The organism is Curtobacterium sp. YR515 (genome assembly GCF_900113095.1).
GTDB lineage: Bacteria > Actinomycetota > Actinomycetes > Actinomycetales > Microbacteriaceae > Curtobacterium.
Genome location: NZ_FOOD01000007.1, coordinates 1,699 through 59,369 on the forward strand (window position 1 = coordinate 1,699; position 57,671 = coordinate 59,369).

Annotated in this window: 54 protein-coding genes and 1 pseudogene (1 of these 55 running past the window's edge); 35 read left to right on the forward strand and 20 right to left on the reverse strand. The window is 69.4% G+C overall.

The window, feature by feature from the left end; all coding sequences use genetic code 11:
- The 10 genes and pseudogenes from BM028_RS17300 to BM028_RS17345 form a co-directional block, all read left to right on the forward strand.
- Window positions 1-1,152 (forward strand): annotated as a pseudogene (locus BM028_RS17300) (hypothetical protein); the annotation flags it as partial.
- A 1-nt stretch (window position 1,153) separates the two neighbouring features.
- Entirely contained in the window at window positions 1,154-2,155 is a 1,002-nt protein-coding gene (locus BM028_RS17305) for an HAD-IIA family hydrolase (protein WP_092388312.1), read from the forward strand.
- 10 nt (window positions 2,156-2,165) lie between these two features.
- Window positions 2,166-2,375, forward strand: coding sequence for a hypothetical protein (locus BM028_RS17310; protein ID WP_139199341.1), 210 nt, complete (start codon window positions 2,166-2,168; stop codon window positions 2,373-2,375).
- Window positions 2,368-3,213, forward strand: coding sequence for a TlyA family RNA methyltransferase (locus tag BM028_RS17315; RefSeq protein ID WP_254803982.1), 846 nt, complete (start codon window positions 2,368-2,370; stop codon window positions 3,211-3,213). The genes BM028_RS17310 and BM028_RS17315 overlap by 8 nt, the downstream gene beginning before the upstream one ends.
- A complete protein-coding gene (locus BM028_RS17320; protein ID WP_070417894.1) occupies window positions 3,210-4,136 on the forward strand; it encodes an NAD kinase in 927 nt (308 codons plus the stop codon). The genes BM028_RS17315 and BM028_RS17320 overlap by 4 nt, the downstream gene beginning before the upstream one ends.
- Window positions 4,133-5,827, forward strand: coding sequence for a DNA repair protein RecN (recN, locus tag BM028_RS17325; RefSeq protein ID WP_092388318.1), 1,695 nt, complete (start codon window positions 4,133-4,135; stop codon window positions 5,825-5,827). Before BM028_RS17320 ends, recN begins: the two co-directional genes overlap by 4 nt.
- A gap of 173 nt (window positions 5,828-6,000) precedes the next feature.
- A complete protein-coding gene (locus BM028_RS17330; RefSeq protein ID WP_175496120.1) occupies window positions 6,001-7,716 on the forward strand; it encodes a CTP synthase in 1,716 nt (571 codons plus the stop codon).
- Window positions 7,717-7,783: 67 nt separating this feature from the next.
- Entirely contained in the window at window positions 7,784-8,359 is a 576-nt protein-coding gene (locus tag BM028_RS17335) for an NUDIX domain-containing protein (RefSeq protein ID WP_175496121.1), read from the forward strand.
- The gene (locus tag BM028_RS17340) at window positions 8,356-8,937 is read left to right on the forward strand and encodes a DUF1349 domain-containing protein (RefSeq protein ID WP_092388324.1); all 582 of its coding nucleotides are present in this window, start codon (window positions 8,356-8,358) and stop codon (window positions 8,935-8,937) included. Before BM028_RS17335 ends, BM028_RS17340 begins: the two co-directional genes overlap by 4 nt.
- Window positions 8,938-8,969: 32 nt before the next feature.
- Entirely contained in the window at window positions 8,970-9,977 is a 1,008-nt protein-coding gene (locus tag BM028_RS17345; protein WP_092388538.1) for a site-specific tyrosine recombinase XerD, read from the forward strand.
- A gap of 28 nt (window positions 9,978-10,005) precedes the next feature.
- On the opposite strand, the gene BM028_RS17350 is transcribed toward BM028_RS17345, so the two are convergent.
- A complete protein-coding gene (locus BM028_RS17350) occupies window positions 10,006-10,485 on the reverse strand; it encodes a DUF2510 domain-containing protein (RefSeq protein ID WP_092388327.1) in 480 nt (159 codons plus the stop codon).
- A gap of 91 nt (window positions 10,486-10,576) precedes the next feature.
- Here BM028_RS17350 and BM028_RS17355 point away from each other — a divergent pair, with 91 nt between their 5' ends.
- The gene (locus BM028_RS17355) at window positions 10,577-11,167 is read left to right on the forward strand and encodes an ASCH domain-containing protein (RefSeq protein ID WP_368073389.1); all 591 of its coding nucleotides are present in this window, start codon (window positions 10,577-10,579) and stop codon (window positions 11,165-11,167) included.
- Between the two features lie 7 nt (window positions 11,168-11,174).
- On the opposite strand, the gene BM028_RS17360 is transcribed toward BM028_RS17355, so the two are convergent.
- On the reverse strand, window positions 11,175-12,206 hold the full coding sequence (locus BM028_RS17360) for an LLM class flavin-dependent oxidoreductase (protein ID WP_267484136.1): 1,032 nt from the start codon (window positions 12,204-12,206) through the stop codon (window positions 11,175-11,177).
- A gap of 56 nt (window positions 12,207-12,262) precedes the next feature.
- Between BM028_RS17360 and BM028_RS17365 the strand changes: the two genes are divergently transcribed.
- Entirely contained in the window at window positions 12,263-12,595 is a 333-nt protein-coding gene (locus BM028_RS17365) for a TraR/DksA family transcriptional regulator (protein ID WP_071295664.1), read from the forward strand.
- A 131-nt stretch (window positions 12,596-12,726) separates the two neighbouring features.
- A complete protein-coding gene (locus BM028_RS17370; RefSeq protein ID WP_092388331.1) occupies window positions 12,727-13,170 on the forward strand; it encodes a TIGR02611 family protein in 444 nt (147 codons plus the stop codon).
- Window positions 13,171-13,188: 18 nt separating this feature from the next.
- On the opposite strand, the gene BM028_RS17375 is transcribed toward BM028_RS17370, so the two are convergent.
- The gene (locus tag BM028_RS17375) at window positions 13,189-14,445 is read right to left on the reverse strand and encodes an MFS transporter (protein WP_092388334.1); all 1,257 of its coding nucleotides are present in this window, start codon (window positions 14,443-14,445) and stop codon (window positions 13,189-13,191) included.
- A 111-nt stretch (window positions 14,446-14,556) separates the two neighbouring features.
- On the opposite strand from BM028_RS17375, the gene BM028_RS17380 reads away from it, so the two are divergent.
- Together BM028_RS17380 and BM028_RS17385 are read left to right on the forward strand one after the other, a co-directional pair.
- Entirely contained in the window at window positions 14,557-14,931 is a 375-nt protein-coding gene (locus BM028_RS17380; RefSeq protein ID WP_071295666.1) for an ArsR/SmtB family transcription factor, read from the forward strand.
- 86 nt (window positions 14,932-15,017) lie between these two features.
- Window positions 15,018-16,625 (forward strand): DUF7059 domain-containing protein, encoded by a 1,608-nt coding sequence (locus BM028_RS17385; protein WP_092388544.1) that lies wholly within the window; start codon window positions 15,018-15,020, stop codon window positions 16,623-16,625.
- Window positions 16,626-16,628: 3 nt separating this feature from the next.
- Here BM028_RS17385 and BM028_RS17390 read toward each other — a convergent pair whose 3' ends face one another.
- A complete protein-coding gene (locus BM028_RS17390) occupies window positions 16,629-17,492 on the reverse strand; it encodes an NAD-dependent epimerase/dehydratase family protein (RefSeq protein WP_070419385.1) in 864 nt (287 codons plus the stop codon).
- A 103-nt stretch (window positions 17,493-17,595) separates the two neighbouring features.
- A complete protein-coding gene (locus tag BM028_RS17395; protein ID WP_083414008.1) occupies window positions 17,596-18,186 on the reverse strand; it encodes a TetR/AcrR family transcriptional regulator in 591 nt (196 codons plus the stop codon).
- A 133-nt stretch (window positions 18,187-18,319) separates the two neighbouring features.
- On the opposite strand from BM028_RS17395, the gene BM028_RS17400 reads away from it, so the two are divergent.
- Complete coding sequence (locus tag BM028_RS17400; protein ID WP_229085513.1) at window positions 18,320-19,588, forward strand: MFS transporter; 1,269 nt, start codon at window positions 18,320-18,322, stop codon at window positions 19,586-19,588.
- Between the two features lie 46 nt (window positions 19,589-19,634).
- Entirely contained in the window at window positions 19,635-22,094 is a 2,460-nt protein-coding gene (locus BM028_RS17405; RefSeq protein WP_254803983.1) for a glycoside hydrolase family 3 protein, read from the forward strand.
- A gap of 420 nt (window positions 22,095-22,514) precedes the next feature.
- Here BM028_RS17405 and BM028_RS17410 read toward each other — a convergent pair whose 3' ends face one another.
- Complete coding sequence (locus BM028_RS17410; RefSeq protein ID WP_092388340.1) at window positions 22,515-23,531, reverse strand: LLM class flavin-dependent oxidoreductase; 1,017 nt, start codon at window positions 23,529-23,531, stop codon at window positions 22,515-22,517.
- 110 nt (window positions 23,532-23,641) lie between these two features.
- On the opposite strand from BM028_RS17410, the gene BM028_RS17415 reads away from it, so the two are divergent.
- A complete protein-coding gene (locus BM028_RS17415; RefSeq protein ID WP_092388343.1) occupies window positions 23,642-26,239 on the forward strand; it encodes a DEAD/DEAH box helicase in 2,598 nt (865 codons plus the stop codon).
- Complete coding sequence (locus BM028_RS17420; protein ID WP_092388346.1) at window positions 26,239-26,796, forward strand: GNAT family N-acetyltransferase; 558 nt, start codon at window positions 26,239-26,241, stop codon at window positions 26,794-26,796. Before BM028_RS17415 ends, BM028_RS17420 begins: the two co-directional genes overlap by 1 nt.
- 19 nt (window positions 26,797-26,815) lie before the next feature.
- On the opposite strand, the gene BM028_RS17425 is transcribed toward BM028_RS17420, so the two are convergent.
- From BM028_RS17425 to BM028_RS17435, 3 genes are all read right to left on the reverse strand, one after another.
- On the reverse strand, window positions 26,816-27,400 hold the full coding sequence (locus tag BM028_RS17425) for a hypothetical protein (RefSeq protein WP_092388349.1): 585 nt from the start codon (window positions 27,398-27,400) through the stop codon (window positions 26,816-26,818).
- 40 nt (window positions 27,401-27,440) lie between these two features.
- Window positions 27,441-27,962 carry a ribonuclease H family protein gene (locus tag BM028_RS17430; protein ID WP_070417909.1) on the reverse strand — a complete coding sequence of 174 codons (522 nt, stop codon included), beginning with the start codon at window positions 27,960-27,962 and terminating at the stop codon, window positions 27,441-27,443.
- Between the two features lie 63 nt (window positions 27,963-28,025).
- A complete protein-coding gene (locus BM028_RS17435; RefSeq protein WP_139219860.1) occupies window positions 28,026-28,853 on the reverse strand; it encodes a hypothetical protein in 828 nt (275 codons plus the stop codon).
- A gap of 203 nt (window positions 28,854-29,056) precedes the next feature.
- Between BM028_RS17435 and BM028_RS17440 the strand changes: the two genes are divergently transcribed.
- Window positions 29,057-29,395, forward strand: coding sequence for a hypothetical protein (locus tag BM028_RS17440; protein ID WP_092388355.1), 339 nt, complete (start codon window positions 29,057-29,059; stop codon window positions 29,393-29,395).
- On the opposite strand, the gene BM028_RS17445 is transcribed toward BM028_RS17440, so the two are convergent.
- Window positions 29,392-29,967 carry a hypothetical protein gene (locus BM028_RS17445; protein WP_092388358.1) on the reverse strand — a complete coding sequence of 192 codons (576 nt, stop codon included), beginning with the start codon at window positions 29,965-29,967 and terminating at the stop codon, window positions 29,392-29,394. The genes BM028_RS17440 and BM028_RS17445 overlap by 4 nt on opposite strands.
- A gap of 19 nt (window positions 29,968-29,986) precedes the next feature.
- The gene (locus BM028_RS17450; protein ID WP_092388361.1) at window positions 29,987-30,805 is read right to left on the reverse strand and encodes an aldo/keto reductase; all 819 of its coding nucleotides are present in this window, start codon (window positions 30,803-30,805) and stop codon (window positions 29,987-29,989) included.
- A 132-nt stretch (window positions 30,806-30,937) separates the two neighbouring features.
- On the opposite strand from BM028_RS17450, the gene BM028_RS17455 reads away from it, so the two are divergent.
- Entirely contained in the window at window positions 30,938-31,255 is a 318-nt protein-coding gene (locus BM028_RS17455; protein ID WP_139219861.1) for an SdpI family protein, read from the forward strand.
- Window positions 31,256-31,379: 124 nt separating this feature from the next.
- On the opposite strand, the gene BM028_RS17460 is transcribed toward BM028_RS17455, so the two are convergent.
- Window positions 31,380-32,585 (reverse strand): MFS transporter, encoded by a 1,206-nt coding sequence (locus BM028_RS17460; RefSeq protein WP_070417915.1) that lies wholly within the window; start codon window positions 32,583-32,585, stop codon window positions 31,380-31,382.
- Between the two features lie 356 nt (window positions 32,586-32,941).
- Between BM028_RS17460 and nrdH the strand changes: the two genes are divergently transcribed.
- From nrdH to BM028_RS18340, 5 genes are all read left to right on the forward strand, one after another.
- Complete coding sequence (gene nrdH, locus BM028_RS17465; protein ID WP_022904483.1) at window positions 32,942-33,175, forward strand: glutaredoxin-like protein NrdH; 234 nt, start codon at window positions 32,942-32,944, stop codon at window positions 33,173-33,175.
- Window positions 33,176-33,283: 108 nt separating this feature from the next.
- Complete coding sequence (gene nrdI / locus BM028_RS17470) at window positions 33,284-33,700, forward strand: class Ib ribonucleoside-diphosphate reductase assembly flavoprotein NrdI (RefSeq protein ID WP_022906556.1); 417 nt, start codon at window positions 33,284-33,286, stop codon at window positions 33,698-33,700.
- Between the two features lie 17 nt (window positions 33,701-33,717).
- Window positions 33,718-35,823 (forward strand): class 1b ribonucleoside-diphosphate reductase subunit alpha, encoded by a 2,106-nt coding sequence (gene nrdE, locus BM028_RS17475; protein ID WP_083295195.1) that lies wholly within the window; start codon window positions 33,718-33,720, stop codon window positions 35,821-35,823.
- Between the two features lie 91 nt (window positions 35,824-35,914).
- On the forward strand, window positions 35,915-36,889 hold the full coding sequence (nrdF, locus tag BM028_RS17480) for a class 1b ribonucleoside-diphosphate reductase subunit beta (RefSeq protein ID WP_071303048.1): 975 nt from the start codon (window positions 35,915-35,917) through the stop codon (window positions 36,887-36,889).
- A 212-nt stretch (window positions 36,890-37,101) separates the two neighbouring features.
- The gene (locus tag BM028_RS18340) at window positions 37,102-37,620 is read left to right on the forward strand and encodes a hypothetical protein (protein ID WP_139219862.1); all 519 of its coding nucleotides are present in this window, start codon (window positions 37,102-37,104) and stop codon (window positions 37,618-37,620) included.
- A gap of 109 nt (window positions 37,621-37,729) precedes the next feature.
- Here the strand turns inward: BM028_RS18340 and BM028_RS18345 are convergent, their stop codons facing one another.
- From BM028_RS18345 to BM028_RS17505, 6 genes are all read right to left on the reverse strand, one after another.
- Window positions 37,730-38,875: a DNA adenine methylase gene (locus tag BM028_RS18345; RefSeq protein ID WP_254803989.1), complete on the reverse strand. Its 1,146-nt coding sequence runs from the start codon at window positions 38,873-38,875 to the stop codon at window positions 37,730-37,732.
- A 26-nt stretch (window positions 38,876-38,901) separates the two neighbouring features.
- On the reverse strand, window positions 38,902-40,497 hold the full coding sequence (locus BM028_RS18650; RefSeq protein WP_175496122.1) for a hypothetical protein: 1,596 nt from the start codon (window positions 40,495-40,497) through the stop codon (window positions 38,902-38,904).
- Window positions 40,490-42,031, reverse strand: coding sequence for a DGQHR domain-containing protein (locus BM028_RS17490; protein ID WP_092388370.1), 1,542 nt, complete (start codon window positions 42,029-42,031; stop codon window positions 40,490-40,492). The genes BM028_RS18650 and BM028_RS17490 overlap by 8 nt, the downstream gene beginning before the upstream one ends.
- A gap of 517 nt (window positions 42,032-42,548) precedes the next feature.
- Window positions 42,549-42,974 carry a hypothetical protein gene (locus tag BM028_RS17495; protein WP_139219865.1) on the reverse strand — a complete coding sequence of 142 codons (426 nt, stop codon included), beginning with the start codon at window positions 42,972-42,974 and terminating at the stop codon, window positions 42,549-42,551.
- 263 nt (window positions 42,975-43,237) lie between these two features.
- Window positions 43,238-44,287, reverse strand: a complete 1,050-nt coding sequence (locus BM028_RS17500) for a methionine synthase (protein WP_092388376.1) — start codon at window positions 44,285-44,287, stop codon at window positions 43,238-43,240.
- 20 nt (window positions 44,288-44,307) lie between these two features.
- Window positions 44,308-45,267, reverse strand: a complete 960-nt coding sequence (locus BM028_RS17505; protein WP_092388379.1) for a putative oxygenase MesX — start codon at window positions 45,265-45,267, stop codon at window positions 44,308-44,310.
- A 75-nt stretch (window positions 45,268-45,342) separates the two neighbouring features.
- On the opposite strand from BM028_RS17505, the gene BM028_RS17510 reads away from it, so the two are divergent.
- The 5 genes from BM028_RS17510 to BM028_RS17530 all read left to right on the forward strand — a co-directional run bounded on the left by BM028_RS17510 (window position 45,343) and on the right by BM028_RS17530 (window position 50,719).
- Window positions 45,343-46,287, forward strand: a complete 945-nt coding sequence (locus BM028_RS17510; protein ID WP_070417972.1) for a LysR family transcriptional regulator — start codon at window positions 45,343-45,345, stop codon at window positions 46,285-46,287.
- A 133-nt stretch (window positions 46,288-46,420) separates the two neighbouring features.
- Window positions 46,421-48,322, forward strand: a complete 1,902-nt coding sequence (locus BM028_RS17515) for an ABC transporter ATP-binding protein (protein ID WP_092388382.1) — start codon at window positions 46,421-46,423, stop codon at window positions 48,320-48,322.
- Between the two features lie 75 nt (window positions 48,323-48,397).
- Window positions 48,398-48,970 carry a DUF2510 domain-containing protein gene (locus tag BM028_RS17520; RefSeq protein ID WP_254803984.1) on the forward strand — a complete coding sequence of 191 codons (573 nt, stop codon included), beginning with the start codon at window positions 48,398-48,400 and terminating at the stop codon, window positions 48,968-48,970.
- Between the two features lie 23 nt (window positions 48,971-48,993).
- Window positions 48,994-49,485: a GNAT family N-acetyltransferase gene (locus BM028_RS17525; protein ID WP_092388385.1), complete on the forward strand. Its 492-nt coding sequence runs from the start codon at window positions 48,994-48,996 to the stop codon at window positions 49,483-49,485.
- A gap of 121 nt (window positions 49,486-49,606) precedes the next feature.
- Window positions 49,607-50,719 carry an SGNH/GDSL hydrolase family protein gene (locus tag BM028_RS17530; protein WP_175496123.1) on the forward strand — a complete coding sequence of 371 codons (1,113 nt, stop codon included), beginning with the start codon at window positions 49,607-49,609 and terminating at the stop codon, window positions 50,717-50,719.
- Between the two features lie 59 nt (window positions 50,720-50,778).
- Here the strand turns inward: BM028_RS17530 and BM028_RS17535 are convergent, their stop codons facing one another.
- Window positions 50,779-52,251, reverse strand: a complete 1,473-nt coding sequence (locus BM028_RS17535) for a glycoside hydrolase family 32 protein (RefSeq protein ID WP_092388391.1) — start codon at window positions 52,249-52,251, stop codon at window positions 50,779-50,781.
- Entirely contained in the window at window positions 52,248-53,330 is a 1,083-nt protein-coding gene (locus tag BM028_RS17540) for a LacI family DNA-binding transcriptional regulator (RefSeq protein WP_092388394.1), read from the reverse strand. Before BM028_RS17540 ends, BM028_RS17535 begins: the two co-directional genes overlap by 4 nt.
- Window positions 53,331-53,467: 137 nt before the next feature.
- On the opposite strand from BM028_RS17540, the gene BM028_RS17545 reads away from it, so the two are divergent.
- The 4 genes in view from BM028_RS17545 to BM028_RS17560 are tightly spaced (each overlapping or abutting the next) and all read left to right on the forward strand, a layout consistent with a single transcriptional unit that may run on beyond the window.
- Window positions 53,468-54,874 (forward strand): ABC transporter substrate-binding protein, encoded by a 1,407-nt coding sequence (locus BM028_RS17545; protein WP_070417978.1) that lies wholly within the window; start codon window positions 53,468-53,470, stop codon window positions 54,872-54,874.
- Window positions 54,874-55,821, forward strand: coding sequence for a carbohydrate ABC transporter permease (locus BM028_RS17550; protein ID WP_071303032.1), 948 nt, complete (start codon window positions 54,874-54,876; stop codon window positions 55,819-55,821). The genes BM028_RS17545 and BM028_RS17550 overlap by 1 nt, the downstream gene beginning before the upstream one ends.
- Entirely contained in the window at window positions 55,818-56,726 is a 909-nt protein-coding gene (locus BM028_RS17555; protein WP_092388397.1) for a carbohydrate ABC transporter permease, read from the forward strand. Before BM028_RS17550 ends, BM028_RS17555 begins: the two co-directional genes overlap by 4 nt.
- On the forward strand, window positions 56,723-57,671 hold the 5' portion of the coding sequence (locus BM028_RS17560; protein WP_092388400.1) for a glycoside hydrolase family 32 protein. 527 nt of this gene lie beyond the right edge of the window; the window shows 949 of its 1,476 coding nt (coding positions 1-949); it begins with the start codon at window positions 56,723-56,725; its stop codon lies off the right edge, out of view. The genes BM028_RS17555 and BM028_RS17560 overlap by 4 nt, the downstream gene beginning before the upstream one ends.

Here is a 57,671-nt window from a genome sequence, read left to right on the forward strand (position 1 = left end):
CCGTTCCGGTCGGACCGTCCGGCTCGTGATGGCGACCGACCCCGTCGTGACGGGGATCGTCCGTTCCGCTCGGACCGTCCCGCCCGCGACGGCGACCGACCCCGTCGTGACGGGGACCGTCCGTTCCGCGGCGGCCAGGACCGTGACCGCGGCGGCCAGGACCGTGACCGCGGCGGTCGCGACAATCGTCAGCGCTTCGGCGACGGCAGCCGTCACGCCGGTGCGCGGTTCGGCGAGGCCTCGCGGGACGACTGGGAGGACCGCGACCCCTACGGCACCAAGTCGATCCGCCCCCGCCACGAGGACCCGGAGATCCCCGAGGACATCCAGGCACGCGATCTCGACAAGGTCGCCCGGGCGGAGCTCAAGACGCTCAGCAAGGACAACGCCGACTGGGTCGCCCGTCACCTCGTGGCCGCGGCACTCCTGGTCGACGAGGACCCCGAGACCGCGAACCAGCACGCACTGAGCGCGGCTCGTCGAGCCGGCCGGGTCGGCGTCGTCCGTGAGACGGCGGCCATCACGGCGTACCGCCTCGGTGACTTCGCGACGGCGCTGCGAGAGCTCCGGACCTACCGACGCATCTCCGGCCGGAACGACCAGCTGCCCATGATGGTCGACTGCGAGCGTGGTCTCGGCCGTCCCGAGCGGGCGCTCGAGCTCGGCCGGTCGGTCGACCGCGCGGCGCTGGACACGGCCGTGCAGGTCGAGCTCGCCATCGCCATGTCCGGTGCGCGCCTCGACCTCGGGAACCCCACAGCCGCACTCGGCGAGCTGGAGATTCCACAGCTCGACCCGTCCACTGCCTACAGCTGGTCCCCGGCGCTCTACAGTGCTTACGCGGCCACGCTCGAGGAGCTCGGCCGTCAGGACGAGGCCGACGAGTGGTGGGCCCGTGTCGATCGTGCGGCAGCGGCCCTGGCCGAGGTCGCCGACGAGAACGCTTGGGAGACAGTTGATGTGGTCGAGGAAACGCTCGAAGTCGAAGGACCCGCAGACGAGCTCGCCGGAGCCGTCGACGACGAGTCCGACGCCGAGCTCGCCGACGAGCCCCTCGGTGACGAGCCCGACGACGACGAACCGGCCGGAGACGAGCCCGGCGAGATCGACGACGACAACCCCTCCGACGTCGACGGGTCCGCAGCCGACTGACGTGCCGAAGCCGCCGACGGACGGTGTGGACGTCGTCCTCACCGACCTCGACGGGGTCGTGTACCGCGGCCGCAACGCGATTCCGCACGCGGTCGAGGCGCTGACCCGTGCCTCCCTGACCGCCCGCGTCGGCTACATCACGAACAACGCATCGCGCCGACCGGTCGACGTCGCGGAGCACCTCGAGCGGTACGGGCTCGAGGTGTCCGAGGACGACGTGGTGACCTCGTCGCAGGCGGGCGTCCGGCTGCTCGAGACGCTCGTCCCGGCGGGCGCGACGGTGCTCGTCACGGGTGGTCTTGGGCTGACGAGCATCGTCGAGGCAGCGGGCTTCACCGTGACGTCCAGCGCCGAGGACTCGCCGGCCGCGGTCATCCAGGGGTTCTCCCCGGACCTCGGGTGGACCCACCTCGCCGAGGCGTCCTTCGCCCTGGCCGACCCGGACGTGCCGTGGGTCGCGACGAACATGGACTGGTCGATCCCGGTCGAGCGCGGCATCGCGCCCGGCAACGGCACGCTCGTGTCCGCCGTGCACCAGGCCGTCGGTCGGATGCCCGTGGTCGCCGGCAAGCCCGAGCGGCCGATCTTCGACGCAGCCCTCGCGCGCTTCGGTGGTGAGCACCCGTTGTTCATCGGCGACCGCCTCGACACGGACATCAAGGGCGCGAACGACGCCGGGATCCCCAGCGTCCTCGTCCTCACCGGGATCGACAAGGCCAAGCAGGTGCTCGCGGCCGACCAGCGGTCGCGTCCCACGTACATCCTCGGCGACCTCCGTGGCCTGTCCGAGCCCTACCCGGTGACCATCCGACGGGAAGACCCGGACGGTACCCGCTACGCCACGGTCGGTGCCGTCACGGTGGCGATGCGCGGCCACGTCGTGCGGGTGCTCGACGACGGCGACGCGATCGACCTGCTCCGCGCCGGGACCGCCCTCATCTGGGAGTCCGGGCTCGCGATCTACGGGCTCGACGTCGACCCGAAGCTGTACGGCGGCGAGTAGCGTGACCGAGGTGTCGAACGACGAGCGGGACCCCGAGCGTGACGCCCGCCCGGGCGATCCGGACCAGGTGCGGACGGACGACCATGCCGTGACGGACGACTTCGGGCAGCGCACCGCCGCGGCCGAATCGCTGCCGCTGGCCGAGCGCGCCGATGCGTTCTCCGCGCTGCACGACGAACTGCGGACCCGTCTCGAGAGCGGCGGCAGCACGAGTGCCTGACGAGCACGGCAACGGCGACGAGACACTGCAGGACGAACGGCCCGTCCGGCTCGATGCGCTCCTCGCTTCCCGCGGGCTCGCGAAGTCCCGCACGGCAGCGTCGAAACTGATCCAGGACGGCCGCGTGACCGTCGCCGGCACCGCGATCGTCAAGCCGTCGGCGCCGGTGCGGCCATCGGCCCCGATCCACGTCGCCGGTGCGGACGAATGGGTCTCGCGCGCTGCGCTGAAGCTCCTCGGCGCGCTCGACACGTTCGGCGTCGATCCGTCGGACCGTGTCGCGCTCGACGTCGGTGCGAGCACCGGAGGGTTCACCCAGGTGCTCCTGAGCCGCGGCGCACGACGCGTGGTGGCGCTCGACGTCGGGCACGGGCAGCTCGACCCCCTGGTGGCGCTCGACTCCCGTGTCGCCGTCGTCGAGGGCACGAACGCGCGCAACCTCACGGCCGAGGCCTACCTCGCGCTCGACCCCGCCGCGGCTGAGACGAGCCTCGTGGTGGGGGACCTGTCGTTCATCTCGCTCCGGCTCGTCCTGCCGGCGCTGGTCGAGTCCGTCCCCGCCGACGACTTCGTCCTGCTCGTGAAGCCGCAGTTCGAGGTCGGCCGCGGTGGTGTCCGTGAGGGCATCGTCCGTGACCCGGCGCTCCGGAACGACGCGCTCATGAACGTCCTCTGGGCAGCGTGGGACCTCGGTCTGGGCACCTCGGGGCTCGCGGGGTCGCCGATCGTCGGCACGCACGGCAACCACGAGTACCTGGCGCGTTTCCAGCGGGATGTCGGTACCAATCCGACAGAATGGATCGTCCGGGCGACCGAACTGACGGAAGGGACGGCATGAGCGACGACCGGCACATCCTCCTGGTGTCCCACACGGGCCGCCGCGACTCGATCGACGCTGCGGTCGAGGTCTGCGACCTCCTGCACGCCGCCGGTCTCGTCCCGGTCATGCCGTTCGACGAGTACGCCGACATCCGCCGCGCCGAAGCCTCGGTCGGGCAGGTCGACATCCTCGGCGTCGACGTCCAGGCCGACCAGCTCGAGATCGTCATCGTGCTCGGTGGCGACGGCACGATCCTCCGCGCGGCCGAGCTCGTGCGCGGGACGGGCGCCCCGATCGTCGGCGTCAACCTCGGACACGTCGGGTTCCTCGCCGAGAGCGAGCGGGACGGGCTCCGGGCGACCGTCGAACGAGCCCTGTCCGGCGAGTACCACGTCGAGGAACGCGTCACCCTGCAGGTGGACGTCGTCGTCGGCAACGAGGTCGTCTACTCGTCCTGGGCGCTGAACGAGGCGACCATCGAGAAGGCCTCCCGGGAACGCATGCTCGAGGTCGTGACCGAGGTCGACGGCCGCCCGCTGTCCTCGTTCGGCTGCGACGGTGTGGTCGTGTCGACCCCGACCGGTTCCACGGCCTACTCGTTCTCCGGGGGCGGGCCGATCGTCTGGCCCGACGTCGACGCGCTCCTCATGGTGCCGCTGAGCGCCCACGCCCTCTTCGCGCGGCCGATCGTGGTCGGCCCGGACTGCACCCTCGCGATCGAGGTGCTGCGTCGCACGAGCGGTGTCGGCGTCCTGTGGTGCGACGGTCGACGCACGCACGACCTCCCTCCGGGTGCCCGCGTCGAGGTCCGGCGATCGCCGGACCCGGTGCGTGTCGCCCGCCTCAAGGACGCCCCGTTCACCGATCGGCTCGTGGCGAAGTTCCAGCTCCCCGTCGCCGGGTGGCGCGGCCCGCAGCAGGACGACGAGGACACCCTGTGATCGAGGAGATCTCCATCTCCGACCTCGGGGTCATCGGCGAGACCACCCTCGAGCTCGGCCCCGGCTTCACCGTGGTGACCGGTGAGACCGGTGCGGGCAAGACGATGATCGTGACCGCGCTCGGGCTGCTCCTCGGCGCCCGTGCCGACGCGGGGTCCGTCCGCCGCGGCGCGTCGAGCGCCGTGGTCGAGGGGCGCTGGCACGTGCCCGAGCACGACGCCGTCGCCGAACGTGTCGAGGACGCCGGTGGCACCGTCGAGGACGGCGAGCTCATCCTGACGCGCACGGTCTCCGCCGAAGGTCGCAGCCGCGCGACCGTCGGCGGCCGCAGTGCTCCCGTCGCGGTGCTCGGCGAGCTCGCGGACCAGCTGGTCACCGTGCACGGACAGTCGGACCAGATCCGGCTGACCTCGGCGACCGCGCAGCGTGCCGCACTCGACGGCTTCGGCGGTCCGGCGCTCGAGAAGGTCCTCGCGGCGTACGTGCGGGCCTACGACACCTGGCAGCAGCACACCGGCGAGCTCGAGACCCTCACCCGTGACCGTGACGACCGGGTGGCCGAGGCCGAACGCATCCGCGCGGCGTCCGACGAGATCGAAGCGGCGGATCCGCAGCCCGGCGAAGACGTCGAGCTGGCCGACCGTGCCGAGCGCTTGGGGAACCTCGAAGAACTCCGGCTGTCCGCGGGCCTCGCGCACGAAGCCCTCTCGAGCGAGTCGCTCGACGGCGTGCAGGACGTCGTGGGCCTCGTCGAGTCCGCTCGCCGGGCGATCGAGCGGGTTGCGGCGTCCGACGCCGAACTGCAGCCCGTGCTCGAACAGCTCACGGAGCTCGGCATCCAGGCGTCCGAGGCCTCCGCGAGCCTGTCGAGCTACCTCGGCTCGCTCGAGCCCGACGCCGGCCACGACCTCGAACTCATCAACGAGCGGCGGGCCCTGCTCGCCGGCCTCACGCGCAAGTACGGCGAGACCGTCGACGACGTGATCGCCTACGGGCAGCACGCGAGTGATCGGCTGCTCGAACTGGACGGCGACGACGACCGCATCGTGGCACTGCAGCAGGCGGTCGAGCAGGACGAGCAGACGCTCGCCGGCGCCGCCGCGGCCCTGACGACGGCACGGACCAAGGCGGCGAAGGACCTCGCCAAGCGTGTCACCGCCGAGCTGAAGTCCCTCGCCATGGCCGGGGCGACCCTCGTGGTCGAGGTCTCGGACGCCGGCGACTACCGGCGCCACGGCCGTGACCAGGTGTCGATCCTGCTGCAGCCGCACTCCGGTACCGATCCCCGGCCGATCGGCAAGGGTGCGTCGGGTGGCGAGCTCTCCCGCGTCATGCTGGCGATCGAGGTGGTCATGGCGGGCAGCACGACGGTGCCGACGTTCGTCTTCGACGAGGTCGACGCCGGCGTCGGCGGTGCGGCCGCCATCGAGATCGGTCGTCGTCTGGCGAAGCTCGCGGAACGCACGCAGGTCATCGTCGTGACGCACCTGGCGCAGGTGGCGGCGTTCGCGAACAACCACCTCAACGTCGTGAAGGACGCCAGCGGGGCGGTCACCTCGTCGAGCGTCCGTCGCCTCGAGGGCGAGGACCGTCTGCAGGAGATGGCACGGCTCCTCTCCGGGCTCGGGGACAGCGCCAGCGGCATGGAGCACGCGCGCGAGCTGCTCGACGTCGCCGGCCAGAAGGCCTGATCGCGTCGCCGCACGCCGATCCAGGAGGCGCGGTTCGCGCCCGCCTCGCACCGTGCGGCAGACCTCGCCGCACGGCGCTACCACGGCCCGGAGACCCGGCCACACGCCCGACGCAACGCCCACGGCGAACCGAGGTCGCGCCTCCTGGCAGTTCTGACGTACGATGGAATCCCGTGGCGGACACTCTCAGCGGCGGAACCAATTCTTCGAACGCGACCCCGAAGGTGACGAAGCAGATCTTCGTGACCGGCGGGGTCGTCTCGTCCCTCGGCAAGGGCCTGACGGCGGCCAGCCTCGGCAACCTCCTCACGGCTCGCGGCCTCAAGGTCGTCATGCAGAAGCTCGACCCGTACCTCAACGTGGACCCGGGCACCATGAACCCGTTCCAGCACGGCGAGGTCTTCGTGACCGACGACGGCGCGGAGACGGACCTCGACATCGGGCACTACGAGCGCTTCCTCGACATCAACCTGTCGCAGTCCGCGAACGTCACGACCGGCCAGGTCTACTCGACGGTGATCGCGAAGGAACGTCGGGGCGAGTACCTCGGCGACACCGTGCAGGTCATCCCGCACATCACCGACGAGATCAAGCGCCGGATGCGCGAGCAGGCGCAGAACGACCCGCAGCCCGACGTCATCATCACCGAGGTCGGCGGCACGGTCGGCGACATCGAGTCCCAGCCCTTCATCGAGTCGGCGCGGCAGGTCCGCCACGAGCTCGGCCGCAACAACGTGTTCTTCGTGCACGTGTCACTCGTCCCGTTCATGAACGCCTCGGGTGAGCAGAAGACGAAGCCGACGCAGCACTCGGTGGCCGCACTCCGCTCGATCGGCATCCAGCCGGACGCGCTGGTCCTGCGGAGCGACCGTCCGGTGTCGGATTCGAACAAGAAGAAGATCGCGCTCATGTGCGACGTCGACGAGGACGCCGTGGTGAACGCGGTGGACGTCCCGTCGATCTACGACCTCCCGACGCTGCTGAACAACCAGGGCCTCGACCAGGTCATCGTCGACGCGCTCGGGCTCGCGGCGGGGCCGGTCGACTGGACCTCGTGGACCCCGGTCCTGCGTGCCGTGCACGAGCCGAAGAAGGACGTCACGATCGCCCTGGTCGGCAAGTACATCGACCTGCCGGACGCGTACCTGTCGGTCACCGAGGCGCTCCGTGCGGGTGGCTTCGCGCACGACGCGAAGGTCACGCTGAAGTGGGTCGTGTCCGACGACTGCACCACGCCCGAGGGTGCGGCGAAGCAGCTCGGCGACGTCGACGGCATCTGCATCCCCGGTGGGTTCGGCGTGCGCGGCATCGAGGGCAAGCTCGGCGCACTGCGGTTCGCGCGTGAGCAGGGCATCCCGACGCTCGGCCTGTGCCTCGGCCTGCAGTGCATGGTCATCGAGTACGCCCGCCACGAGGTCGGTCTGACCGACGCGTCGAGCACCGAGTTCGACCCGGAGACCTCGACGCCGGTCATCGCGACCATGGCGGAGCAGGTGGACATCATCGCGGGCGGTGACCTCGGCGGGACCATGCGCCTCGGCCTCTACCCGGCGACGTTCACCGAGGGGTCGCTCGCGGCATCGCTGTACGGGGCCCCCGAGGCGTCCGAGCGGCACCGTCACCGCTACGAGGTGAACAACAAGTACCGCGAGCAGATCGCGGACGCCGGCCTGGTGTTCTCGGGCACGTCGCCCGACGGCACGCTGGTGGAGTACGTCGAGCTGCCGCGCGACGTGCACCCGTTCTACATCGCGACGCAGGCGCACCCCGAGCTGCGCTCGCGTCCGACGGACGCGCACCCGCTGTTCGCGGGGCTCGTCGGTGCCGCGATCGAGCGGCACGAGGCGTCGAGCCTCTTCGACCCGCAGGAAGAGGAGCAGGTCGCGTAACGCGAGTGGTCTCTGACTGGAGGCGCGGTGCCAGCTGGCACCGCGCCTCCAGTGCCAGGATGGTCGCGTGACTGACGCATCCATCGCTGACGAACCCGCCTCGTTCGAGGTCACCGAGTCCACCGTCGTGTACGAGGGCGCCGTCTGGGACGTGCGTCGCGACAGCATCGCGTACCACGATGAGACGATGGTCCGGGAGTACATCGACCACACCGGTGCCGTCGCGGTCTACGCCGAGGACGACGAGGGCCGCGTGCTCGTCATCCAGCAGTACCGGCACCCGGTGCGGATGCGCGACTGGGAGCTGCCGGCGGGGCTGCTCGACATGGCGGGCGAGGACCACCTGACCGCGGCGCAGCGCGAGCTGGCGGAGGAGGCCGACCTCGAGGCCGACGACTGGGAGCCCCTCGTCACCTACAACACCTCGTCCGGCGGCAGCGACGAGTTCCTGCAGATCTACCGCGCCCGTGGGGTGCGCGCGACCGCGACGGCGTTCGACCGCGAAGCGGAAGAGGCCGACATCGTGAAGCGGTGGGTGCCCCGGGCCGAGCTGGTGGAGGCGATCCTCGACGGTCGGCTGCACAACTCCGGGCTCGTCGTGGCCGTGCTCGCGGTGGACGCGCTCGAGCGGGGTGCCGCATGAGCCTCGCGGCGCTGCTCGACCAGGGGCGGTGGACGCACGAGCCCGCTGCGGCGACGCTCGACGGCGACGTCCTGCGGGTGACGGCCGTCGAGGGCAGTGACGCCTGGCGCACCACCTCGTACGGCTTCGTGCACGACTCCGAGCACGCGCTGCTCCGCCCGGTCGGCGGGGCGTTCTCGGTCGAGGTGTCGTTCGTGCTCGACTACACGGAGCAGTTCGACCAGGCGGGGGTGTTCCTGCGGGTCGACGAGCGGAACTGGATCAAGGCCGGCGTCGAGTTCGCCGACGGGACGCCCCAGGTCGGGGCGGTCGTCACGCGCGATGCGTCGGACTGGTCGGTGGCCCCCGTGCCGGAGTGGACCGGTCGGGTCGTCACGGTCCGGGCCAGCCGCGACGGCGATGCCGTGACGATCCGGGCGTGGGCGGACGACGAGCCGCCGCGGCTCGTGCGGGTGGCGTACCTCGACCCCGACGCCCACGTGTCGGCGGGGCTGCTCTGTGCGGCACCGTCCCGCGCGGGACTGACCGTCGCCTTCACCGGGTTCCGCGTGGGGGAGCCGGACGGGTCGCTGCACTGACGCTCCCCGAGCGGCGCTAGCCTCGTGGGGTGATCCCGTTCGAGCGTGCCACGGAGACGTACCTGCGGCACATCGCGATCGAGCGGGGCCTCTCGCAGCACACGCTGTCCGCGTACCGGCGGGACCTGCTGACGTTTGCGTCGTGGCTCGCGACGGCTCCGGTCGTGGAGTCGGACGGCGCCGACCGTGCCGGCGGGCCGGCCGTGCTCGACGACGTCGGGAGGATCGCGCGCGCGGACCTCGCGGGGTTCGTGGAGCACCTCGCGACCCGACCGTCCGGGCCGCTCGCGCCGAGGTCGGTGGCACGCATGCTCAGCTCGGTGCGGTCGTTCACCGCGTTCGCCGCCGGCGAGGGGTGGCTCCAGCTCGACCCCGGCGCATCCGTGCGGCCGCCGAAGGCCCCGATGCGGCTGCCGAAGGCGATCTCCGTGCACGACATGGAGCGGTTGCTCGGGGCCGCGGCCGCCGGATCGCCCGACGGTGCCGCCGACGACCTCGTGGGGCTGCGGGACCGGGCGTTGCTCGAACTCCTCTACGCCACGGGAGCGCGCATCTCGGAGGCCGTCGGGCTCTCGGTCGACGACGTGACGACGCTGTCGGACGGCTCCGGTGACCTCGACGACGGGCTGTCCGTCGTCAAGGTCACCGGCAAGGGCAACAAGCAGCGGGTGGTGCCGCTCGGCAGTTTCGCGCGGGCGGCGATCGACGCGTACCTCGTGCGGGCGCGGCCGGTGTTCGCGGCACGGGGAGCGTCGACGCCGGCGCTGTTCCTCGGTGCCCGGGGCGCACGGCTGTCACGGCAGAGTGCGTGGCTCGTGATCCAGGCGGCAGCGGAGCGTGCGGAGCTCTCCGAGCACGTGTCGCCGCACACGTTCCGGCACTCGTTCGCGACGCACCTGCTCGAGGGGGGAGCGGACGTGCGGGTCGTGCAGGAGCTGCTCGGGCACGCGAGCGTGGCGACGACGCAGATCTACACGATGGTGACGGCGGACATGCTGCGGGACGTGTACCAGACGGCGCACCCGCGGGCGCGGCGGTAGGGTCCGCACGCCAGCCGGGCGGAACCAGTCAGAACACGTGGAACTGCGCGGACGCCGCCACGGCAGCCGTCGCCACTGCGAGGACCAGGGCGCTCGCCGAAGCACTCCGCGCCAGCACCCGCCAGCCCCCGGTCGCCCCGGGCCACACGACGCCGAGCAGCCCCGCCACGATCGCCGCCGCACTGCTCGCTCCCCAGGGGTTCATCACCACGGAGACCGCCGCGAGCAGCACCGCCAGGGTCGAGAACGCACTGAACCGGTGGACGCCGGAGCCCCCGGACGCCCAGGAACGCGTCCGGATCGCCGCCGGCTGCACCGAGAACGACGGTCCGACGGGTGCGACGACCACCGGGACGATCGGCTCGGTCCGGCTCGGCAGCACCCGTGTCGCCGCTCCCCAGGCACGCCCGTCCCACCAGCGCAGGCGGCTCGCGTCCTGCGGATCGGGGAACCAGCCGGCGGCCGGCAGCGTCACGGGGTGCTCCTCGGGGTGCGTGGGAACGTGCACGTCGACGCTACGGGAGTGCGGGAAGCGGCCACAGTCCCAGCCCGGGTGTCGGCAGGAAGGGGGACCACCCGCGTGCAGTAGCGTCGAGCGGGTGACCTCGACGCTCGACGACTTCTGGCGTGACCGGCGCGACGAGCGACCGGAGTTGCCGACGGCCCTGCCGGAGGCGTGGTCGTTCGGCGCGACGCCGGCGCAGGCGGACGATCTGCTCGACCTCGTGCTGCGCGGGGTGAAGGACGGGACGGCGTCGTCGTTCTGGGGCTACGAGGCGTCCGGGGACCGCGTGCCGGAGGTCGGGGACATCGGCATCGTCACGGACTCCACCGGGGCACCGCGGGCCGTCGTCGAGACGACGAGCGTCCGGATCGTCCCCTTCGACGAGGTCGATGCGGACCACGCCCGGGCCGAGGGGGAGGGCGACCGGACGCTCGCGCACTGGCGCCGGGTGCACGAGGCGTACTGGCGCGCGCACTCGGAGGACCCGCGCGGGTTCGATCCGCGGATGCCGGTCGTGTGCGAACGCTTCCGGCTCGTCTGGCCCGCACCGGCGACGACCCCGCCCGCACCGGCGACGACCCCGCCCGCACCGGCGACGACCGCGCCCGCACCGGCGACGACCGCGCCCGCACCGGCGACGACCCCGCCGGCCCCGCCGACCCCGGACCCGACCGCCGTCGCCTGACCGCCCGTCAGGCCGGGACGGGCGCCGCGTCCACCTCGCGCATGACGTCCTTCACCGAGGCGAGCAGCCGGGCGTTGAACTCGACGCCGAGCTGGTTCGGCACCGTGACGAGCACGGTGTCGGCAGCCCGCACGGCCTGGTCCGCCGCGAGCTCGGCCACCAGGTCCTCCGGCGACCCGATGTACGACCGGCCGAACCGTGCGAGCCCGCCGTCGAGGTGCCCGACCTGGTCCTGGCCCTCGACCTGTGCCCGGACACCGAAGTAGTGCCGCGACTCGTCGTCGATGATCGGGATGATGCTGCGGGACACCGAGACCCGAGGGGTCCGCTCCCAGCCGGACTCGGCCCAGACCCGACGGAAGCGTTCGATCTGCTCGGCCTGGAGCTCGTCGAACGGCACACCGGTGTCCTCGGTCAGCAGGGTCGACGACATGAGGTTCATGCCCTGCTCGGCCGTCCACTCCGCGGTGGCCCGGGTGCCGGCGCCCCACCAGATACGGTCGCCGAGCGAGTCGGAGAGCGGCGAGATCGGCAGGGACCCGACCGAGCCGGTCATCTGCGGGTTCGCGTTCGCCATCGGTTCTCCGGCGATCGCCCGCCGGAACACCGACGTGTGCGCACGGGCCATGTCCCCGCCGTTCTCGTCGGAGGCATCCGGCACGTAGCCGAACTGCTGGTAACCGGCGAGGGCGGTCTCGGGTGAGCCCCGGGAGACGCCGAGCTGCAGCCGACCGCCGGAGATGAGGTCGGTCGCAGCCGCCTCCTCCGCCATGTACAGCGGGTTCTCGTAGCGCATGTCGATGACGCCGGTGCCGATCTCGATGCGGCTGGTCTTCGCTGCGATCGCGGAGAGCAACGGGAAGGGCGCCGCCTGCTGGGGTGCGAAGTGGTGGACGCGGAAGTACGCGCCGTCGACGCCCGCCTCCTCGGCGGCGACCGCGAGGTCGATCGCCTGGACCAGGGCCTCACGACCGCTGCGCACCTTCGACCCCGGCACGTCGCGCCAGTGTCCGAACGACAGGAACCCGATCTTCGTCATGTCGATACGAACGCATCCGACAGCACGGCCATTCCGGGCCGACTACGGTGTCCGGCATGGACGACCCTCGCCAGGCACTGGTCGCGGAGCGGGCACGCAACGAGCGCCTCCTCGCGGACGTCGAGCGGAGCATGCGGGACGTCAGCGATGCCCGGCAGGACGCCAACTCCGACGACGAGCACGACCCCGAGGGCGCGACCCTCGCCTGGGAGCGCGGCTCGCTCGGCGCCGTGCGGGACGACGCCCGCGAGCGCATCCGGTTGGTGGACGCCGCGCTCGCGCGGCTCGACGCCGGGACCTACGGCCGCTGTGCGGTCGGTGGGGAACCGATCCCGGAGGCGCGCCTCGCCGCCGTCCCGTGGGCCGCGACGTGCGTGGCGCACGCGTGACGCGCCTCCTGGCCCCGCACCGTCTGACGGGAGGCGCGGGTCGGCCCCGCCACGCGCCTCCCGTCACGGACGCACCGCACGTCCACCGCGCGCGCCGCGGTTTCCCAGCCGCGCGCCCTACATTGCGGCACATGGAAGGCGACCCGAACGACCGGACCGACGCGGTCGAACGTGCCGAGACGCCGCACCGGCGGTTCCAGTGGTTCCACGACGTCCGCGCCTGGATCCACGCGCGTCCCCACCTGCACCTCTTCTACAAGGTGCTCGTCGGGATCGTCGGCGGGCTCGTCGTCGTGATCGGGTTGATCCTCGTGCCGCTGCCCGGGCCGGGGTGGCTGGTGGTCTTCATCGGGCTGACGGTCCTCGCGAGCGAGTTCCACTTCTTCCACCGGATCATCACGTGGCTCCGTGCCCAGCTGCACCGCTTCTGGGACTGGGCGAAGGCGCACGGCCCGCAGTGGCTCCGGAACGCCGCCGACCGCGGCAAGGCGGACGTCGACGCGGCGCACACCGGTGCTGCCCGGACGGTCGGGGTGCGCGGGCGCGGCGCGAAGCGGGCGCGGCCCGGGCACTGAGCCGCGCGCCCGTCGCGCCTACTCGGCGGGGGACACCCGGACCGAGCCGGTGCAGGTGTGCTCGAGCACCTCGGCGGCCTGCTCCTCGACGGCGGCGGCGTCCCGCGACACGAGCTGCAGCACGAGGGCGACGACCGCGGCGAGGACGATGAACGCCCCGTACCCGGCGATGACCGGCACGAGCCCCACGGTCGGCTCGAGCAGCCCTCCGACGACGGCCGGCACGCCGAACGCCAGGTAGCTCACGACGTAGATCGTGGAGAGCAGCCCCGCACGGTGCGTCGGTGCCGCGGTGGCGAGCAGCATCCGCAGCGGTGCCTGGAACCCGGCGCCGAAGCCCACGCCCGCGATCGCACTGCCCACGACGAGGCCGGGCAGGGAGTGCGCCATCACGAACGCCACCGTGACGATCGGTCCGAGCACGAGGGCGACCAGGCCGATCAGGACCGCGCGACGGGCGTCCATCCGCTGCGTCGCGAGGCCGGTCAGCGCGCCGACCCCGGTGACGACGGCGATCAGGGCACCGGCGGCGAAGTGGTTCGTGATGCCGAATACCGCGCCGAGCGCCGAGGGGACGAGCGACAGGAACATCCCGCCGAGGGCCCAGCTCGCGATGAGTGATCCGGCGACGCTGCGGAACAGCCGCCGCGAGGACCGGGGCACGCTGATCCGGGGGACGAGGGAGCGGAGGGCGCCCGGTCGCGGGGTGACCCGCTCGGGGACGACGACGAGTGCGATCACCATGAGGACGAGCAGCGCGCCGAAGAGCAGGTACACGAGCTGCTCGGGCGCGGGACCCCACTGCACGAGGGCGCCGCTCGACATGGCACCGGTCGCGAGGGCGATCGGCGGGATGACGCCGTTCAGCACCCCGGCGAGGGTGGGGAAGCGCTCGAGCGAGTTGTCGATGAGCGCCGCTCCGAGGGCGCCGATGAGCAGCCCGACGGAGACGCCCTGCACGATGCGGTCCACGATCAGTGCGCCGACACCGTCCGCGACCGCGAAGAGCCCGAGGGACAGCGCGACGCCGAGGCCGCCGACGACGAGCACGGGCTTGCGGCCGACGTGGTCGGACAGGCGCCCGGCGACGAGCAGGCTGGCCAGCAGCCCCGCGACGTAGATGGCGAACACGCCGGTGAGCATGAGCGGGGTGAGGTGCCACTCGGCGGCGTACACGGGGTAGATCGGCGAGGGGACCGCCGACGAGGCGACGGACACGAGGAGCATCGCCGCGAGGATCCAGAACCCGGCGACCGAGCGAGCTGACTGCGCCATGTGCGCCACCTTCCGTTGCGAGCGGGACAGTACGAAGAGAGTCGTACAGTATCGAGTCGTGCTGTACGACGCAAGTCGTACTACGAGCGGAACGGTGGTAGCGTCCCGTCCATGCCCGCGACCGTGGATGCTCCCGAACACCTGCCGCAGCCGACCGTGGCCGAGATGGACCTGCCGGTCGTGATGGACGCCCTGAGCGACCCGATCCGGCTCGCGATCCTGCACCGGTACCTCGTCGACGCCGCCGGTGGCATCCGCAGCTGCGGCTGGGTCGGCATCGACCGGCCGAAGTCCACGCTGACCCACCACTTCCGCGTCCTGCGCGAGGCCGGGCTCCTCGAGCAGCACCAGGAGGGGCTCACCCGGTCGAGCCGCGTCCGCATCGAGGACGTCGAGCAGCGGTTCCCCGGGCTCCTCGACCTCGTGTTCGCGTGGGAGGTCCCCGCTGCGCTCATGCGCACGGACCTCGTCGAGGGCGCCGCGTGAACGCCGCCGCCGCCGCTGCCTCCGCCGACTCCGCCGCGTCCGCCGCGTCCGCCGCGTCCACCGGGACCCCGCACACGCTCCCGACGATCGGTGCCGACGCCGCCGTCACCGACGCGCTGCGCCAGGACCTGACCGACGCGGGGTTCACGGTCGAGCGGGTCGACGCCCTGTGGGGCGCCGAGGCCGCCGCGTCGCTCCACCGCGGTTCCCGCGTCGCAGCGCTCCGGGCGCTCGCCGCCCGCGACACGACGCCGCTCGGCACCCTCGCGACGCTCTTCGTGCTCGGGCTCCCGGTCCGCCGCGTCGACGCGGACGCCGCGTTCGCGTCCGCCGGCGTGCAGTCCGCCGAAGCGAGCGGTCTGGTCCGCGTCGACGCCGACTCCGTCGTTCCCACCGTGGACCTCCGCCCCTACGCCTTCGTCGACGACCTCGGCGCCGGCAGCTGGTGGATCGTCTCCGACCTCGGCGAACTCGCACTCGGAACGGCCCTCGGCGAGGAGCACGTCCTCGGCATCGGCGGTGCCACCACGACGCTCTCCGGCCTGCAGGTCCCCGTACCCGTCCGCCGCGTGCTCGACCTCGGCACCGGCTGCGGCATCCAGGCGATGCACGCCCGACGCTTCGCCGACGAGGTCGTCGCCACCGACATCTCGCGCCGGGCCCTCGACATCGCCCGGTTCAACGCGCAGCTCAACGGCATCGACGGCATCGAGTTCCGCTTCGGCTCCCTGTTCGAGCCGGTCGCGGGAGAGCGCTTCGACCGCATCGTCTCGAACCCGCCGTTCGTCATCACACCACGCAGCGAGGGCGTTCCTGCCTACGAGTACCGCGACGGCGGCATGGTCGGCGACGCCCTCGTCGAGACCGTCCTGACCGGGCTCGGCGAGCACCTCGAACCCGGCGGGACCGCCCAGCTGCTCGGCAACTGGGAGTACCACTGGGGCACGGACGGCCTCGACCGCGTGCGGTCCTGGTTCGAGCGCGCAGACACCGACGGAATCGGGCTCGACGCCTGGGTCATCGAGCGGGAACGGCAGGACCCCACCGCCTACGCCGAGACGTGGATCCGGGACGGCGGGACGAAGCCCGGGACGCCCGAGTTCGACCGGCTGGTCGGCGCGTGGCTCGACGACTTCGCGGACCGTCGGGTGACCGGCGTCGGCTTCGGGTACGTCGTGGTCCGGAAGCCCCGGCCGGGGCCCACGCGGGCCGGTTCCGACGCGTCGCGGAGCCTGCGGAGCGACGTGGCGGCCGAGCCCGTGGGGAGAGGCGCGGCCCACCTCCGCCGCTTCGAGCGCGTCCCCGAGACGCTCGGCTCCAACCCCGCGGGTCTCGGCGCGACGGTGGCGCGGGTCCTCGACGCGGCCGCGTGGCTCGCCGCGCACGACGACGTCGCGCTCGCCGCCGCCCACCTCGCGGTCGCCGGCGACGTCACCGAGGAGCGCTTCTACTGGCCGGGCAACGACGACCCGACCGTGATGACGCTCGTGCAGGGTGGCGGACTCGGACGCCGCGTGGACGCCGACACCGCGCTCGCCGCGTTCGTCGGGGCCTGCGACGGGGAGCTGTCGGTGGCGGCGATCGTCGGCGCCCTCGCGCAGATCACCGGGGTGGACGAGCAGGTGCTCGCCGCCGACCTGCTGCCGGCGGCGCGCGACCTGGTGCTCGACGGCCTGCTCGTCCCGGCCGCCTGACGATCAGGCGCGGTGGTCCCGCCAGCTGTGCTCGGGGGCGTAGCCGAGCAGCTCGCGGGCCTTCTCGGACGAGAGCAGCGAGCTGACGCCGTCGATGTCCGCGCGGCGCTCGATGTCCGGCACGTAGCGCTCGACGAGCTCGATCGTCGGGGTGTCCATGACGGTGTCCGGGCTCGCGATCACGAACGCCTCGAACCCGGTGAGCTCGGCCTCGAGGGCCTTGCGCACGGCCTGGGCGCCGTCGCGGGAGTCGATGTACGACCAGAGGTTGAACGTCTTCGCCTCGGGGGTGGCGTCCCAGGGGAACGCGGGGTAGTCGGTCTCGTCCATCACGTTCGAGAACCGCAGACCGATCATCTTCAGCTCCGGGTCCCAGCGGGTGAAGTGGCGGGCCATCTCCTCTTCCACGGCCTTGCCGAGCGAGTACGACGACTGCGGGCGCACCGCGAACTCCTCGTCGACGGGCAGGTACGGCGGGTGGTGCTCGCCCATCGGGATGCCGAGCAGGGTCTCGCTCGACGCCCACACCAGGTTCTTGATCTTCGCGGCACGAGCGGCGTGGAAGACGTTGATCGACGACGTCACGTTGTTCGTGATGAGCGCGACGTCCGGCACCTGCCCGGGGGCGGGGACCGCAGCGAGGTGCACCACGGCGTCGACGTGGTCGTACCGGTCGTCGACGCCGAGCAGGACGTTCAGCACCTGGCCGTGGTCGGTGAGGTCGGTGCGGACGAACTGCACCCGTTCGGGCTTGTCGGGGAAGGGCACACGGTCGACCAGGACCACGTCGTACCCGTGCGCATCGAGGTCGCGGACCACCGCTCGCCCGAGCTTCCCACTGCCGCCGGTCACCACTACACGCGTCATCGCGTCACTCCACATCGTCGTCGGGTCGCCCTCGCGGGCTGGCTCCATCCTGCCCGGCGCGACCTGACCCGACCAGGCCCTGTCCGTACCCCGTTGCCCGGGGTCAGGCGGTGGGGGCGACCTGGGCGATCGCGAGCCGTGCGACGAGCTCGACGTGCTGCGCCATGTCCCGCGTCGGGTCGAACAGCCACTGGATCTGCATGCCGTCCGAGACCGCGAGCAGCACGCTCGTCAGTTCCTCGACGTCGACGTCGACGCGGAGCCGTCCGTCCTCCTGCATGGCGCGGAAGTCGGAGGACAGGTCGCGGCGGCTGCGCTCGTAGCGCTCGCGGAAGTACTCGTGCGCCGGGTGCTCCGGGTCGGTCGCGGCTGCGGCGGAGAGGTTGACGAACATCTGCACGAGGCCGGGGACCTCGGCGTTGTGCCGCACGATCGCGGCGAGCAGCGCTGCCGGGTCCGGGGCGTGCCAGTCGTGCTGCAGGTCGATCTCGTCGCGGCGCCGCAGGATCTCGACCCAGAGCTCGTCCTTCGAGTCGAAGTAGTGCAGCAACCCGGCCTGCGTCAGCCCGACGGCATCGGCGATGTCCTTGATGCTCGTGCGACGGAAGCCCTGCGACGCGACGAGGTCGAGCGCCGTCGTGAGGATCTCCTCGCGCTTCGCGATGCCCTTCGCGTACGAACCCCGTCGTGCCATGGCAGGACTGTACCGCTCTCGGCGACCGCCCAGAAAACCTAGCCCTGGTTGGTTTTGGTGTTACGGTGGCACGAGCCGCCGACGAAGGCGTGCGAGTCGCCGACGCAGGCGGCGTCCCCGAGAAGAGGTTGCAGTGGCCAACGATGCCCTGACCGTCAACGACACCCCGACCGCCGTCGCCCCCACGCGCGGCCGGGGGAATCCGCTCATGTACACGCTCGGCATGCCGATCGCGATGCTCGGCCTGTACATCGCGCTGCTGCCGCCGGTGCTCGTCGCCATGGCGCTGAAGGTCGCCGAGATCGCGCCGGACAACCAGGCGGGCGTGCTCGGCCTGGCACTCGGTGTGGGCGCGTTCGCCGCGATGGTCGCCAACCCCCTTGCCGGTCGCTTCAGCGATCGGACTGCCGGGAGGCTCGGCATGCGTCGTCCGTGGATCATCGGTGGCACCGTGGTCGGCTTCGCGGGCCTCGTGGTCGTCGCGACGACCACCTCGACCGTCGTGCTGGTCCTCGCGTGGGGCGTCACGCAGATCGCCTACAACGCCACGATCGCGGCGCTGACCGCCGTCATGCCGGACCACGTCACGCGGTCCCAGCGCGGCCGGGTCGCGGCGCTGCTCGGGCTCTCCCAGAACCTCGCGCTCGTCGGCGGCACGTTCCTCGTGCAGCTCTTCTCGACCTCGGCGACGCAGATGATCATCCCCGGCGCGATCGGGTCGATCGTCGTCGTGCTCTACGCGCTCGTGTTCCGCGACCGCGTGCTCACCAACCGGCCGACGTCGAAGCTCAGCGTCGGGCAGGTCTTCGGGTCGTTCGTGTTCAACCCGGTCAAGCACCCCGACCTCGGCTGGGCCTGGCTGACCCGCTTCCTCATGGTCGCCGCGCAGTACACCGCGGTGAGCTACCTGACCTACTTCCTGCGCGACGACATCGGCGTCGAGTCCGAGCACGTCGCGAACGCGGTGTTCCAGGGCACGCTGTGGAACGTCGTGGGGATCGTCCTCACGTCCCTCGTCGCCGGGTGGCTGTCCGACAGGCTCGGCCGCCGCAAGCTCTTCGTCGCCGTGGCCGGTGTCGTCGGCGTGGTGGGCCTCGTGCTCATCGCGCTCGCGCCGTCGCTCGGCATGGTGCTCGTCGGGGAGTTCGTGATGGGCGCCGGCATGGGTGTCTTCTACGCCGTCGACCTCGCCCTCATCACCGACGTGCTCCCCTCCGACGAGGACAACGCGAAGGACCTCGGCGTGGTGAACATCGCGCAGGCCCTGCCGCAGTCGATCGTCCCCGCCTCCGCCCCCGGCGTGATCGCCCTCACCGGCGGGTACAGCGGCTTCTTCATCACCGGCGCCGTCGTCGGACTGCTCGGCATCGCCTCGGTGTCCCGCATCCGCGGCGTGCGCTGACCACCTGTTCTGGCTCTGAACGAAAGGACCGACCACCGTGACTACCGTGGACGACGTGACCACTGCCTCCAGTACGGCCGAGCGCATCGAGGCGCTCGTCGGCCAGCTGACCACCGACGAGAAGGTGCAGCTCCTGACGGGGCGCGACTTCTGGACCACCTGGCCGATCGAGAAGATCGGGCTGCGCCGCATCCTCATGTCGGACGGCCCGTCGGGCGTCCGCGGTGAGGTCTGGGACGAGCGCGACCCGTCGCTGAACCTGCCGTCCGCGACGGCGCTGAGCGCGTCGTGGGACCGCGCGATCGCGAAGCGCTACGGCGCCGCAGCGGCCGTCGAGGCCCGCCGCAAGGGCGTCGACGTCGTCCTCGGCCCGACCATCAACCTGCACCGCTCGCCCCTCGGCGGCCGGCACTTCGAGGCGTTCAGCGAGGACCCGGTGCTCACCGGCGACCTGGCGGCGTCGTACGTCGAGGGCGTGCAGGAGAACGGCGTCGCCGCGACCCCGAAGCACTACATCGCGAACGACTACGAGACCGACCGCTTCACCGCGTCCACCGAGGTCTCCGACCGTGCCTTGCGGGAGCTCTACCTGCTCGCGTTCGAGAAGGCCGTGACCGAGGCGCACGCCTGGGCGATCATGTCGTCGTACAACTCCATCAACGGCGTCACCGCGTCCGAGAACGAGCTGCTCGAGACGCCGCTGAACTCCGAGTGGGGCTTCGACGGCATCGTCGTCTCCGACTGGACCGGTGTCCGCTCGGTCGACTCGGCGAAGGCGTCCCAGGACGTCGCGATGCCCGGGCCGAACCAGTGGTGGAGCGAGGGGCCGCTGCTCGCCGCCGTGCAGTCCGGCGACGTGCCGATCGAGGCGATCGACCGCAAGGTCCGCCGCATCCTCACCCTCGCCGCCCGCGTCGGCGCACTCGAGGGCTTCGAGCCCGTGGCCGCGCAGCCCGTGCACGTCGAGGACGGCGTCGCATTCGTCCGCGAGGCCGAGGCCGAGGGCACCGTCCTCGTCCGCAACACCGGCGTGCTGCCGCTCGACGCGCCCGCCGTCTCCCGCATCGCCGTGATCGGCCACAACGCCGACCAGGCCCGCACGCAGGGCGGTGGCTCGGCCACGGTCGTGCCGTCGCAGGTCGTCTCGCCGCTCGACGGGATCCGTTCGGCGTTCCCGGGTGCCACGGTGGACTACGCGATCGGTGCCGTCGTGCAGGAGGGCATCGCGGAGTTCCCGCTGTCCACCATCACCAACCCCGGCACCGGCGAGCCCGGCGCCCGCGTCGCGTTCGTGCGCGACGGGACCGAGCTGTACGTCGAGGACCGCCGTGCCACCGCGCTGTTCTGGTTCGGCGGCGACGCCCCCACGCGCGAGGCCGACCGGCTCGACATCACCACGACCTACACCGCGCCGTCCACCGGCACGGTCCGGATCGGCATCGGTGCAGCGGGCCGCTCGCGCATGTGGATCGACGGCGAGCTCGTGCTCGACGAGGACGTCCCCTTCGAGGGCGACCAGCTCGGCGCCGCGTTCCTCAACCCGCCGGCACGCTCGGTGCCCGTGTCGGTGACGGCCGGCCAGGACGTCGCGATCCGCATCGAGTACGACGTCATCCAGGACGAGACCCTCGGCGGCGTGCTCGCGTACCAGTTCGGCACCGAGCCGAGCGACGAGGACCCGTCGGTGTTGATCGATGCGGCGGTGGCTGCCGCGACCGGGGCGGACATCGCCGTCGTCGTGGTCGGGACCAACTCGAAGGTCGAGTCCGAGGGATACGACCGCTCCTCGCTCGCGCTCCCCGGTCACCAGGACGACCTGGTCCGCGCGGTCGCCGCGGCGAACCCGAACACCGTGGTCGTCGTGAACGCCGGCTCGCCGGTCGAGATGCCGTGGCGGAACGACGTCGCCGCGGTCCTGCTCACGTGGTTCGGCGGACAGGAGTACGGCAACGCGCTCGCCGACGTCCTCACCGGTGCTCGCGAGCCGGGCGGCCGTCTGCCCACCACCTGGCCGGTCGCGATGGCGGACGTGCCCGTGCTGGACGTCACCCCGGTCGACGGCAAGGTGTCCTACGACGAGGGCGTGCACATCGGCTACCGGGCCTGGCTCCGCGCGGGCACCGAGCCGGCCTACCCGTTCGGTCACGGACTCGGCTACACGACCTGGACGATCGACGGCGTCACCGCGACGCCGACCGTCCGCGAGGGCGACGCGGTCATCGTCACCGCGACCGTGGCGAACACGGGCGACCGGGCCGGCAAGCACGTCGTGCAGGTCTACGCCTCGCGGGAGTCCTCGGCGGTCGACCGTCCGGTCCGCTGGCTCGTCGGCTTCGCGCCCGTGCGGCTCGACGCGGGGGAGTCCACCGAGGTCTCGATCGAGGTCCCGGCCCGGGCGTTCGCGCACTGGGACGGTGCATGGGCCCACGAGTCCGGCACCTTCACGCTGCACGTCGGCGCATCGGTGTCGGACGAATCCGGCACCGTGACGGTCCAATCCGCGTGAAGTCGTCCGGTTTCCGCGCTGACGCCGTGATCATTCAGTAACATCGATCTGCGCCAGGCGGCTGGTTACCGTCGGCGCGCGCACCGAGAACTGGGTCGCCATGCGTGCGACACGGTCTCCTGATCCGGCCGATGGAGCCCTGGTGGCCCTGGTGCGTCCAGAATGCGTCCCCGCGTCCGCGCGGGGGCGCATTCGCTTGTCCGGGGCAGGTGCCAACCGGTTGACTTCCGTCAGTCTGGGAGAAACCAGTGAACGAACGTCACTTTTTCGGTCCACGAACCGCAATCCGGTGTGACAAACCACTCGGTAGGTGGAACGATGGGTGCACCATCCCGTGCGGATCAGGGACGAGATGGTCATCCGGCCGGGCTCCCGGGGAGCCTCACCACCACCTGGTGCGGGCCCGCCGGATGCCCTGCATCAGCGGGCTCGGACGGCCGGTGCGACGTCCTCGGCGACGATGCGCAGGATCCGCTCGTGCGACGCGGCGTCACCGTTCGCGGGCAGGGTGATCACGAGTTCGTCGGTCGACCGCACGGCCGGGTCGGCGAGCAGCGCGTCGACGATGGCCGACGGCTCGCCGGAGACGACCTTGCTGAAGCGGAACGGCGGGTTCCCCGAGAGCGGGCGCCCCTCGTCGTCCATGCCGCTCGCGTACCCGGTGAGGAACTCCTCGTGCACGGCACGGTCGTGGTCGTCGAGCAGCGGGACCACGATCCGGCCGACGGCGACCTTCGGGGTGCGGTCGGGGTGCAGCTGGGCGAAGCGCTCGCGGTACGCGGCGATCTGGTCCGCCTGCGCCTCGGCGAACGGCGCACCGGTGTCCTCGGTGTTCAGGGTCGAGCAGTGCAGCAGCAGGCCCTTCTCGGCCGTCCGCACCGCGGTGCCCATGCTGCCGCCGCCCCACCACACGCGGTCGCGGAGTCCGGGGCTGAGGGGCTGCAGCGTCAGGTCGGCGTCGGCCGGGATGCTCTCGTAGCCCGTGCCGGCGGTGCCGAGCGGCTCGCCCTGCAGCACCTCGAGCAGGCGGGACGCGCGCGCCTCGGCCTCGTCGCGGAAGCTGCGGTCGGACGCGCCGAACACCGGGTCGAGGATCGGGCCGTAGCCCGCGATACCGGTCGAGATGCCGAGCTGCACGCGGCCGTCGCTGAGGAGGTCGACCGTGCTGGCGTCCTCGGCGAGGCGGATCGGGTCCTCGTAGCGCATGCCGAGGACCGCGGTGCCGAAGCCTATCGTGCTGGTGCGCTGGGCGGCGGCCGCGAAGAAGGTCATCGGGCTGGTCAGGAACGGCTCGAAGTGGCGGCCCCGGACCCAGCCGGTGCCGTACCCGAGCGACTCGGCGGTCTCGAAGAGGCGCAGGCCGTCCTCGAGGGCAGCGGCGGCGCCGGCCGTGCCGCCGTGGTTCGGGACGAAGGAGAGGAAGCCGAGTTCGCGCACGACGTGAGTCTATGCGGACGCATCCATGCGTGGTCCAGGAGGCGCGGTGCCGGCCCGCACCGCGCCTCCAGTCCGTCTCGTCGTCACCACCCACCTGGGAGGATGGTCCCATGACCGACGTCACCACCCAGCCCCCGCTCGTCGCCGCCCTGCCGGCGGCGGTCGACGGTGTCGTCGACCCGGACGCCGTGTACGAGGCGTTCGCGGCCTGGGCGGCCGAGGGTGGTCGCCCGCTCTACCCCGCGCAGGACGAAGCCGTGATCGAGCTCGTCTCCGGCGCCAACGTCGTGCTCTCGACGCCCACCGGCACCGGCAAGTCACTCGTGGCCGCGGGTGCGCACTTCGCCGCGCTCGCCGAGGGCAAGCGGAGCTACTACACGGCGCCGATCAAGGCACTCGTCTCCGAGAAGTTCTTCCAGCTCGTCGAGCTGTTCGGCGCCCAGAACGTCGGCATGGTCACGGGCGACTCGAGCGTCAACGCCGATGCCCCGATCGTGTGCTGCACGGCGGAGATCCTCGCGAACCTCGCGCTCCGGCAGGGACCGGACGCCGACGTCGACGTCGTCGTGATGGACGAGTTCCACTACTACGGCGACCCCGACCGCGGATGGGCGTGGCAGGTGCCGCTGCTCGTCCTCGAGCGGGCGCAGTTCCTGCTCATGTCCGCGACGCTCGGCGACGTGACGACCATCGCGGACGATCTGTCGCGCCGGACCGGACGGCCGACCGCGCGGGTCACCGGGGTCTCGCGTCCGGTGCCGCTCGAGTACGAGTACGTGATGACGCCCGTGCAGGAGACGGTCGAACGGCTGCTCGAGGAGGGCAAGGCGCCGATCTACATCGTCCACTTCGCCCAGGCCGCCGCACTCGAACGGGCGCAGGCGCTCATGTCGGCGCGCGTCGCGTCACGCGAACGCCGCGACCAGATCGCCGAGGCCATCGCCGGGTTCCGCTTCAGCGCCGGGTTCGGGCAGACCCTGTCCCGACTCATCCGGGCGGGCATCGGCGTCCACCACGCCGGCATGCTGCCGAAGTACCGACGGCTCGTCGAGCAGCTCGCCCAGCGCGGGCTGTTGCCGGTGATCTGCGGCACCGACACGCTCGGCGTCGGCATCAACGTGCCGATCCGCTCGGTGCTGCTCACCGGGCTGACGAAGTTCGACGGCACGAAGATGCGGCAGCTGTCCGCTCGTGAGTTCCACCAGATCGCCGGTCGTGCCGGTCGTGCCGGGTACGACACCGAGGGCGACGTCGTGGCCGAGGCGCCGGAGCACGACATCGAGAACGCACGCGCGGTCGCCAAGGCCGGTGACGACCCGAAGAAGAAGAACAAGATCAAGCGGAAGAAGGCGCCGGACGGCTTCGTGTCGTGGGGCCAGGCGTCGTTCGAGCGGCTCATCGCGGCCGAGCCCGAGCCGATGGTCTCGCGGATGCGGATCACGCACGCGATGGTGCTCTCCGTCGTCGCGCGCGGCGGTTCGGCGTTCGAGTCCGTCCGGTCGCTGGTCTTCGACAACCACGAACCCCGGTCGCGGCAGCTCGCGATGGCCCGGCGGGCACTGACCATCGCGCGGACGCTCATCAACGCGCGGGTGATCGAGAAGGTCGACGGGGAGTACCGGCTGACCGTCGACATCGCGCCGAACTTCGCGCTCAACCAGCCGCTCTCGCCGTTCGCGCTCGCGGCGTTCGAGCTGCTCGATCCTTCGTCTCCCAGCTACGCGCTCGACATGGTCTCGATCGTCGAGGCCACCCTCGACGACCCGCGGGCGATCCTCTCGCAGCAGCAGTTCAAGGAGCGCGGCGAGGCCGTCGCCCGGATGAAGCAGGAGGGCATCGAGTACGACGAGCGGATGGAGCTGCTCGAGGAGGTCACGTGGCCCAAGCCGCTGGACGAGCTGCTGACGGCGGCCTACGAGGCCTACGCCGCCGAACAGCCGTGGGTGCTCGACTTCGCGCTCTCGCCCAAGGCCGTCGTGCGCGACATGTACGAGCGGGCGATGACCTTCGGCGACTTCGTGCGGTTCTACCAGCTCACCCGCTCCGAGGGGCTCGTGCTCCGGTACCTCTCCGACGCGTACCGGACGATGCGGCAGACGATCGCCGACGAGCAGCGCACCCCGGAGCTCGACGATCTGATCGAGTGGCTCGGCGAAGTCGTCAAGCAGACCGACTCCTCGCTCGTCGACGAGTGGGAGGCCCTGCTGAACGGTGACGTCCTGCTGGCGTCGGAGGAACACGAGGAGATCGCGCCGCCGCAGCCCTCGCGGCTCACCGGGAACCCGCGGGCGTTCCGGGTGCTCGTCCGCAACGCCCTGTTCCAGCGGGTGCTGCTCGCCGCCGCCGACGACGTCGCCGGACTCGCGGCGCTCGACGGTGCGGCGGGCTTCGGCGAGGACGCGTGGGACGCCGTGCTCGAGGAGTACTACGAGGCGCACGACGAGATCGGGACGGATGCCGACGCCCGCTCCATGCAGTACCTGGTGCTCGACGAGGCCGGGGCCACCGGGGTGTCCGGGGCGGCGGGCGCGTCGGGCTCGGCACGCGTCTGGCGTGCGCGGCAGATCTTCGCCGACCCCGCCGGCGACAAGGACTTCGGGTTCTCCGCCACGATCGACCTCGACGCGTCGGACGAAGCGGGCGAGGCCGTGGTGCGGGTCACCGAGATCGGGCGCTTCGACGGCTGGTCGGACGTGGACGTCGACTGATGTCGGTGGTGCGCGAGCTCGGCGGCTCCTCGGCCGACGGTGACGTCGCCGCGCTGCAGGACCTGCTCGAGTCGGTGCCGGACTACGCGTTGCGGATCACCGGGTACCCGCCGGGGCCGTCCGACGGGCTGAGCGCGCTGCTGTCGGTGCCGGACGGGTTCGATCCGGCGGGGAAGGTCGGGCTCGGGCTGTGGGAGGGGGAGCGGCTCGTGGCGTTCGCGGACGTGCTGCTCGGGTACCCGTCGCCCGCCGTCGCGTACATCGGGCTGCTGGTCGTCCGAGGGGGCGAGCAGGGTCGGGGGCTCGGGCGGGCGATGCACGACGCGGTCGTCGAGCGGGTCCGGGCGGCGTCCGGGCGCTCGGGCGTGGGGCGCTCGGGCGTGGAGCGCTCGCGCCGTCTGCGCCTCGGGATCGTCGCGTCGAACGCGTCGGTGGCGGAGCCGTTCTGGCGGGCGCTCGGGTACGAGCCGACGGGGGAGGAGAAGCCGTACCGGTACGACCACCTCGTCAGCACGGTCGCGCTCTGGGAGCGGCCGCTCTCGGAGCGGCCGCTCTGACACCTTCGGCGGTCCGCCGTCAGCGCCCGGACGCCCGTCGCAGCGCCGCGAGCAGAGCGTCGCCGTCCGCGACGTCGTACAACGCGAAGTTGCCTCGTGGCGCGGGGAAGCCGTCGAGGCCGGTGTTGGCGTACTGCCGGACGGACTCGCTGCCGGCGACGAACAGCGTGTCGAGATGGCGGGTGTCGTCCCACTCGACGCTGACGTGCCCTGCAGTGCGATCGACGTACCAGTCGGTCCGTCGCGCGTCTGTCTCACGGGTCCGCCGTCCGTTCGTCACGAAGACACGGCGATCGGTGACCGCGTAGACCTCCGTCCGCTTGCGGTGCCGCTTCACGAGGAAGCGTCCGCCGAGCAGGTGGAGGCCCGCCAGGACGAAGAGGAGCAGGATCGCGACGACGGCCCCGTTCGCGCCTCCGCGGATCGTCGCCACGAGGGCCCACCCGACGAACGCGAGGAAGAATGCGCTGAACGGGATGAGGTACCGATCGGCGTCGACGAGCATGCGCGACGGGTCGCTCCGTCCGACCCACAGGAGTTCCTCGCCGTCGTGGAGACACCGCTCGACCAGGCGTCGGGCGGTCAGACGGCTTGCGTCGTCCACGGAGCGGTCGTTCGTGTCCGAGCGGCGGGTGTTCGCCGCATCAGAACAGGGTCGCGGGCGGGGTCGCCTCGGGCAGCGCGGCCGGCTCGGTGACCTCGACCCCGGGCCACCCCGGGCCGTGCGGCACCTCGGTGCCCTGCTGGTAGGCGGTCGCGGCACCACGGGCGCGGACGTCCGCCGCCTCGTTCATCTCGTGCCCGACGTGGCCACGGACCCACTCGAAGGTGACCTTTCGCCCCTGCAGCTCGGCGTCGAGCTCCTTGATGATCTCGACGTTCAGCACGGGCTTGCCGTCGGCCTTCCGCCAGCCCTTCCGCTTCCAGCCCGCGAGCCACTCGGTGCACGCCTTGATCGCGTACTGGCTGTCGCAGAGGATGTGCAGCGGCTCGCCGGTGTCCTTCGTGGCGCGGAGCAGCTGGAGGACGGCCGTCAGCTCGCCCTGGTTGTTGGTAGCGTTCGGCCATCCACCGGCGGCCCAGCGGTCGTCATCGACGTACCAGGCCCAGCCGGCCGGGCCGGGGTTGCCGAGTGCTGAGCCGTCTGCTGCGGCGACGATCGTCACGGTGGGACCTCCTGCGTGTGGCGAGTGCTGGTCAACCGTAACGGACCGGACCGGCCCCCGGCGTCAGCGGTTCGCGGGGGAGATGTTGAGGGTGGCGTCCTCGTTGAGCCACTTGTCGCCGCGGAGCTCGAGGTAGGGGTTCATCCACTCGAACTGCGCCGGGGTGACGCCGAAGCGCTTCGACACCGTGGTGAGGTCGTCGCCGTGCGACACCATGTACCAGGTGGGCGTGCCGTCGACGTCCTTCACGTACCCGTACGCACCCGGGCGGGCCTTCCCCACGGTCACGCGCAGGTCCGGGTAGGGGTTCGGGATCTTCCACGTCAGCGTGCCGACCGCGAGCACGGAGCCGACCCATGGGCGGTCTGCGTCGCTGCTGCCGTCGCCGGACGACATCGGCACCAGGACGGCGCTCGCGAGGTAGTCGGGCCGTGCACCGGCGTCGAGCGTGTACGAGTCGGGCGGTCCGGACGCGCGGTCCCACTGCACGAACCCACGGGCGACCGCGTCGTAGCCGTCCTGGAACCCGGCGACGCGGTGGCGGAACTGGATCGACATCGGCTGCGGGTTCGTCGTCCGGTAGTCCGAGAGGTGCACCCTGAACACACCGTCGGCATCAGCGGTGACCCGCACGTGGATCGACGTGTCCCCGGTCTTCGACACGACGTCGGTCTCGGCGGCGACGGTCCCGGCGGGGAGGACCTGCTCGGGGGTGGGGGAGGCGGAGGGCGTCGGTCGCTCGGTGGCGTCCGGTCCCTGCACGGCCAGTCGGGTCGGGGTCGGCACCGGATCGGGTCCGCTGAACACCGAGCAGCCGGTCAGTCCGATGGCTGCGACCGCCGACAGCAGCACCACCGCAGTCGTCCGTCCCCTCGTCACCGCTCGTCGCATGATCCCCCTCGTCCCCGGCCGGCGTCGGATCTCGCCTGGCCCGCGGCGATCGTAGCGTGGGGTCGAGGCGCGTTCCGGGCTCGTGACCGGATCGGTACCGATGCTGCGGGATCGAGCGGTCGCCCTCGGGCGGACCACCGGTCGGGTGCGTCGATCGGACTGCCGGGGACGTCGCTCGGGCAGCGAGGCCTACGGTCGGCGCCATGAGCGACAGCACCCCCGACGTCCCGGGCCCCGAGGACTCCGACGACCGCGCACGCACCGACGCCCTGCGCGAGGCCGCACACCACGAGGGCGCGGACGGCGTCGGGGAGCGCGAGCAGCGCGCTGCCGACACCTCGTACAGCCCGTCGAGCGAGCGGGAGACCGAGGCCTCGCAGACGTCGCAGCGTGATCGCGCCGACCTCGAGGCGGACGGCATCGACCCCTCGCGGATCGTCGCCGCGCCGGGCACGGGTGGTGCCGACGACGCGGGCGACGTCGAGCCGGAGCCCGGCGACCTGCACCTGCCGTGGCAGTCCGAGGAGGACCGCCGGGGCTAGCTCGCCACCCGGTCGAGTTCGCGGACGAGCTCCTCACCGTCGCGGACGTCCCAGAACGCGAACGGCTGCGGGCCGAAGGCGAACGCGTCCAGACCCGTGTTCGCGTAGAGGCGTGCCGCTCCGGAACCGCTGACGAACGCCTGGACCCCGGACGGCTGGCCCGTGTTCCACTCCACCGAGCAGTGCCGACGGTCCTTGCTCCACGTGATGGTCCGGTCGGTGCGGCCCACCGAGACCTCTCGCGAGCCGCGGGGCGTGATGACGAGGGCTCGGCGAGACGTCACCGCGTACACCGTCGTGCGCTTCCGGTGACCCTTCAGCAGGAAACGGCCGAAGACGAAGAACAGGCCGAGCAGGATGAAGACGCCCCCGAAGACGAGGAAGAACGTCGGTGCGCCGGACGTCGCGGCGGTGACCTCCCAGTACACGGCGAACCCGCACCAGAGCACCGAGAAGGGCACCAGGAACACGTCCTGTCCAGCGAACAGCTTCGCCGGATCGCTCGTCCCCGCCCAGTACAGGTGCTCGTCCGGCCGGAGGTGTTCACGCGCGGTCTGTTGAGGATCGTTCACCCCGAAGAACCTACGCGCGTCAGGACACCGAGTCCGGGTGGGACCCCGTGCGCTGCCCCGACTCGAGCGACGCGATCGCCGCCAGGTCGTCGTCGCTCAGCACGAACCCGTCGACGTCGAGGTTCGACCGGATCCGCGACGGCGTCACTGACTTCGGCAGCACCACCACCCCCTGCTGCACGTTCCACCGCACGAGCACCTGCGCCACGCTCACCCCGTGGGCGTCCGCGATGCCGGTGAGCACCGGCTCGTCGATGAGCCGCCCGCGTCCGAGCGGCGACCAGGCCTCGGTCACGATCCCGTGCTGCGCGTGGAATGCCGTGAGCTCACGCTGCGGCAGCCACGGGTGCCGCTCGACCTGGTTCACCGCCGGGACCTCGCCCGTCTCGTCGATGAGTCGTTCGAGGTGCGGCACCTGGAAGTTCGAGACCCCGACGCTGCGCGCGCGCCCCGACTCGCGCAGCTCGACGAGGGCGCGCCAGGTGTCGACGTAGCGGTCGTTCGCCGCGGCCGGCCAGTGGATCAGGTAGAGGTCGACGGTGTCGAGCCCGAGTCGCTCGAGGCTCGCGTCGAACGCCCGCAGGGTCGCGTCGCGCCCCTGATGGTCGTTCCACACCTTGGTCGTCACGAAGACGTCGTCACGGTCGAGCCCGGAGGCGCGGATCGCCTTCCCGACGCCGGTCTCGTTGCCGTACATCTCGGCGGTGTCGACGTGCCGGTAGCCGGCGTCGAGCGCGAGACCGACCGCCGTCCCGGCCTCGGTGTCGTCGACCTTGTAGACGCCGAAGCCGATGGCGGGGATCGATGCGCCGTCGCGGAGGGGGACTGAGGTGACCACGCACCCATCCTGCCGGTCCTGAGCACACCCCGCGGAGATATGCACTATCTGATACTTGACGATCAGGAGATGGTCCGATTCACTCGTCCCATGCTGCTTTCTGGACTCGCCCTGACGTGTAGCGGTGTCGTCGTGGCCCTCGTCGCCGAACTCACGGCTCGGGGAGTGCTGCGGCGGAACGGCGGTGCAGGCGTCCGCATCGCCTCGGTGATGAAGACCGACGCCACCTGGAAGGCCGGACACCGTGCGGCGCGCCCGTGGCTCCACGGCACCGCCCTGTCGTTCGGCGGCTCGGGGATCTTGAGCATCGTTGCGCAACCGAGCATCGCCGATCCGGGTTTTCTCGTCGGGATGGCGAGCGGTCTCCTGCTCCTTTGTGGCGGGGCCGCCGTTGCACACCAGGCTGCACGTCGGACGGAAGACGCCACCGGAGGGCCTGCCGAGCAGTAGGACCCGCGGGCCGATCGGCCCACTCCTCACCGCGCACAAGGAGGAAGCCGGGCGTCGCACCACGTCCTCGACGTGACACGCGTCGATCGACGCGTGGGACGTCGGAACACGCGTGTTCCGCGACCTAGGTCGGGATGTTCACCGGCTCGGTGTCGGGGATGGGGCTCGCGTCGCGACCACGCAGGTCGGGCAGCCAGCGCCTCGTGACGAGCGGCAGGACGACGCCCACCGCGGCCATCACGGCGCCGACCATCATCCCGCCGGTCGCCCCTTGGCTGTCGATGAGGAAGCCGGCGACCGCGGAACCGCCCGCTGCACCGATGAGCTGGCCGGTGCCCATCCACCCGTACGCCTCGGCCGTGTCGGAGAACTTCACCGTCGCCGAGACCGAGCCGAACATGACCGCGAGGGCCGGGGCGATGCCCGCGCCGGCGATGACCAGGGCGAGGCAGAGCCACCAGAAGTTCGTGCCGCCCACGGCCAGGGCGAGTCCGACGAACACGATCGACATGCGCGTCCACAGGGTGTTGCGCGAGATCGGCAGGTGGCCCAGCGTGAGGCCGCCGATGAGCGACCCGACCGCGAACACGGCCAGGACGATGCCGGCGTTCGGGCTGCCCTCGCCGAAGACGCTGGTGACGCTCGCCTCGACCGCGGCGCAGGCCCCGATGAGGAGGAGGCCGGTGAGGGTGGCGACGACGACCGACGGCCGCTTCAGGACGACGCCGAACGCGCGCTTCGACCGCGGGATGCGGACCCGGCCGAGCTCCGGTGACGCGATGAACCACGTGCCGCCGACGACCAGGAACACCATCGCGACGACGATCGCCTGGACCGTGCCGATCTGCGTCGCGACGAACGTCGTGATGACCGGGCCGGCGACCCAGATGAGCTCCTGCGCGCTCGCGTCGAGGGAGAAGAGGGGCGTGAGCTGCGACGAGGTCACCATCTTGGGGTAGATGGTGCGCACCGCCGGCTGCACGGGCGGTACGGCGAGGCCGCCCAGGAACCCGACGACCACGTAGGCCCACAGCGGCATGACGAAGAACGCGATGACGGCCATGCTCACGAGCGCGACGAGGCTCGTCAGGATGAGCACCGGCCGCATGCCCCAGCTGCCCATCCAGCGGCTGGTGAGCGGACCCGCGATCGCCTGCCCGATGCTCGTCGTCGCGAGCACGAGACCGGCGGCGCCGTACGAGTCGAAGACGTGCTCGACGTGCAGCAGGTAGGCCAGCGACAGCATGCCGAAGGGGAACCGTGCGGTGAGCTGCGCGGCGATGACGCGACCCACGCCGGGAGTCTTGAGGAGGGGGCCGTACGTGCTCACGAGACGAGTGTACGGACCGGACGGACGGCCCTGTCACCCGTCCGGGGGAGGTGTGGACGGCGAGCTGCCCGCGACACGCCGACACGCTGATTCCACACATGTGGATCGACGCTGTCCACGGGTGTGGGGAAGTGTCAGTGGTCCGCTGGAGAATGGCGGAATCACGGGCCTCTCCGAGCTGTTCACACTGTGGAGGAGCTTGTGGAGAACTACACGGCTGTAACACTTCCTCTTGTGGTCGGTGACTCCGCCAGCCACTAGATGTAGTGTGGAGGCATCGCAGCGGCCCCTCCCGGAACCTGCTGCACACAGGCATCAAGACAACCACCACAGCAACAGCAGAACCAGGGGAGATCATGGCCGTCACCGTCTACACCAAGCCGTCCTGCGTCCAGTGCACCGCGACGTACCGGGCGCTCGACAACAAGGGCATCCAGTACGAAGTGCACGACGTTTCCACCGACGAAGCCGCGCTCGAGCACGTCAAGAGCCTCGGCTACCTGCAGGCGCCCGTCGTCGTCACGGACGATGACCACTGGTCGGGCTTCCGTCCCGACAAGATCGCGACGCTCAGCGCCGAACTCGCGTAGTTCGACCCACGTCCGCGGGTGGTGACCCGAGCTCGTTCAGGAGGCTCGGATCACCACCGCAGGACACCCACGGTCCGTCTGTCCGCACCTTCTCATCGGAGGGGCACCATGAGCCGACTGGTCTACTTCTCGAGCGTGTCCGGGTACACCGCACGCTTCGTCGAGAAGCTCGGCCGTGACGCGGACCGGATCCCGCTCTACCCGAACGACCCGTTCCTCCACGTGGACGAGCCGTACGTGTTGGTGCTGCCCACCTACGGTGGCGGCAACGGGCAGGGAGCGGTCCCCAAGCAGGTCATCAAGTTCCTCAACGACGAACGCAACCGCTCGCTCATCCGCGGTGTGATCGTCGGGGGCAACACGAACTTCGGCGAGGCCTACGGTCTCGCGGGGGACGTCATCGCACGCAAGTGCAACGTCCCCGTCCTCTACAGATTCGAACTCTTCGGGACTCCTGACGACGTGTCAGCGGTCAACACAGGATTGGATGCATTTTGGACGCAGCAGTTGCAGACGTCGATCTGACGTCGCCGCAGACGGGGATGGACTACCACTCCCTCAACGCGATGCTCAACCTCTACGACGCGGACGGGAACATCCAGTTCGACAAGGACCGTGAAGCCGCGAAGCAGTTCTTCCTGCAGCACGTCAACCAGAACACCGTCTTCTTCCACAACCTGAAGGAGCGGCTCGACTACCTGGTCGAGAACGAGTACTACGAGCGCGAGACGATCGACATGTACTCGCTGGACTTCATCCAGAAGCTCAACGACCTGGCGTACTCGAAGAAGTTCCGGTTCCAGACGTTCCTCGGTGCGTTCAAGTACTACACGAGCTACACGCTCAAGACGTTCGACGGCAAGCGCTACCTCGAGCGCTTCGAGGACCGCGTCGTGATGACCGCCCTCGGCCTCGCACAGGGCAACGAGCAGCTCGCGATCGACCTCGTGGAAGAGATCATCGCCGGCCGCTTCCAGCCCGCGACCCCGACGTTCCTCAACACCGCGAAGGCCCAGCGCGGCGAGCTCGTCTCCTGCTTCCTCCTCCGCATCGAGGACAACATGGAGTCGATCTCGCGCGGCATCAACTCCTCGCTGCAGCTCTCGAAGCGCGGCGGCGGCGTAGCCCTGCTCCTCTCCAACATCCGCGAGGCCGGAGCCCCGATCAAGCAGATCGAGAACCAGTCCTCGGGCATCATCCCCGTGATGAAGCTGCTGGAAGACTCCTTCTCCTACGCGAACCAGCTCGGTGCGCGTCAGGGTGCCGGCGCGGTCTACCTCAGCGCCCACCACCCGGACATCATGCGGTTCCTCGACACCAAGCGTGAGAACGCCGACGAGAAGATCCGCATCAAGACGCTGTCCCTCGGTGTCGTCGTGCCGGACATCACGTTCGAGCTCGCGAAGAACAACGAGGACATGTACCTCTTCTCGCCGTACGACGTCGAGAAGGTCTACGGCATCCCGTTCGGCGACGTCCCGATCTCCGAGAAGTACCGCGAGATGGTCGACGACTCGCGCATCAAGAAGACGAAGATCAAGGCGCGCGACTTCTTCACCACCATCGCCGAGATCCAGTTCGAGTCGGGCTACCCGTACATCGTGTTCGAGGACACGGTGAACAAGGCCAACCCGATCAAGGGTCGGATCAACATGTCCAACCTGTGCTCGGAAATCCTGCAGGTCAACACCCCGACGACGTTCAACGAGGACCTCTCGTACAACGAGATCGGCAAGGACATCTCCTGCAACCTCGGCTCGCTGAACATTGCGCTGACGATGGACTCGCCGGACTTCGGTCGCACCATCGAGACCGCCATCCGCGGCCTCACCTCGGTGTCGCAGATGTCGCACATCACGTCGGTCCGCTCCGTCGAGGACGGCAACGACAAGTCGCACGCCATCGGCCTCGGCCAGATGAACCTGCACGGCTACCTCGCTCGTGAGCGCGTGTACTACGGCTCCGAAGAGGGCATCGACTTCACGAACATCTACTTCTACACGGTGCTGTTCCACGCCCTTCGTGCGTCGAACAAGATCGCGATCGAGACCGGTGAGACCTTCGACGGGTTCCGCGACTCGAAGTACGCGTCGGGCGAGTTCTTCGACAAGTACACCGACCAGGCGTGGACCCCCGCGACCGCTCGCGTTGCCTCGCTCTTCGACAACGCGAACATTACGATCCCGACGCAGGACGACTGGAAGGCGCTGAAGGCGTCCATCCAGGAGCACGGCATCTACAACCAGAACCTGCAGGCCGTCCCGCCGACCGGTTCGATCTCGTACATCAACCACTCGACGTCGTCGATCCACCCGATCGCGTCGAAGATCGAGATCCGCAAGGAAGGCAAGCTCGGTCGCGTCTACTACCCGGCGCCGTTCATGACGAACGACAACCTGGACTACTACCAGGACGCGTACGAGATCGGTGCCGAGAAGATCATCGACACGTACGCCGCGGCGACGCAGCACGTGGACCAGGGCCTGTCCCTGACGCTGTTCTTCAAGGACACCGCCACCACGCGTGACATCAACAAGGCGCAGATCTACGCGTGGCGCAAGGGCATCAAGACGATCTACTACATCCGTCTCCGCCAGCTCGCGCTCGAGGGCACCGAGGTCGAGGGCTGCGTCAGCTGCATGCTGTAGAGCCTGCCGCTCTGCATTCTGGAGGCGCGGTGCCAGCCCGCACCGCGCCTCCAGTCCCGTAATCATCACCATCTCTTGAAGGAAACGTGCGTTGGTCGAGAAGCTGAAGCTCATTGATCGGGTCCAGGCCATCAACTGGAACCGCATCCAGGACGACAAGGATGTCGAGGTCTGGAACCGCCTCGTCAACAACTTCTGGCTGCCCGAGAAGGTGCCGCTGTCGAACGACGTGCAGTCGTGGAACACGCTGACGCCGGCCGAGCAGAAGCTGACCATGCGCGTCTTCACCGGCCTGACGCTCCTGGACACCATCCAGGGCACCGTCGGCGCCGTGTCGCTCATCCCCGACGCGATCACCCCGCACGAAGAAGCCGTCTACACGAACATCGCGTTCATGGAGTCGGTGCACGCCAAGAGCTACTCGTCGATCTTCTCGACCCTCGCGTCGACGCCCGAGATCGACGAAGCCTTCCGCTGGTCCGAGGAGAACCCGAACCTGCAGAAGAAGGCCCAGATCGTCATGGACTACTACCAGGGCGACCAGCCGCTGAAGCGCAAGGTCGCTTCGACGTTGCTCGAGTCGTTCCTGTTCTACTCCGGGTTCTACCTGCCGATGCACTGGTCGTCGCGGGCGAAACTGACGAACACCGCCGACCTCATCCGCCTGATCATCCGTGACGAGGCCGTCCACGGGTACTACATCGGGTACAAGTACCAGAAGGGGCTCGAGCAGCTCACGCAGGCCGAGCGTGACGAGCTGAAGGACTACACGTTCTCGCTCCTGTTCGAGCTGTACGAGAACGAGGTGCAGTACACGCAGGACCTCTACGACGAGGTCGGTCTGACCGAGGACGTCAAGAAGTTCCTGCACTACAACGCCAACAAGGCGCTGATGAACCTGGGCTACGAGCCGATGTTCCCGAAGAACATCACGGATGTGAACCCGGCCATCCTCTCGGCCCTGTCGCCGAACGCCGACGAGAACCACGACTTCTTCTCGGGGTCGGGGTCGTCGTACGTGATCGGCAAGGCTGTGAACACTGAGGACGAGGACTGGGACTTCTAATCCCTGTCTGATTCGTGGAGGCGCCCCGCTGGCTTCGGCCGGCGGGGCGTTTCTGTGCTCATGCGGTGTCTAGATGTCACCTTCGCACCGGGACCGCACCCGGGCGACTTCAACCACACCGGGCGTCAAGGTCAGGCGCCGATCAGGCGCTTGTTCGCCGCAAAGCTGGCTACTGAGATACGAACTCACTACCCAGACCGTAGGCTCGTCGCATGCCTGATCGATGGCAGGAACATCCACCTGCGCACAAGGGAAGCTTGCAACACACCGCTTTCGAACCGAACCTGCCAATGTTCGAGGTCGTCGCGAAGTTTTGGGTTGAGGTCAGGAAGATCCTGCCAGCGGAGCATGTTCATGTGATCGACCCCTACATGCTTGATGCTGGGGGCGAGAAGCCTGCAACCTATGCCGCGAATGTCGCAGCTCTCTTGAAACCGGCAATCACAAACACGCGGCGTCTAACGTTTGTCTATCAGCGAACTCGTGGGGACGTTGGTCGCCTACTGAAGGCTGATATAGATTTGCTCAATGCGTCAACCGCTGTCACCTTCCATCAAGGAAGCGGAATGCACGCACGCTACATCGTCGCCGATCGCTCACGCGTTCTTAGGATGGAGTTCTCGTTCAACCGGATCGGGAAGTCATTCGGCACTGTTTCCCAGGTGCTTGACGAGGAGGATCGATCGGCAATTGTCGCCGAGCTTGATAGACTGCATCCCTCGGAAACCTGACTCCCGCGGGCCTTTGCTGCGTGCTCCCGTGTCATGGGGCCACCCACTGTTGCGTAAAACAGATGTCCTTCGTGCTGCTCAACTCGGCACACAGTGCACGCTTAGCACGCTACGAGGTCGTCGCCTTGCTCTCGAAGCGGAACAGGACCTCGTGGAGCTCCTTGCGGCCCAAGCGTTGCGCGCCGTTCTCTTTTGATCCGCCTAAGGTGGAGTGACGCATGGGGATCCGTGTTTCCTTAATTGTGAAAAACTCGCTAGCCGCACGCCGGATGTCTTCAACGGTTAGCCCATTGCTCCGTTCGCCTTCAGGGTAAGTCCACAGTACAGTTGTACGGCGTTTCGCTAACGCGGTCAGCAGATTTTCAGTTGCAGCAATCGCTCGAGTGCGTCGGCTAAAATCCGACGAAGGACGGTCCGCCCCCGACGGAGCGCGACCGGCTCCCGATACGGATATCCAGCCCCCACGAGCGATTCCCTCGAGTACGTGGTAGAAGCGGCTATATTGCGCTTCCGAATAGGGCGGGTCGCAAAATACAAGATCGCCGTCTCGAACATGACGCTGTGCATATGCCACGCTGTCGCCGGTGATCACCTGACCTTGCACCTTGGCCGGGAAGGGGGCCAATCCCTCTAGCTGCCGCCGTACCTCTCGGCGGACGTCGATACTCCATGCCGAACGTAGATGTGGCAGTAGGCGTTCCGTAGGTCGGAAGGGCTGAGCTGTGTGGCCAGGGGACGCGGAAGCCCGTGACGCGGTCCGCAATAACGCCGCGAGTGCGACGGTTCGCGAAGGCGCCCTAACCGGCAGTGTCGAGTGCAGAGCGGATAAATGCAGCGCCTGCAGAGGCGAATAGTAGTACCCGCCGTAGTCGGACCAGATAAAGGCCCCCTCGATGTGCGCCCGGCAGAGGGCCCGCGCTCCCGAGACGTCGTTCTCGGACTGGGGAGACGACGCAGCCGCGGCTGCCTTTAGAAGATTGGCGTTCTCGCGTAGCCAGCGATCCGCCCGAGCTTCCCAAGCTTGGAACAGCCGTGCCGCGTCGACTTTGCCAGTCCGCGTCACGGTCCCTGCCGTGATAGCACTGCTGTAGGCCATGAGGTCTAAGGCCACAACGGGCGTCGTCGTCGTCGTCGCGACGTAACGCGAGACAGCGCCAGAGCCTGCGAACAGATCGACGAAGCGTTCCGCATCAGGAGCTAGTGCCGTCAGCTGGTCGCCGAGAGTCCCGGCGAGCATGCTGACCTTCGAGCCCATGTACTTCACGCGTTCACCACAAGGTTCTACGCTACCCGCTCCTCGTCGTCGTCAGCGACCGGCGCGGCGGCCCAAGCAGGAACCCGTTCAAATCCGGCGAGAATCTGCACCTGCTTAGCACGCTCGTCGATTAGCACGGAGAGGTTAGCATCGTCCGCATCGGACTCAGAGCGCATATCCTCCAAGTCAGCGACGGCATCTTCGATATCAAACCAGAGGTCCCGGTAATCCTGCGAGTCGGGAATTCGGATTCCGTGCAGCTGCAGCATGTCCCGTATCCAGAAGTCAACGTCGGACGTTGAGTACCCAGCGGCTGCGATTAGATCCCGAGTGGCACCGGTCGCGAATCGCAGCAGGATCAATGCCCGACCGACCATTCCGTTGAAGATGCGACCTGCGGAGGTGCCAGCGAGGTTCAAGGAGGCATCCTCTATCACCGTCGGGGTCGGATGTGCAGTCTGATCGTCAATGAACTCCGTTACGAATTGCCCGGGGCTCCGCCCGAGCACACGCTCCACCCAGAATTCGGTGGGAGTTTGATCGCTTGGCACATATGAGCCCGTGATCCGCGTTTCATCGCCATCGCCATCGCCATCGCCATCGCCATCGCCATCGCCATCGCCATCGCCGTCGGCCTCGGATTGTTCTGCCGGGAGGGTTGCGCTTGGATCGCTCACTGCGGCCGCATCCTCCGCTGCTGCAGCATCGTCATGCTCAGCCTGAGTGAAGGAGTCGAAAGCAATTCGAGCGATGAATGGGTCCAGTTGCTGGAACGCGACCCCATCGGTTGGCGCCACCAGTCGCCAGACCTGATCAAGCAGATCCGAGACATACGCCGGCGACACCGTGGTCGGCGACGGACGCAATCGGGTGGGGGTGTAACTGCTGTTGTTGCGAACCGCGCGGTCGGAAGAGAATCGCTGAATATCCACGCCCCATTCCTTCAGCAAGGCGCCCATGGCACCGGTAAGCTCGACCGGTTTGGGCCGTTCCGTCGCCCACGTCCCCAACGTCTGACCGGCGAAATTAACGACGTCACCGCAAAACCCTGCGCCCCTTGGGGAGCTGGCCCATTCAGTGAAGAGCACCCAAATGCCCTGGTGTGAGTTGCGCTCGATCCGGCCGGCACCCTTCGGGAACGGGATCTTCTCGACACCAGAAGAGGTGAGGACAAAGTTGCGCTCGCCCATCAAGAGCACACCGTGACGAAACAGCAGAGCGTTCATCGCGCGCAACTCAGAGTAGTAGAGAAGGTGCTGCGCGACGTCAACTGCGCCGGAAGCGACCGCATGCATGGCCTGCCCAAAATAGGTCCAGGCATCCGCGAGATGCACCGGTACAGACGCGGCAACGTAGTCAGCGACATCTTCGTCTAGCGGCGGATCAAACGGCAGCGAGGCACGAGCCGTATTCCACGGATCGTCGGCGACTCCATGCACGTCCGGCAGCCAAGATGCGGCTGGGAAATTCGCCGCAATCCGACGAAAAGCTGTCTCGACGACTTCCGGGTCGGCACGGCTTAAAGAAGCCCCGACCTGCGCTCGATCGGAAGTTGTCCAGTTCGACCACTCATTTTTGTCTGGAGCGCTATCCTTCGGCTGCCCCCCGCCGCCGCTAGGCACGGTTTTCCAACGCCGTCCGGGCCCATCCAGCGATGTCCTCCCTAGCCGCGGCCACGAGATGCTCCAGCAGTCGATCTCGCAGGATCGGATAGGCGCCAGACCCACGAAGCGCGCGCCGCCACTCCGTGGTCTCCGGCGGGATTCCCGGCGCCTTAAACGTCCGCCAGTCGAACTTGGCAAGCGCATAAGTTAAGTGTCGAAGGAAATCTCCGACTTGATTTTGATCGAGCGCTGTCCAAGCTTCTTCGAACTGCTTCTCAACGCTCGTTGTGACCGTTCGATCCACTTGCCACCCATGCAGGCTCAGCTGATCCTTCGCAAGAAAGAAGAGGTCGTTGAGAACCATGTGATAGCCCCGGACTCCAACCTCAGATGCCAGGAGGCTTAGCTGACCCGAGAAGGCGGGGTCTTGCATCGGGGACGCGGGTGCATCCACCTCGAACAGCGGCTCTTCGTTGGGGTCGCCGACGGCACGGAGCGATTCGACCCATTCTTCGTCGCTTCTCAAGATCGCATCGCCAAGTTCGCCCCAAGCGCGAACTAGAAAGGCGCTCTGTTGCCCACGAGGCCATTCAAGACCTGGCGAATTGGTTGCGGAGCCAAACAGTCCCCCGAAGCCTTGATACCCGCTGAAAGTTCGCACGAAGGTGCTAGTCAGGGAGCGAATGAACGCTGCCTGAGTCACTGGTCGCTTGGAGCGCATGCCTGACTGGCCCAGCATGTTTATCCGGTCGCGCCATACGCTGCGCGGGTCACCCCATAGTACCTCGACAAGTTCTTGAGCTCGAGTTTCGCGATAGACGTTGATCGTCTCACCACTCTCGAGCCAGTCCTGGTGTCTCAGGAGTGGATATAGGTCGTAGGCGAGAGACCCGTTGATACGTTTGGGTTTGATATTGACGGTCCAGAAAAGGTACGCCTGCCAGGATAGGTCGAGCCCGGTAAAAATGACCACTGGCAGGTCATAGTCTCCATCTGTCACGTCAAAGGCGGAAAGGCGGTGCTGACCGTCGATGATCTCGATCGGGAGTGCACCGCCGGGCCGCCAAGTCGCGGCGTCTCCGGTCCAGGAGGCTGGCAGTTCGATACTTACAAATGCATCGCTACTCTCAGCCGCAACGACGCGCATCTCGTCCTGAACTTGCACCACTTGCTCACCGCGCTTCTGGCCGGCAGGTACGATATTCGCGATGATAGCCGTCGGCAACCAGCCTGGCTTTCGCAGAGACCGTTCCTGATCGGTATCAAGCTCGCGGGTTCGAATGCTTGAAAGAGGGTAGCCGTCCTGAATGTATCGACTGATTTCCAGAGAACGGTCTGGCTGCAGTTGACGTTGGATCGCGGTGTCTGTGTCTCGCGCCTGCATGCTGGAAGCATCTCGCTGGTGCGCCGTCCCCAAAGCCCGCAGCGTCGAAGCCGGAATTGACGACAGATAGAACTCGTGGGGGGGCTCGGATTGAAACTTGGCCCGGTCAAACTCGGCATCATTCCAACGCTCGAGCCACTGCTTGACCCTGATTCCCGGTATACCCACCTGGCGACCCTACCTTCCTTGGCTAATCCCGCAACCTTATCGTCGAGCAGCTGTCATCTTATCGCCCCCGAAGTAGGGGTCCGCGACTTGCGGCGGAGGCGCCCGGCGCTTGCGGCAGTGCGGCCCCCGTGCCGAAGTTGCTCTGCTCGCCGCCCCGCACGGTGAGCTGTCAGCGGTAATGGGCATCGACCTGGATCAATGGAGAGGTGCGCGCGGCAGGAGCGGTCATCGCCAACGCGGCAGGATTGATAGCAGGGGTGCGCGCTTGCGACTGTCGAACTCTCGCTTCGCAAGACCCTCAGCCGGTATGTCTACCGGCGGCGGGCGCAGATTGGCGTGCGGCGGCTAGTGAGAACCGAGCGGTGGTGAACCCGCTTCACGGTCCTTTCTGTCGTCGTCATCTTCTGCGGCGCTGTCATCTGCCCGACCGGGGGCGTGCGAGCGTCGGCCCGGTAGCCCGATCGTCTGTTGAGACACGATGGACGGAACGCGGCGGATGCCCTCGCTCGGGCAGTGTTCACGCTGGCGGCGGTGTCCCAGCGCCTTCGGTGTCGTCTGCGCCCGCCGGACCTGTCCTGGCCTGATCGAGGTTCTCGTGGGGGTCACCCATGTCGCCGGTCGCAGCGCCGGCGCGGGACAGCCCGAAGTGTTTGCGGACGGCGTTCGCCTCGGCGGGGCACAAGGTGCGTCCGGCTCCGAGGGACGGCGCGCCCTTGATCGCGTCCTTCGTGTACCCGACGTGCACGTCCGTGCCGTCGAAGGTGGCGTCGTCGGCGGGGACGAGCGCCTGGTGACGCCCGAGTAGTCCGGTTGCGACACAGATGTACGCCGCACTGCCGTCCTCTTCGGAGGGGAACACCTGTACGACCTTGCCGACCGAAACGCCGTTGTGATCCCGGACAGTCGCACTCTCGACCTGGTGGATGACGCCCTTGGTGATCATGAACGTAGTCAACGCCCTCGAGTCTGACGCTTCGCAGAAGCCGTCCTCCAGGCTGGCGCTGTGGACCCGATCAACCATCGGGCGCAGGTTGATCGTGACGGTGAGACGCCCTGTCGTGATCCGCAGCCCGGTATCGACACGACCTGTCGGCGCAACCGTAGCCGCGCCTCCAGGCCGCCCCGAAAGCTGCGCACGGGGCGGACGCAACACGAACGGCGGCCCTCCTCCTTCCGGAAGAGAGCCGCCGTGGTGTCTCGCGGTGATCAGCGGGCCGACGGGACCGCCGTGCCGACGAGCTCAGCCCGCACGATGTCGGCGCCAGCGGACAGCGCACTGAGCTTCCCCAGCGCCGCACCCCGCGCCAGCGGCGCCATCCCACAGTTCGAGCTGGGGATGAGCTTGTCCGCATCCACGAACTCCAGCGCCCGCCGCAGCACCTCCGCGACCTCGTCCGGGGTCTCGACGACCTCGGTCGCGACGTCGATCGCGCCGAGCATGACCTTCTTCCCCCGGATGAGCTCCACGAGGTCGAGGGGCACGTGGGAGTGGATGCACTCGAGGGAGACGATGTCGATCGACGACTGCTGCAGCAGGGGGAACGACTGCTCGTACTGCCGCCACTCGGCGCCGAGCGTCGCCTTCCACTTGTTGTTCGCCTCGATGCCGTACCCGTAACAGATGTGCACGGCGGTCTCGGCGCGGAGCCCCTCGGTGGCGCGTTCGAGCGCGGCGACGCCCCAGTCCTGCACCTCGTCGTGGAACACGGTGAAGGCGGGCTCGTCGAACTGGATGATGTCGACGCCGGCGGCCTCGAGCTCCCGGGCTTCCTGGTTGAGGATCGTGGCGAACTCCCACGCCAGCTTCTCGCGAGACTTGTAGTGCTGGTCGGAGAGCGTGTCGATCATGGTCATCGGCCCGGGGAGCGCCCACTTGATCGGCCGGTCGGTCTGCGCGCGGAGGAACTTGGCGTCGTCGACGAACACCGGGGCGGGACGACTCACGGCGCCGACGACCGTGGGGACGGCAGCGTCGTAGCGGTCGCGGATCCGGACGGTCTCCTTGCGCTCCTGGTCGATGCCGTCGAGGTGCTCGATGAACGTCGTGACGAAGTGCTGGCGGGTCTGCTCGCCATCGCTGACGATGTCGATCCCGCGGTGCTCCTGCTCGTGCACGGCGGATCGGAGTGCGTCCTGCTTGCCCTCGGTCAGGGCGGCCCCGTCGAGCTGCCAGGGGGACCAGAGGCGCTCGGGCTCGGCGAGCCAGGACGGCTTCGGCAGGCTGCCGACGATCGCGGTGGGAAGGAGAGAACTCATGGAGGTGACGGTCCAGACGGTCAGCGGGCGGGGACGGGCTCGGCAGCGAACTGCGAGAGGAGCGCGCGGTGCGGCGTCACGAGGTGCTCCTCGGTCCACCGGCCCTGGGTGATCCCGAGGCGGCTGCGCTCCTCGCGGTCGTAGGTGACCGGTGTGGGCGTGAAGTCGGTGTGGTCGAGGGTGGGGCGGTAGGTGCTGCCGGCGGGGGTGTTCGCGGCGTAGATCTCCGGGCGGTAGATCTTCTGGAACGTCTCCATGGTGGCGATCGTGCCGATGAGCTGGAGGTCCGTGTAGTCCCCGGTCAGGTCGCCGCGCGTGTAGAACGCGAGCGGGGCCGACGCTCCGGCGGGCTGGAAGTACCGGACCCGCATGCCCATCCGGCCGAAGTAGTCGTCGGTGAGCGAGGAGTGCTCGTGCTCGTACTCGGCGCCGAGGACCGGGTGGACGTACCCGGTCCGGCGGTAGGTCTGGCTCGTCGAGACGCTGATGCAGACGACGGGCTCGGCACTGAAGCCGTCGTGGAACGCCGAAGACGAAAGGAACCGCTGGAAGAGGGCCCCGTGCAGCACACCGAAGTCGGACGGCAGGCCCGGCGCCGACGGCAGCAGCACCGAGAAGTCGTAGTCGCGCAGGTACGACGAGAAGTTGTTGCCGAGGATGCCGTGGTGGTGCTCGCCGGTGTGCTGGTCGACGATCGTGACGTCGAGCATCTCGAGCAGCGGGAACTCGGCGTCCGATCCACCGTCGGAGAACTGCAGTGCGGCCGAGACGATGTCGAGCTGCAGGCGGTAGCGATCACCGGCAGCCGAGAGCTCGTTCGCGCGCTCGTCGATCATCGCCAGCGCAGCACGGAGGTTCTCCTGCCGGCGCTCGCCGCGCGCCAGGTTGGCGAAGTTCGTGGTCAGCCGGGAGCTGTCCGACGGGGAGTAGTCCTCGTCGAACCGGGTCCGGGTGATGCTGAAGGTGATCTCGCTCGCCATGATGCATCGATCATGGCGGGATCCCGAGGCCATCAGGTAATACCGAGACACTATGCGGCGGTATAGCCTCGGCCTATGGCCCGGGTCTCGAACGACATCACCCTGCAGCAGCTCCGGTACTTCATCGAGGTCGCGACCGAGGGCTCGATGAGCGCCGCTGCAGATCTGCTCTACGTGTCGCAGCCGACCATGTCCGCGGCGATGAAGGACCTCGAGACGCGGATCGGTCGCCCGCTCTTCACCCGTTCGGCCCGGGGTGTCGTGCTCACCGTCGACGGCGTCGAGTTCCTCGGGTACGCCCGGCAGGTCGTCGAGCAGGTCTCCCTGCTCGAGCAGCGGTACGTCGGGCGGCAGGCGTCGCGTCGGCTGCTCGGGGTGTCGGCGCAGCACTACTCGTTCGCCGTCGAGGCCTTCGTCCGGATGGTCGAAGCGGCGGCCGCGGACGAGTACGAGTTCTCGCTCCGCGAGACGCGCACCTGGGACATCATCGAGGACGTCCGCACCCTGCGGAGCGAGGTCGGCATCCTCTACCGCAACGACTTCAACAAGCAGGTCCTCGGCAAACTGCTGCGGGACGCCGGCGTCGTGTTCACCCCGCTGTTCGTCGCCCAGCCGCACATCTTCGTGTCGCGGCGGAACCCGATCGCGTCGCGGGAGCGCGCGACCCTCGAGGACCTCGCCGACCTGCCCCGACTCACGTTCGACCAGGGCGCGAACAACTCCTTCTACCTGGCCGAGGAGATCCTGTCGACGATGTCGAGCAAGCGGGAGATCCGGGTCTCGGACCGGGCGACGATCTTCAACCTCATGATCGGCCTCGGCGGGTACACGATCTCGACGGGCCTCATCAGCGACGACCTCGACCCCGAGATCGTCGCCATCCCGCTCGACGTCGACGAACGCATCGAGATCGGGTGGATCGCCCACGCTTCGGTTCCCCTCACCGTGCAGGCGCAGGCGTACCTGGACGAGTTGCGAGCGGTGGTCACGAGCTACGGCGTCGAACCGCTCGCGCGGTGACCAGCCTGGAGGCGCGACCCGCCTCCGTCAGGCGGGTCGCGCCTCCAGGTTCCCGCGACCGGCGCGGGGCGCGACGGACCGCCGTATCCTGGCTGCCGGCCCGCGTCGACTCCGCGGCGCGGAGGGAACTGCCATGAGCATGGAAGGCGCGGCCTGGAGCTCGCTCTACAAGATCTCCACCGCCAAGGACGGCAGGAACGGGTTCTCCCGCGAGTCGCTCCGGCGCATCATGACGTTCGCGACGCCGTACCGCGCCAAGCTCGTGGTCTTCATCGCGCTCTCGATCGTCGGCGCGTTCCTCGCGGTCGCGACTCCGGTGCTCGCCGGCCAGGTGGTCGACGTCATCGCCGCTCGTGGCGCGGTCGGCACGATCGTCTGGCTCGCGGTGGTCATCGCCGTCGTCGCCGTGGCCGACGCTGCCTCGTCGCTCGCGACCCGGTGGTACTCCGCCCGCATCGGTGAAGGGGTGATCCTCGACCTGCGGACCGCCGTGTTCGACCACGTGCAGAAGATGCCGATCGCCTTCTTCACCCGGACCCGGACGGGCGCGCTCGTCAGCCGCCTCAACAACGACGTGATCGGAGCGCAGCAGGCCTTCAGCGGCACGCTGTCCGGCGTGGTCACGAACCTCGTGGCGCTCGTCCTCACCCTCGCCGTGATGCTCAGCACGTCGTGGCTCGTGACGGTGATCGCGGTGCTCATGCTGCCGCTCTTCCTGGTGCCGGCTCGCCGCATGGGTGGTCGACTCGCGGCCCTGCGTCGCGAGGCCGCCGACCACAACTCGGCGATGAGCACGCAGATGACCGAGCGCTTCTCCGCTCCCGGAGCCACCCTCGTGAAGCTCTTCGGTCGGCCGGAGGAGGAGTCCGAAGAGTTCCGCGTCCGTGCGGCGCGCGTCCGGGACATCGGGGTGCGCACCGCGATGCTGCAGTTCGTCTTCGTCACCGCCCTGACGCTCGTCGCGGCCCTCGCCCTCGCGCTCGTGTACGGACTCGGCGGGGTCCTCGCGCTCGGCGGCCAGCTGAACACGGGTGACGTGGTCACACTCGCGCTCCTCCTCACCCGGCTGTACGTGCCGCTGACCAGCCTCGCGAACGCCCGTGTCGAGATCATGAGCGCGGTCGTCAGCTTCGAGCGGGTGTTCGAGGTCCTCGACCTCGAGCCGCTCATCCAGGAGAAGCCCGGCGCCGTGGCCGTGCCGGACGGTCCGGTCGCGGTGGAGTTCGACGATGTCCGGTTCGCCTACCCCTCGGCGGACCGGGTGTCGCTGGCCTCGCTCGAGGAGGTCTCCACGCTCGACACCCGCGGCGGGGACGAGGTGCTGCACGGCATCTCGTTCCGGATCGAGCCCGGACAGACCGTCGCGCTCGTCGGGACCTCGGGCGCGGGCAAGTCCACGATCGCGCAGCTGCTCTCGCGGCTCTACGACGTCGACCAGGGCGCCGTCCGGCTCGCCGGCGAGGACGTCCGCGACGTGACCTTCGAGTCGCTCCGGCACACGATGGGCATGGTGACCCAGGACGGGCACCTGTTCCACGAGACCATCCGCTCGAACCTGCGGCTCGCGCGGCCGGACGCCTCTGACGACGAGGTGTGGGACGCGGTCCGCCGCGCGCGCCTCGAGACGCTGATCCGGTCCCTGCCGGACCAGCTCGACACGATGGTGGGGGAGCGCGGCTACCGGCTGTCCGGCGGGGAGCGGCAGCGGATGACGATCGCGAGGCTCCTGCTCGCCCAGCCGCGGGTCGTCATCCTCGACGAGGCCACGGCGGCCCTCGACTCCACCTCGGAGGCCGCGGTGCAGGCCGCGCTCAGCGAGGCGCTCGAGGGACGGACGGCGATGGTGATCGCGCACCGACTCTCCACCATCCGGAGTGCGGACCAGATCCTCGTCGTCGAGGACGGCTCGATCGTGGAGCGCGGGACGCACGAGGAGCTGCTCGCGGCGGGTGGCCGGTACGAGGAACTGCACCGGACGCAGTTCGCGGTGCAGAAGGACGTCGCTCCGGACGAGGTGGGTCCGGCGAGGGCGTAGGTGCACTCGGCCGCCGTGCTGCACTACGGTCGGGGCGGGGGTTCGATGCTCCCGCCGACCCCCGAGGAGCGCACCGTGTCGTCACCGACGCCGCCAGGCTGGTACCCCGACCCGTCCGGTCAACACGCCACCCGGTGGTGGGACGGCACCCAGTGGACCGTGCAGGTCGGCCCGCCGCCCGCGCAGCTGCCCCGCCAGCGCCTCCCCGAGCACGTGCCGACGGACACCGTGTTCGTCTGGGTCCTCGCGCTGCTCCCGCTGCTCTCCCTCCCCGTCACCTTCCTCTACGAGCCGCAGGTCCGGTACGGCGTCGGTCCGGGAGGCGTCCGAACGGTGGACCCGACCTCGATCTACACCGCCGGGTACTTCCTGCTGCAGGCGTTCTCCGTGCTCCTGTACGCCGCGAACGTCGTGCTCGCGTTCTTCGACCACCGGGCCCTCGGGCGGCGGGGCGTCGTCCGGCCGTTCTCGTGGCCGTGGGCGTTCCTGTCGCCGATCGTCTACGTCATCGGCCGGTACGTCGTCGTCCGCAAGGTCGCACCCGGACGGCCCATGTGGCCGCTGTGGATCAGCATCGCCGTCGTCGTCATCGGCATCATCGTCGGGATCGGTCGGGCCGTCGCGGTGTTCCAGCAGCTGCTCCCGTAGTCGTCACCGGACGAGGACGAGTCGTGCCCTGCACACGAGCGACGAGCGACGACCTGGACGAGTTGCGGACGTTCCTGCTCGAGGCCGACCTGACGGTCGCCGGCCTCGACTCGCCGGCCGTGCGGGTCTGGCTCGAACGCGGACCCGAGGGCGGGATCACCGGCAGCACCGGATTCGAGCTCAGCGCGGACGGCGCGCACGCCCTGATCCGGAGCGTCGCAGTGTCCGGCTCGATGCGGGCGTCCGGGGCCGGTACGCGGCTCGCGCGCTTCGCGCTGGCTGAAGCGGCTCGAGCGGGCGCGGGTCGAGCATGGTTGTTCTCGCGGCGGTCGGGGCCCTTCTGGCAGAAGCTCGGCTTCACTCCCGCAGACCGCGACGTGCTCGCTTCCGTCCTGCCCGGAACGCAACAGGTGCGCCTCTTCACGTCGACCGGGCAGCTCGGACGCGAGGTCGCGTGGTCACGCGAGCTCGTCAGTGGCGACGCCTCGTTCCGGGTCCGCGAGCGGGGCGCGTAGCATTGCCCGACCCGGCGCTCGGTCGCGGTCCACATCCCAACGCACGGGAGGCAACGTGAACGGCCCACTGCGGAGCACTGTTCGTGGACGGCGTCGAGGGGGAGCCCGGGTCGTGGCCGGCGTGGCCGTCGCACTCCTGGCGACCGTCGTCTCGGGGTGCTCCACGCAGACGGCCCCGAAGGCCGCCGATCCCCTCGCCACCTGGAACGCGGCCGTGGCCGACCGGGCCGACGAACCCGCGAACTGGGTCGCCCTGGGGGACTCGATCACCGAGGGGCAGGGTGCCTCCGCCCGCTCCACCCGGTGGATGGACCTCACGCTCGACGGGCTCCGCACGGAGCACCCGACGGACGGGGTCACCGGTGGCGCCGGGTACCTCCCGGCACAGTTCGCCGTGTACGGCCCGGACTCGACATGGGGTGACTGGGCGACCGCGAGCACGGGGTCGAGCCAGTTCGACGCCACCGCACCCGACCTCGGCTACCGATCGGTCGCGATGCAGGCAGGCGCTTCGCGCACCTACGCCTTCACGGGCACCGGGATCGACATCTGGTGGGCGCGCTACCCCGGGTCCGGCGACTTCACCTACAGCGTCGACGGAGCCGCACCGGAGACCGTCGCCACGACGGGGTCCGCCAGCACCGGCACGACGACGACGGTGGACGGGTTGTCGAGCGGGGAGCACACGGTGACCGTCACCGCTGTCTCGCCGTTCTCCCTACTGGGGTTCACGATCTTCGACGGCGACCGGGGCAAGGGCATCCACCGCTACGACTCCGCCCACTCCGGAGCGACGATCGCGACCTTCACCGAGGACCAGGAGGGCTTCCTGACAGCGATGCGTCGTGCTGCTCCGGACCTCGTCACGATCACGCTGGGTGGCAACGACGCGTCGAAGCTCACCCCCGAGGAACTCGGGACGCAGTACGTGGCGTTCCTGAAGGCCCTCGCGGCGCTCCCCACGAAGCCCTCGCTGCTCGTGATCGGTGAGTTCGACCCGGCCTCGAGCATGACGGACGGCATGGCGAGCCCGTGGTCGACCTACCTCGCCGAGATCGAGAACGCCGCAGCGAAGGGTGGCGCCGCCTTCGTCGGCATGGCGGACACGTTCCCGCAGGCCGACCACTCCGGCACGGGGATCTACTCGACGGACGGCATCCACCCGAACGACTCCGGCCAACGGCGGATCGCGAAGCTCGTGCTCGCCACCCTGGCTGCGCACGAGGACGACTGACGGACTGGAGGCGCGGTGCCAGCTGGCACCGCGCCTCCAGTCCGTCAGTGCGGAGCCCGTCAGCGAGTGCTGACGGTGACCCGGGTCAGCGCGAACGCGCCGTCCTGCGCGAAGAGCGCGAGACGCCCGGACGGGCGGTCGTAGAGGCGCGTGCTCAACGCGACGGAACCGTCGACGACGGCGACGCAGAGGTCGCCGTCGAGGTGCACGTCGATGCGGTGCGGGCCGGGAGCGAGGGGGACCGGGCGCTCGAGCTCGACCGCGTGCGGGACGTCACCGAGGATCTGCCACTGCTCACCGCCGGTCGTACCGCGCGGCCACCGATCGAGGACGAGTCGGGAGCGGTCCGGTTCGAGGCGGAGCGCGTAGCCGGCTTCCGCGTCGTCGCTCGTGCGCAGGAGCACGCCGAACGACCGCGTGTCCTGCGCGACGTCGAGCTCGATCGTGACGAGCGCCTCGGCGGGGAGTTCCGGCCCGGTCCAGGATGCGAAGCGGCTCGATGCGCCGTCTCCGACGACCGGTGCTGCGCCGTTCACGGGTGTGAAGACATCGGTGACGTCGACCTCGTTCGCGTACGCCGCTCGGAGCGTCCGGGGGAGGTCGAAGCGCAACGATCCGTCCGGTCGCTGGTGCGCCTGGAGGGTCGCCATGGTGCCGGCCCACTGCCACGCCCCGGCGTCGCGCTCACCCTCCTTCGTGGCGATCCACCCGACGAAGAAGCGGTCCTCGCCGAGGGCGACGGTCTTCGCGGCGTAGAACGCGCGGCCGTCGACGGTGTCGTCGGCGGGCGCGAGCCACGGTCCGTCGGGCGACGTCGCGACGCGGTAGCGCGTGCAGAACGCGTCGGAGAACTCGGAGTACACGAGGTACCACCAGTCGCCCCACCGGAAGACGTCCGGGCACTCGTGGGCGATGAACCGGTGCGGCGCCCAGATCGGGTCGGCGTCGCGCCAGGTGACGAGGTCGTCCGACTCGAGGCGGGCGACGAGACCGGAGCGGCGGTGGGGCTCGTCCGGGCGGCGGGTCGCGAGGAGCATCTGCCAGGGGCGCTCGGGCGACGGGCGGAAGACGAACGGGTCGCGCCAGTCCTCGGGCGCGTAGCCGGGGAGTGCTGGCAGGTCCCACTCGGGGTGCTTCGTCCAGCGCGTGGGGTCCCCGTCGGAGGTCGCGTGGCAGACGACCTGGACGTCCTTCCGGCCGAGGTCGGTGTCGGTGGTGATGCGCGGGTTGTGGCCGGTGGAGAACAGGTGCAGGAGCCCGGAGTCGTCGCGGACGACGCTGCCCGTGTAGCAGTCGAAGTCGCTGGCGTCGGGTCCGCCCGAGGGGAGCACGACGCCGTGGTCCTCGAAGGTCACGAAGTCCGTCGTCGAGACCGCGCCCCAGGGCATGCCGGTCGCACGGTCGACGGGTGCCGCGTCCGGCCGTTCGTCGAGCAGGTAGTACAGCCACGCCCGGTCGTCGGCCGCGAACGGGATGACGTCGCCCACGAAGCCGTTCGGCGGGCGGAAGTGGGTGCTCGGTTCGGCGGTCACTGGGGCTCCTGCGGATCGGTTGCGGGGGCGGGTGCGGGTGCTGGGGCGTCCCGTGGCGTTGCGAGGGAGCTTCGCGGGACGTACTCGCAGGGCACGAGGTGGCGCCCGGGATCGTGCGTCTCGGCGAGCAGGAGCGTGCCGGCGTCGAAGCCCATCTGCTGGTGGGGGAGCGCGACCGTGGTCAGCGGCGGGTGCATCTGGTCGGCGAGGTCGGGCTGGTCGTCGAAGCCGACGATGCTGACGTCCTCCGGGCAGCGGAGCCCGAGGGACTGCGCCGCCATCAGCGCGCCGACGGCCATGCGGTCGTTCCCGCACACGAGCGCGGTCGGCGGGTCGTCGGCGAGGAACTCCATCGCGAGGTCGTAGCCGGAACCCACCTGGTAGGTGCCGTACCGGACGGGGACGGCGTCTGCTCGGAGCCCGGCTTCGGCCGCGGCCTCGTCGAACCCGCGCTTGCGCTCGCGGCAGGCGTAGTCGTCCTCCGGACCGCCGAGGAACGCGACGTCGGTGTGCCCGGCGGCGAACACGGCAGCGGCGACGTCGTGGCCACCCTGGAACTCGTCGGCCAGCACGGTGACGGCCGGGGCGCCGTCCGGCGGGAAGCAGTTCACGAAGACCGTCGGCACGCCCTCGACGCCCGACACCGGCGTGACGTCCTCGGGGCCGGGGGCGGCGTAGATCAGGCCGGCGACGCCCTGCTGCACGAGGTTCGCGACGGCCGCCGTGCCGCCGTCGGACGTCTGCGCGGTCTCGACGACGAAGCAGACGTACCCGGCCTCCTGCACGGCCTGCTGCACACCGAGCACGATGTGGCCGGCGTAGGGCTGGGAGACGAGCCGGTCCGCGATGACCCCGACCGTGTAGGACCGGTTCGACCGGAGGGACTGCGCAGCACGGTTCGGCTGGAAGTTGAGCGCCTTCGCCGACTCGAGCACGCGGGCCCGGGTGTCCGCGGCGATCGAGACGTCGCGCCGGTCGTTCAGCACGAACGAGACCGTCGGCTGCGAGACGCCGGCGTGCCGCGCGACGTCCTTCATCGTGACGCGGTGCGACGGTTCCGTCTGCTTTCGGCTCGCCATCTGTCCTCCTTCGACATGCTCATCATGGCAGAAGCAAATACGTATTGCCTCACCTGGACGACGTGTGTACAGTCAGCGAGCAAATACGTATTGGCTCCGACTCGACGGGGCCACGATCGCTCAGAGAGGAGCGACTCATGGCGAACGGATTCAGCACTCCGATCGACCGACGCACGCTGTTCAAGTTCGGTGGTGCCGGACTCGCACTGGCCGGCATCGGATCGCTCGCGGCGTGCTCCACCTCCGGCAGTGGCGGTGGCGCGACGGGCACGATCAAGATGCTCTACTTCGGGGAGCAGAGCGCGGCGACCGCACTCCAGAAGGCCATCGAGCCGAAGATCCGGCAGCTCGACAAGACGGCGAAGCTGCAGGTCACGGCCATCAACGGCACCGACTGGAACGACTTCCTGGCGAAGGTGCTCACGCAGATCGCTTCCGGGGACGTGCCCGACATCGTCAGTGTCGCGACCGAGGGGCAGCAGCTGCTCGCCTCGAAGAACCTGCTGACGCCGCTCGACGACCTCGTCACCAAGAACCTGTCCGGGCTGTCGACGTACTTCAGGGGCATCCACCCCTCGCTGGTCGAGTCGACGATGTACCAGGGGCACCTCTACACGCTGCCCGACAGCTTCAACGCCGGCAGCATGTTCTACTCGACGTCGCTGTTCGACAAGGCGGGGCTCTCGCGTCCGGCCGCGAACTGGTCGATGGACGACTTCCACTCGTCGGCGGAGAGCCTGGCCAAGGTCGGCGGCAGCACCTACGCGTTCGACTGGGTCGTGCGGCTCTGGGGCAGCTGGACCTCGTTCCTCTACGCGAACGACGGCAACCTCCTCGAGGAGGGTCGCTACTCCGGCGGCGACTGGCTCTGGGGCAGCAAGGCGTTCGACGGCAACGCCGTGGGCGTGAGTGGCCGCAAGGGCGGCTGGAAGTGGGGCGACCCCACGGCGAACTCCGACGCCGCGGTCGAGGCGCTGCAGTACGTGATCGACCTGCAGAAGTCGGGGGCGTCCCCGTCGCCCGACGTCGGTGGTGGCGGCACGCTGCAGGGCCTCTTCGCGTCCGGGCGCATCGGCATGACGATCGGTGGTGGGTTCTGGGCGGGTGGTCTCCACAACGCGGGCATGAAGGACGGCAGCTTCGACGTCGTGGAGTTCCCGACGTGGAAGAGCAACAAGTCGCTCTTCGGTGCCGGCGGGTACGGCATCTTCGACTCGTCGAAGCAGAAGGACCTGGCGTTCGAGGTCATCAAGCTCATGGTGCAGCCGGAGAGCTTCGACGCGCTCTGGCCCGGCAACGTCACGACACCGGCGCAGAAGTCGCTGCTGACGGCCGATCGGTACAAGACCACGGGGCCGGAGCACTGGTCGGTGTTCTACGACCAGCTCGACAACTCGGTGCCGATCTCCGCACCGCCCTACTACAACGCGCTCGCGACGGCCCTCAACCAGCGCACCACCCAGGCGATCTCGTCCGGCAACGCGAAGAAGGCGCTCGACGGTCTGCAGGCCGACATCGAGAAGGCCGCCGCGCAGGCGTCGTGATGACCGCGACGACAGGATTCCGCTCCCGGCGGGCTGCCGAGGTCGCAGCCCGCCGCCCGGCGGCCAAGCGCGTCCGGCGCCGTGAAGCCTCGTTCGGCTACGCGATGATCGGACTGGCGGTGGTCTTCGTCGCCGTCTTCACCTTCATCCCGATCCTCGCGTCGCTCGGGCTCTCCTTCACGTCGTGGGACGTGATCAGCAGCCCGGAGTTCGTCGGCCTGGACAACTACGTGCGGCTGTTCACCGACGGTCCGGTCCTGGCCTCGTTCGGGGTGACCGTCGTGCTCGCGGTCTGCATCGTCGCCTTGCAGATCTCGCTCGGCATGCTGTTGGCGGTGCTGGCGAACAACCGGAAGCGCAACGCCACGCGCGTGTTCTTCCGGACGTCGTTCTACCTGCCGCTGCTCGCGTCGTCCGCGGCGGTGTCGATCTTCATGGGCTACATCTTCGACACCAAGTTCGGGCTCATCAACTACTACCTGAACGAGATCGGGCTCCCGGGCGCGCACTGGCTCAACGACCCGTTCTGGGCGAAGGTCACGGTCGTGCTCGTGGTGGTCTGGCAGCAGGTGGGCTTCACGTTCGTCCTGTTCGTGGCCGCCCTGATGTCCGTGCCGGTCGACGTCCAGGAGGCCGCAGCGATCGACGGAGCCGGGCCGTGGCGCACCCTCTTCCGGATCAAGATACCGTTGATCAGCCCGACGATCCTCTTCGCCACCGTGATCGCGATGATCAACGCGATGCAACTGTTCGACCAGCCGTTCATCATGACGAAGGGCGGGCCGGGCACCGCGACGACGACCGCGACCATCTCCCTCTACCAGGCCGGCTTCCAGAACCTGCAGTTCGGGTTCGCCTCCGCCATCGCGATCCTGTTGCTCGTCATCATCGGCATCATCACCGGGATCCAGTTCATCGCCGCACGAAAGCTGGTGTTCTACCAATGACGACCACCGACGTCATCAACCCGCTCCACGCGCCGGAGACCGTCGCGCAGCCGAGCGTCGCCCCCATCGTCCGTCGCCGCCGACCGGTGGCGAAGGTCGGCAGCGTCATCGGGCTGGTCATCCTGATCATCGCCGCGGTGTTCGCGCTCGGGCCGCTGCTCTGGACCCTGACCACCTCGCTCCGCACCCCGGCCGAGTCGTTCGACAACCCGCCGCAGTGGATCCCGCTCTCGTGGGACTTCAGCAACTACGCGGCCGTGTTCAACCAGATCCCGATCGGCCAGTTCTTCGTGAACAGCGTGCTCGTCACACTGCTCATCGTGGTCGGCCAGACCATCACCTGCACGCTCTCGGGATACGCGTTCGCGATGATCAGCTTCCCGGGGAAGAACACGATCTTCGGGATCTTCCTCGCCACCATGATGGTGCCGATCCAGACGATCATCATCCCGGTGTTCGTCATCCTGAAGGACATGGGACTGACCGGCTCCATCGCCTCGCTCATCGTCCCGGCCCTCGGCAGCGCGTTCGGCACCTTCCTGATGCGGCAGTACTTCATGCAGATGCCGAAGGAGCTCGGTGAGGCGGCGCGCATCGACGGAGCGACGCAGTTCGGCGTCTTCTGGCACGTGTACTCGCGGATGGCCAGCCCGGCGATCGCGACGCTCGCGATCCTGAACTTCTCCGGGTTCTGGGCCGAGTACTACCGGCCGCTGATCTTCCTGAACCAGCAGGACACGTTCACGCTCCCGCTCGGCCTCGTCGGCCTGCAGGGCAACCTCGGCACCGGCTCGATCTCGGTCGTGCTCGCCGGCGTGGTCCTGACGATGATCCCGAGCGTGCTGCTGTTCATCGTCGCCCAGCGGTACTTCATCGAGGGCGTCACGGCGGGGTCGTCACGATGACCGACACCCCCGTGACCGAGGCGCCTTCGGCAGTGGCCCCGCCGGCCGACGCCCGCGCCGTCCCCACCCCGTCCCAGGAAGCAGCACCGACCGTGATCGCACCAGCCGACCACCACCTCCCGCAGTTCCACGTCCGCCTGCCCCGCGGGTACGTCAACGACCCGAACGGCCCGATCGACATCGGCGGGCAGGCCCACCTGTACTTCCAGTCCCGGCCGCGCGTCGACCTCGACGTCCCGGTGGAGTGGGGGCACGTGACGAGCGACGACCTCGTGCACTGGACGCTCCACCGTCCGGCGATCGTGCCGGTCCCGGGCGGTGCCGACTCCGGTGGTGCCTGGTCGGGCAACACCGTCCTGCACGACGGGGTCGTCCGCGCCTACTACTCCGGCAAGGTCGACCACAGCCCCTTCCAGTCGGTGCTGCTCGCCGAGTCCACCGACGGCGGAGCCACCTTCGGAGCCCCCGTGCAGGTCGTCGCGGACCCCGGGGCCGACGAATCGATCACGATGTTCCGCGACCCGTTCGTGTGGTCCGACGGAGACGGGTGGTCGATGGCCGTCGGCGCCGCGGACGCCGACCAGGTGGCGTCCGTCCGGCAGTACCGCTCGACCGACGGTGTCGACTGGGCGTTCGTCGGCGACCTCGTCGCCATGCCGCGCGCGACGGTGCACGGCATCGACACCGGCGAGGGCTGGGAGTGCCCGCAGATCATCACGATCGACGGTGCCGACGTGGCGATCGTCGCGTCGTGGTCCCACGCGGAGGGGCCCGGCGACGTGCTCGCGGTGCCCCTGACCGGTGACCCGCGGCCCTCCCGGATCGACGACGGGCAGCACTTCTACGCGGCCTCGGTGATGCGGACGGGGTCGTGGGGCCCGGTGCTGTTCGGGTGGATCACCGAGGGCCGGACCCGGGAGTGGACCGAGCAGGCCGGCTGGTCGG

Bases quoted from the DNA above. Each gene is read 5' to 3' on its own strand.
- BM028_RS17320 (WP_070417894.1), top strand. From the start codon at position 3,210: ATGAGCGACGACCGGCACATCCTCCTGGTGTCCCACACGGGCCGCCGC.
- BM028_RS17340 (WP_092388324.1), top strand. From the start codon at position 8,356: ATGAGCCTCGCGGCGCTGCTCGACCAGGGGCGGTGGACGCACGAGCCC.
- BM028_RS17360 (WP_267484136.1), bottom strand. From the start codon at position 12,206: ATGACGAAGATCGGGTTCCTGTCGTTCGGACACTGGCGCGACGTGCCG.
- BM028_RS17365 (WP_071295664.1), top strand. From the start codon at position 12,263: ATGGACGACCCTCGCCAGGCACTGGTCGCGGAGCGGGCACGCAACGAG.
- BM028_RS17370 (WP_092388331.1), top strand. From the start codon at position 12,727: ATGGAAGGCGACCCGAACGACCGGACCGACGCGGTCGAACGTGCCGAG.
- BM028_RS17375 (WP_092388334.1), bottom strand. From the start codon at position 14,445: ATGGCGCAGTCAGCTCGCTCGGTCGCCGGGTTCTGGATCCTCGCGGCG.
- BM028_RS17380 (WP_071295666.1), top strand. From the start codon at position 14,557: ATGCCCGCGACCGTGGATGCTCCCGAACACCTGCCGCAGCCGACCGTG.
- BM028_RS17390 (WP_070419385.1), bottom strand. From the start codon at position 17,492: ATGACGCGTGTAGTGGTGACCGGCGGCAGTGGGAAGCTCGGGCGAGCG.
- BM028_RS17395 (WP_083414008.1), bottom strand. From the start codon at position 18,186: ATGGCACGACGGGGTTCGTACGCGAAGGGCATCGCGAAGCGCGAGGAG.
- BM028_RS17415 (WP_092388343.1), top strand. From the start codon at position 23,642: ATGACCGACGTCACCACCCAGCCCCCGCTCGTCGCCGCCCTGCCGGCG.
- BM028_RS17420 (WP_092388346.1), top strand. From the start codon at position 26,239: ATGTCGGTGGTGCGCGAGCTCGGCGGCTCCTCGGCCGACGGTGACGTC.
- BM028_RS17435 (WP_139219860.1), bottom strand. From the start codon at position 28,853: ATGCGACGAGCGGTGACGAGGGGACGGACGACTGCGGTGGTGCTGCTG.
- BM028_RS17440 (WP_092388355.1), top strand. From the start codon at position 29,057: ATGAGCGACAGCACCCCCGACGTCCCGGGCCCCGAGGACTCCGACGAC.
- nrdH (WP_022904483.1), top strand. From the start codon at position 32,942: ATGGCCGTCACCGTCTACACCAAGCCGTCCTGCGTCCAGTGCACCGCG.
- nrdI (WP_022906556.1), top strand. From the start codon at position 33,284: ATGAGCCGACTGGTCTACTTCTCGAGCGTGTCCGGGTACACCGCACGC.
- nrdE (WP_083295195.1), top strand. From the start codon at position 33,718: ATGGACTACCACTCCCTCAACGCGATGCTCAACCTCTACGACGCGGAC.
- BM028_RS18340 (WP_139219862.1), top strand. From the start codon at position 37,102: ATGCCTGATCGATGGCAGGAACATCCACCTGCGCACAAGGGAAGCTTG.
- BM028_RS18345 (WP_254803989.1), bottom strand. From the start codon at position 38,875: ATGGGCTCGAAGGTCAGCATGCTCGCCGGGACTCTCGGCGACCAGCTG.
- BM028_RS17495 (WP_139219865.1), bottom strand. From the start codon at position 42,974: ATGATCACCAAGGGCGTCATCCACCAGGTCGAGAGTGCGACTGTCCGG.
- BM028_RS17500 (WP_092388376.1), bottom strand. From the start codon at position 44,287: ATGAGTTCTCTCCTTCCCACCGCGATCGTCGGCAGCCTGCCGAAGCCG.
- BM028_RS17505 (WP_092388379.1), bottom strand. From the start codon at position 45,267: ATGGCGAGCGAGATCACCTTCAGCATCACCCGGACCCGGTTCGACGAG.
- BM028_RS17510 (WP_070417972.1), top strand. From the start codon at position 45,343: ATGGCCCGGGTCTCGAACGACATCACCCTGCAGCAGCTCCGGTACTTC.
- BM028_RS17515 (WP_092388382.1), top strand. From the start codon at position 46,421: ATGAGCATGGAAGGCGCGGCCTGGAGCTCGCTCTACAAGATCTCCACC.
- BM028_RS17540 (WP_092388394.1), bottom strand. From the start codon at position 53,330: ATGGCGAGCCGAAAGCAGACGGAACCGTCGCACCGCGTCACGATGAAG.
- BM028_RS17545 (WP_070417978.1), top strand. From the start codon at position 53,468: ATGGCGAACGGATTCAGCACTCCGATCGACCGACGCACGCTGTTCAAG.
- BM028_RS17550 (WP_071303032.1), top strand. From the start codon at position 54,874: ATGACCGCGACGACAGGATTCCGCTCCCGGCGGGCTGCCGAGGTCGCA.
- BM028_RS17555 (WP_092388397.1), top strand. From the start codon at position 55,818: ATGACGACCACCGACGTCATCAACCCGCTCCACGCGCCGGAGACCGTC.